This window comes from Streptomyces sp. NPDC088817 (assembly GCF_044750345.1).
Lineage (GTDB): Bacteria > Actinomycetota > Actinomycetes > Streptomycetales > Streptomycetaceae > Streptomyces.
Map to the genome: position 1 here is coordinate 393793 of NZ_JBIVJN010000005.1, position 40410 is coordinate 434202.

At 69.1% G+C, this 40410-nt stretch carries 33 protein-coding genes and 1 tRNA gene; 12 read left to right on the plus strand and 22 right to left on the minus strand.

Annotation, left to right across the window (positions count from 1 at the left end; all coding sequences use genetic code 11):
- Positions 1-117: 117 nt before the first annotated feature.
- Positions 118-246: a DLW-39 family protein gene (locus ACIP4X_RS12430; RefSeq protein WP_003999697.1), complete on the minus strand. Its 129-nt coding sequence runs from the start codon at positions 244-246 to the stop codon at positions 118-120.
- 337 nt (positions 247-583) lie between these two features.
- Here ACIP4X_RS12430 and ACIP4X_RS12435 point away from each other — a divergent pair, with 337 nt between their 5' ends.
- Positions 584-940, plus strand: coding sequence for a DUF6344 domain-containing protein (locus tag ACIP4X_RS12435; protein ID WP_358733254.1), 357 nt, complete (start codon positions 584-586; stop codon positions 938-940).
- 139 nt (positions 941-1079) lie between these two features.
- Here the strand turns inward: ACIP4X_RS12435 and ACIP4X_RS12440 are convergent, their stop codons facing one another.
- The 10 genes from ACIP4X_RS12440 to dnaA form a co-directional block, all read right to left on the minus strand.
- Positions 1080-1307, minus strand: a complete 228-nt coding sequence (locus tag ACIP4X_RS12440) for a hypothetical protein (RefSeq protein ID WP_401348083.1) — start codon at positions 1305-1307, stop codon at positions 1080-1082.
- A gap of 64 nt (positions 1308-1371) precedes the next feature.
- A tRNA-Ile gene (locus ACIP4X_RS12445) sits at positions 1372-1448 on the minus strand.
- Positions 1449-1592: 144 nt separating this feature from the next.
- Positions 1593-2336, minus strand: a complete 744-nt coding sequence (locus ACIP4X_RS12450) for a DUF3566 domain-containing protein (RefSeq protein WP_391459286.1) — start codon at positions 2334-2336, stop codon at positions 1593-1595.
- An 18-nt stretch (positions 2337-2354) separates the two neighbouring features.
- Positions 2355-4949 (minus strand): DNA gyrase subunit A, encoded by a 2595-nt coding sequence (gene gyrA, locus ACIP4X_RS12455; RefSeq protein WP_358733260.1) that lies wholly within the window; start codon positions 4947-4949, stop codon positions 2355-2357.
- 42 nt (positions 4950-4991) lie between these two features.
- Positions 4992-7073, minus strand: a complete 2082-nt coding sequence (gene gyrB, locus ACIP4X_RS12460; protein ID WP_358733261.1) for a DNA topoisomerase (ATP-hydrolyzing) subunit B — start codon at positions 7071-7073, stop codon at positions 4992-4994.
- Between the two features lie 387 nt (positions 7074-7460).
- Positions 7461-7997: a DciA family protein gene (locus ACIP4X_RS12465; protein ID WP_358733263.1), complete on the minus strand. Its 537-nt coding sequence runs from the start codon at positions 7995-7997 to the stop codon at positions 7461-7463.
- Complete coding sequence (gene recF / locus ACIP4X_RS12470) at positions 7994-9115, minus strand: DNA replication/repair protein RecF (protein ID WP_391459282.1); 1122 nt, start codon at positions 9113-9115, stop codon at positions 7994-7996. Before recF ends, ACIP4X_RS12465 begins: the two co-directional genes overlap by 4 nt.
- Before the next feature lie 53 nt (positions 9116-9168).
- Positions 9169-10044 (minus strand): phosphogluconate dehydrogenase (NAD(+)-dependent, decarboxylating), encoded by an 876-nt coding sequence (gene gnd / locus ACIP4X_RS12475; RefSeq protein WP_358733267.1) that lies wholly within the window; start codon positions 10042-10044, stop codon positions 9169-9171.
- Between the two features lie 162 nt (positions 10045-10206).
- Positions 10207-11337 carry a DNA polymerase III subunit beta gene (gene dnaN, locus ACIP4X_RS12480; protein WP_358733268.1) on the minus strand — a complete coding sequence of 377 codons (1131 nt, stop codon included), beginning with the start codon at positions 11335-11337 and terminating at the stop codon, positions 10207-10209.
- Positions 11338-12242: 905 nt separating this feature from the next.
- A complete protein-coding gene (dnaA, locus tag ACIP4X_RS12485) occupies positions 12243-14246 on the minus strand; it encodes a chromosomal replication initiator protein DnaA (protein ID WP_391459279.1) in 2004 nt (667 codons plus the stop codon).
- 376 nt (positions 14247-14622) lie between these two features.
- On the opposite strand from dnaA, the gene rpmH reads away from it, so the two are divergent.
- The 9 genes from rpmH to ACIP4X_RS12530 all read left to right on the plus strand — a co-directional run bounded on the left by rpmH (position 14623) and on the right by ACIP4X_RS12530 (position 21538).
- Positions 14623-14760 carry a 50S ribosomal protein L34 gene (rpmH, locus tag ACIP4X_RS12490; protein ID WP_003956500.1) on the plus strand — a complete coding sequence of 46 codons (138 nt, stop codon included), beginning with the start codon at positions 14623-14625 and terminating at the stop codon, positions 14758-14760.
- A 21-nt stretch (positions 14761-14781) separates the two neighbouring features.
- A complete protein-coding gene (gene rnpA, locus ACIP4X_RS12495) occupies positions 14782-15153 on the plus strand; it encodes a ribonuclease P protein component (RefSeq protein ID WP_326803255.1) in 372 nt (123 codons plus the stop codon).
- Positions 15150-15503, plus strand: coding sequence for a membrane protein insertion efficiency factor YidD (yidD, locus tag ACIP4X_RS12500; RefSeq protein WP_100570530.1), 354 nt, complete (start codon positions 15150-15152; stop codon positions 15501-15503). The genes rnpA and yidD overlap by 4 nt, the downstream gene beginning before the upstream one ends.
- Positions 15504-15506: 3 nt before the next feature.
- Positions 15507-16787, plus strand: coding sequence for a membrane protein insertase YidC (gene yidC / locus ACIP4X_RS12505; RefSeq protein ID WP_391459276.1), 1281 nt, complete (start codon positions 15507-15509; stop codon positions 16785-16787).
- A 15-nt stretch (positions 16788-16802) separates the two neighbouring features.
- The gene (locus ACIP4X_RS12510; protein WP_358733274.1) at positions 16803-17315 is read left to right on the plus strand and encodes a R3H domain-containing nucleic acid-binding protein; all 513 of its coding nucleotides are present in this window, start codon (positions 16803-16805) and stop codon (positions 17313-17315) included.
- A 116-nt stretch (positions 17316-17431) separates the two neighbouring features.
- Positions 17432-18148 (plus strand): 16S rRNA (guanine(527)-N(7))-methyltransferase RsmG, encoded by a 717-nt coding sequence (rsmG, locus tag ACIP4X_RS12515; RefSeq protein ID WP_100570527.1) that lies wholly within the window; start codon positions 17432-17434, stop codon positions 18146-18148.
- A 252-nt stretch (positions 18149-18400) separates the two neighbouring features.
- Positions 18401-19474: an AAA family ATPase gene (locus ACIP4X_RS12520; protein WP_401348136.1), complete on the plus strand. Its 1074-nt coding sequence runs from the start codon at positions 18401-18403 to the stop codon at positions 19472-19474.
- Positions 19471-20598, plus strand: coding sequence for a ParB/RepB/Spo0J family partition protein (locus tag ACIP4X_RS12525; RefSeq protein ID WP_401348095.1), 1128 nt, complete (start codon positions 19471-19473; stop codon positions 20596-20598). The genes ACIP4X_RS12520 and ACIP4X_RS12525 overlap by 4 nt, the downstream gene beginning before the upstream one ends.
- Before the next feature lie 322 nt (positions 20599-20920).
- Positions 20921-21538, plus strand: coding sequence for a GNAT family N-acetyltransferase (locus tag ACIP4X_RS12530; RefSeq protein WP_358733277.1), 618 nt, complete (start codon positions 20921-20923; stop codon positions 21536-21538).
- 121 nt (positions 21539-21659) lie between these two features.
- On the opposite strand, the gene trxA is transcribed toward ACIP4X_RS12530, so the two are convergent.
- The 7 genes from trxA to ACIP4X_RS12565 all read right to left on the minus strand — a co-directional run bounded on the left by trxA (position 21660) and on the right by ACIP4X_RS12565 (position 31493).
- The gene (gene trxA, locus ACIP4X_RS12535) at positions 21660-21992 is read right to left on the minus strand and encodes a thioredoxin (RefSeq protein WP_141359862.1); all 333 of its coding nucleotides are present in this window, start codon (positions 21990-21992) and stop codon (positions 21660-21662) included.
- Positions 21993-22033: 41 nt separating this feature from the next.
- Positions 22034-23005, minus strand: a complete 972-nt coding sequence (gene trxB / locus ACIP4X_RS12540) for a thioredoxin-disulfide reductase (RefSeq protein WP_358733279.1) — start codon at positions 23003-23005, stop codon at positions 22034-22036.
- A 179-nt stretch (positions 23006-23184) separates the two neighbouring features.
- Entirely contained in the window at positions 23185-24060 is an 876-nt protein-coding gene (locus tag ACIP4X_RS12545) for a hypothetical protein (protein WP_391459271.1), read from the minus strand.
- The gene (gene sigM / locus ACIP4X_RS12550) at positions 24057-24797 is read right to left on the minus strand and encodes an RNA polymerase sigma factor SigM (RefSeq protein WP_358733283.1); all 741 of its coding nucleotides are present in this window, start codon (positions 24795-24797) and stop codon (positions 24057-24059) included. The genes ACIP4X_RS12545 and sigM overlap by 4 nt, the downstream gene beginning before the upstream one ends.
- Positions 24798-24823: 26 nt before the next feature.
- Positions 24824-26542: a protein kinase family protein gene (locus ACIP4X_RS12555; RefSeq protein WP_391459267.1), complete on the minus strand. Its 1719-nt coding sequence runs from the start codon at positions 26540-26542 to the stop codon at positions 24824-24826.
- 118 nt (positions 26543-26660) lie between these two features.
- Complete coding sequence (gene murJ / locus ACIP4X_RS12560) at positions 26661-28991, minus strand: murein biosynthesis integral membrane protein MurJ (protein ID WP_391459265.1); 2331 nt, start codon at positions 28989-28991, stop codon at positions 26661-26663.
- A gap of 45 nt (positions 28992-29036) precedes the next feature.
- Positions 29037-31493 carry a DUF6049 family protein gene (locus ACIP4X_RS12565; RefSeq protein ID WP_358733289.1) on the minus strand — a complete coding sequence of 819 codons (2457 nt, stop codon included), beginning with the start codon at positions 31491-31493 and terminating at the stop codon, positions 29037-29039.
- A 321-nt stretch (positions 31494-31814) separates the two neighbouring features.
- Between ACIP4X_RS12565 and ACIP4X_RS12570 the strand changes: the two genes are divergently transcribed.
- Positions 31815-33287: a CCA tRNA nucleotidyltransferase gene (locus tag ACIP4X_RS12570; protein ID WP_391459262.1), complete on the plus strand. Its 1473-nt coding sequence runs from the start codon at positions 31815-31817 to the stop codon at positions 33285-33287.
- Between the two features lie 108 nt (positions 33288-33395).
- On the opposite strand, the gene ACIP4X_RS12575 is transcribed toward ACIP4X_RS12570, so the two are convergent.
- The 4 genes from ACIP4X_RS12575 to ACIP4X_RS12590 all read right to left on the minus strand — a co-directional run bounded on the left by ACIP4X_RS12575 (position 33396) and on the right by ACIP4X_RS12590 (position 37212).
- Positions 33396-33911 carry a hypothetical protein gene (locus ACIP4X_RS12575; RefSeq protein ID WP_401348103.1) on the minus strand — a complete coding sequence of 172 codons (516 nt, stop codon included), beginning with the start codon at positions 33909-33911 and terminating at the stop codon, positions 33396-33398.
- Positions 33912-34022: 111 nt separating this feature from the next.
- On the minus strand, positions 34023-35300 hold the full coding sequence (locus ACIP4X_RS12580) for an MFS transporter (protein ID WP_391459258.1): 1278 nt from the start codon (positions 35298-35300) through the stop codon (positions 34023-34025).
- Positions 35301-35401: 101 nt separating this feature from the next.
- Positions 35402-36484 carry an inositol-3-phosphate synthase gene (locus tag ACIP4X_RS12585; RefSeq protein WP_358733297.1) on the minus strand — a complete coding sequence of 361 codons (1083 nt, stop codon included), beginning with the start codon at positions 36482-36484 and terminating at the stop codon, positions 35402-35404.
- Between the two features lie 44 nt (positions 36485-36528).
- Positions 36529-37212 (minus strand): helix-turn-helix transcriptional regulator, encoded by a 684-nt coding sequence (locus tag ACIP4X_RS12590; RefSeq protein ID WP_358733298.1) that lies wholly within the window; start codon positions 37210-37212, stop codon positions 36529-36531.
- 398 nt (positions 37213-37610) lie between these two features.
- On the opposite strand from ACIP4X_RS12590, the gene ACIP4X_RS12595 reads away from it, so the two are divergent.
- Complete coding sequence (locus ACIP4X_RS12595) at positions 37611-40238, plus strand: transglycosylase domain-containing protein (RefSeq protein ID WP_391459254.1); 2628 nt, start codon at positions 37611-37613, stop codon at positions 40236-40238.
- Positions 40239-40410: the final 172 nt, after the last annotated feature.

Sequence of the window (40410 nt, forward strand, 5' to 3'; positions counted from 1 at the left end):
TACCTCACCCTCCGCGACCCCGCAACACGAGAGCGCACCCACCCGAACCGGGGCCCCACAACACAAAACCCCGACCGCTACGGCGGTCGGGGCCTGCTCAGTCCGGGATGTCGGTGCTCACGAACCCGTGGGCACGGAGTCAGTCGCCTCCGTCCACAGATCCTGCTCGGCGCGATCCGCCTGGATCTGGCGGTACACGAGGAGCCCGCCGATGGCGGCCAGTGCGACCAGGAGAAGCTTCTTCACCGCGCGACCTCGTCTTTCCTTGACGTAGGGGACCTCTGGCGCCCGACTATACACACCGGCCGATACCGATCGGTGACCTGCGTCGGCTGTCAACTGCCGTGCGCGCGAGCGCAGTAGGTGCGGACGAAACCGCTCCGACCGGAGGGTGATCGCACCCGCACGGACGGTTACTTTGGGTGCGCTCATCCCACCTTCGCACCTTTTCGCCGCTCATGCGCCCATCCGAGTGGTGTTCATCCGAAGATCGCCGCGCCACGGGCGTCGGTCCACCACTTCGCGGGGCTCATACACATGATGAGCAAAGTACGCAAATCGCCCAACCCGAAAGTGAGGGGCCATGGACCAGCACAAAGTCATCAAGCTGTGGACCGCCATCGTCACCGCCTTCCTCGCGCTCTGCACGGCGCTCGGACTCATCACCACGACGGCCGCCTCCGCGGCCGCGGCCGCGCCGAAGCCCGAGACGGCGCCCAAGAGAACCGCACCGGTTCCGGCACAGACGACGACGTCCTTGTCCAAGCCCCACACCCCGTCCTTGCCACCGACGATGAAACAGCGCATCCGCGCCGAGGCCCACGGAAGGACCCCGGGCTGCCGTCACCGCCCGCCGGCCGACGCCTTCTCCCTCGCCGCCGAACCCCGATGCCTCCCGGACGAACCACCGGCCCGGCCGACCATCCCCCTCCAGCGCTGACAGGACCGCACCGGCCCGGCCGGCGCCTCCACCCGCACCCTTGACGTAACGGCGATTCGCGTACAGCACCAGCCGCAGAACGCGAAGCTCCCCGGCCACCACGGCCGGGGAGCTTCACCTGCGTCCGCGCCCCGGCCCCTCAGGCCTCGGACTCCCCGCCGGCATCCCGTTCACGGGACCGGCGCCGCTTCGGCCGGGGGTTGACGCGCTCGAACAGGGCGCCCGCAGTGGTCACCGCTCCGATCACCAGCATGAGGATGGAGACGATCCGCTGGATTCCCTGTCCGTACAGGGCCTGGTGGCCGAACCACACCAGTGCGACGCCGGTCACCAGACGGTCGCCGATCTTCCTGAGGCGCGGCCCCATGCACACTCCCGAGTCAGGTACACCAAAAGACCCCCGAGTCCTACTGGACCGGGGGTCTTCGTGCTGGTGGGGCTAACAGGATTTGAACCTGTGGCCTCATCCTTATCAGGGATGCGCTCTAACCAACTGAGCTATAGCCCCGCCGCGCTCTGCGGTGTGTGTCCCGCGCGCTGACTCCTGAAGATTAGCGCACGAGGGGGGCAGTCCCAAAATCGGTTGTCGGAGGAGCGTCAGCGGACGTTTCGCGACACCGCCGCAGGCGCCGTGGAGGGCACAGCCGGCCGGTTACTCGTCCTCCGCCAGCGTCAGCTCGACGCCGCCGACGAAGCCCGCGGAGAGGTTGTAGATGAACGCTCCGAGGGTCGCGAGGGCCGTCGCCAGGACCACGTCGATCACGGCGATGATCGACGTGAACATCAGCACGTGGGGGAGGGACAGGAAGGACTGGAGGTCGAAGCCGTTGGACTCGTTCGAGCCCGTGGCCTCGGAGATCGTCCCGCCGACCGTGGAGAACACACCCATCGCGTTCATGACCATCCACAGCACGGCGGCCGCCACGATCGTGCAGATGCCCAGGGCGATGGAGAGCAGGAAGCTGACCTTCATCACCGACCACGGATCGGCCTTGGCCACGCGCAGCCGGGCCTTGCGGGTGCGCGGCGCGGTACGCGCGCCCGTACGCGGCCGGCGCACCGCCTGGGAGGCGGACTCGGCCGCCGGGTAGGCCTGCGGCGGGTGGTACGGCCCGGAGGGCTGCTGCTGCTGACGCTCACCCGGCAGCGGAGAGCCCGCCGCCTGCTGACCGGCCGCGGCGTTCGCCTGCTGGGCCTGCGGACCTCGGGTGTCCGACACCGTTCCCCCCTGGGATCCGTGGGTGTGGGGCGTGTGCGCATCGGCCGCCGGCGACTTGATCGCCTGCAGGTTGGTCGTATGCGTGTCCGTCGCAGGCGCGGCGGAGCCACGGCCGCCGCCGTCCGCTCCCGTACCAGTGGAGGTACCGGCCGATCCGGCGCCCGTGGCTCCGCTCACGATGACTCTCTCCTCGTGCTACTCGGCCGAGGACACCTCGCCCTCGTCCGTGCCGCTGGTCGCGGCCCCCTCGGCGGTCTCGTCCACGGCCACGTCGCCGTCGACTTCCTCCGCCTCGCGCCCCGCCTCGGCGTTACGTGCGATACCGACGACGGCATCGCGCTTCCCCAGATTGATCAGTTGGACGCCCATGGTGTCACGGCCCGTCTCCCTGACCTCGTTGACTCGCGTACGAATCACACCGCCCGAGAGCGTGATGGCGAGGATCTCGTCGGTCTCCTCGACAATCAGCGCTCCCACGAGCGAACCGCGGTCCTCCACGATCTTGGCGGCCTTGATGCCGAGGCCGCCGCGGCCCTGGACGCGGTACTCGTCGACACGGGTCCGCTTGGCGTACCCGCCATCGGTGGCAGTGAACACGAACGTACCGGTTCGAACAACATTCATCGAGAGCAGTTCGTCGCCACCGCGGAAACTCATGCCCTTGACACCCGAGGTGGCACGGCCCATCGGACGCAGAGTGTCGTCTGAGGCGGTGAACCTGATCGATTGCGCCTTCTTGCTGATCAGAAGCAGATCATCATCGGCGGAGACCAGCTCGGCCCCGATCAGTTCGTCATCGGAACCGTCCTCCTGCTCACGCAGGTTGATCGCGATGACACCGCCGGAGCGAGGAGAATCGTAATCCTTCAGAGGCGTCTTCTTGACCAGGCCCGCCTTGGTGCCGAGCACCAGGTACGGCGCCGCCTCGTAGTCGCGGATCGCGAGGATCTGGGCGATCGCCTCGTCCGGCTGGAAGGCCAGCAGGTTCGCCACGTGCTGACCGCGCGCGTCCCGGCCGGCGTCCGGCAGCTCGTAGGCCTTCGCCCGGTAGACCCGGCCCTTGTTGGTGAAGAACAGCAGCCAGTGGTGCGTGGTGGAGACGAAGAAGTGGTCGACGATGTCGTCTTCCTTCAGCTTCGTGCCGCGCACGCCCTTGCCGCCGCGCTTCTGGGCGCGGTAGTCGTCGGTCTTGGTCCGCTTGATGTAGCCGCCGCGGCTGACCGTGACGACGATGTCCTCCTCGGCGATCAGGTCCTCGATGGACATGTCGCCCTCGTAGGGGATCAGCTTCGTCTTGCGGTCGTCGCCGAACTTCTCGACGATCGCCGCCAGCTCCTCGCTGACGATCCCGCGCTGGCGGACCGGGGAGGCGAGGATCCGGTTGTACTCGTTGATCTTGGCCTGGAGCTCGTCGTGCTCCTGGACGATCTTCTGCCGCTCCAGGGCGGCCAGTCGCCTCAGCTGCATCTCCAGGATGGCGTTGGCCTGGATCTCGTCGATCTCCAGCAGGCTCATCAGGCCCTCACGCGCGACGTCGACGGTCGCACTGCGCCGGATCAGCGCGATGACCTCGTCGATGGCGTCCAGGGCCTTCAGCAGACCGCGCAGGATGTGCGCCCGCTCCTCCGCCTTGCGCAGCCGGAACCGCGTACGGCGGACGACGACCTCGACCTGGTGCGTCACCCAGTGGCGGATGAACGCGTCCAGCGACAGCGTGCGCGGCACGCCGTCGACCAGCGCCAGCATGTTGGCGCCGAAGTTCGTCTGCAGGTCGGTGTGCTTGTAGAGGTTGTTCAGGACGACCTTGGCGACCGCGTCCCGCTTGAGGACGATCACCAGGCGCTGGCCGGTGCGCGAGCTGGTCTCGTCGCGGACGTCCGCGATACCGCCGATCTTGCCGTCCTTCACCAGGTCGGCGATCTTCTGCGCGAGGTTGTCCGGGTTGACCTGGTACGGCAGCTCCGTGACCACCAGGCACTGGCGGTTCTGGATCTCCTCGACCTCGACCACGGCGCGCATGGTGATCGAGCCGCGGCCGGTGCGGTACGCCTCCTCGATGCCCTTGCGGCCGACGACGAGCGCGCCGGTGGGGAAGTCCGGGCCCTTGATCCGCTCGATCAGCGCGTCGAGGAGCTCCTCGTGGGAGGCCTCCGGGTTCTCCAGGTACCACTGGGCACCGGAGGCGACCTCGCGCAGGTTGTGCGACGGGATGTTCGTCGCCATGCCCACCGCGATACCGGCCGAGCCGTTGATCAGCAGGTTCGGGAAGCGGGCGGGCAGGACGGTCGGCTCCTGGGAGCGGCCGTCGTAGTTGTCCGTGAAGTCGACGGTCTCCTCGTCGATGTCGCGGACCATCTCCATCGACAGCGGCGCCATCTTGCACTCGGTGTAGCGCATGGCCGCCGCCGGGTCGTTGCCCGGCGAACCGAAGTTGCCGTTGGAGTCCACCAGCGGCATCCGCATCGCCCACGGCTGCGCGAGGCGGACCAGCGCGTCGTAGATCGAGGAGTCGCCGTGCGGGTGGTAGTTGCCCATGACGTCGCCGACGACGCGGGCGCACTTGTAGAAGCCGCGGTCGGGGCGGTAGCCGCCGTCGTACATCGCGTACAGCACGCGGCGGTGGACGGGCTTGAGACCGTCCCGGACGTCCGGCAGCGCACGCGAGACGATGACGGACATCGCGTAGTCGAGGTACGAGCGCTGCATCTCCGTCTCGAGCCCGACGGGCTCGACGCGCATAACGAGGTCGCCGCCCTCTTCAGGGGTGACTGGAGTGTTCTCGTCGGCCATTGCTGGTGAGGATCCTTCCTGATGCGGTCAGCTGAGACCGACTCAGATGTCGAGGAAGCGGACGTCCTTGGCGTTGCGCTGGATGAACTGGCGGCGGGCCTCGACGTCCTCGCCCATGAGGACCGAGAACAGGTCGTCGGCCTGCGCGGCGTCGTCGAGGGTGACCTGGCCGAGCACGCGGTGCTCCTGGTCCATGGTGGTCACGCGCAGTTCCTCGGCGTTCATCTCGCCGAGACCCTTGAAGCGCTGGATCGAGTCCTCACGGACCCGCTTGCCGCGCTGGCGGCCCATCTCGAGGAGCGCGTCGCGCTCACGGTCGGAGTACGCGTACTCGACGTCCTCGCGGCCCCACTTGATCTTGTACAGCGGGGGGCGCGACAGGAACACGTGCCCGGCCTCGACCAGCGGCCGCATGAAGCGGAACAGGAAGGTCAGCAGCAGGGTGTTGATGTGCTGGCCGTCGACGTCGGCGTCCGCCATCAGGATGATCTTGTGATAGCGGAGCTTCTCGATGTCGAAGTCCTCGTGCACACCCGTGCCGAACGCGGAGATCAGCGCCTGGATCTCCTGGTTCTGCAGGATCTTGTCGATCCGCGCCTTCTCGACGTTGAGGATCTTGCCGCGGATCGGGAGGATCGCCTGGTACTCCGGGTTGCGGCCGGACTTGGCCGAGCCGCCGGCGGAGTCGCCCTCGACGATGAAGATCTCGCACTTGGTCGGGTCGTTCGACTGGCAGTCGGAGAGCTTGCCCGGCAGCGAGGCCGACTCCAGCAGGCCCTTGCGGCGGGTGAGGTCGCGGGCCTTGCGGGCCGCCACACGCGCGGTGGCCGCCTGGATGCCCTTGCGGATGATGTCCGCCGCCTCGACCGGGTTGCGGTCCAGCCAGTCGTTGAGGTGCTCGTAGACGGCCCTCTGGACGAAGGTCTTCGCCTCCGTGTTGCCCAGCTTGGTCTTGGTCTGGCCCTCGAACTGCGGCTCGCTCAGCTTGACCGAGATGATCGCCGTCAGACCCTCGCGGATGTCGTCGCCCGTGAGGTTGTCGTCCTTCTCGCGCAGCAGCTTCTTGTCGCGCGCGTACTTGTTGATCAGGCTCGTGAGGGCCGCGCGGAAGCCCTCCTCGTGCGTACCGCCCTCGTGGGTGTGGATGATGTTCGCGAAGGAGTACACGCCCTCGCTGTAGCCGCCGTTCCACTGCATGGCGACCTCGAGGGACAGGCTCTTGTCCTTGTCCTCGGCCTCCAGGTCGATGACGGTGGGGTGCACCACTTCGCCCTTGCGGGAGTTGAGGTACTTCACGAAGTCGACGATGCCGCCCTCGTAGTGGTACGTGACGGACTTGACCTCGTCCTTCTCGTCGGCGCCCGCCTCGTCCGCCCCGGAGGTCGCCTTCGCCGACTCGCGCTCGTCGGTGAGCCTGATCGTCAGGCCCTTGTTGAGGAACGCCATCTCCTGGAAGCGCCGCGACAGCGTCTCGAAGGAGTACTCGGTGGTCTCGAAGATGTCGGGGTCGGCCCAGAACGTGACCGACGTGCCGGTCCGCTCGATGGCCTCGTGCTTGGCCAGCGGGGCGGTCGGAACGCCCATCTTGTAGTCCTGGGTCCAGCGGTGGCCGTCGGTCCTGACCTCGACGGAGACCTTCGAGGACAGGGCGTTGACCACGGAGACGCCGACGCCGTGCAGACCACCGGAGACCGCGTAACCGCCGCCTCCGAACTTGCCGCCCGCGTGCAGGACGGTCAGCACGACCTCCAGGGCCGGCTTGTTCTCGGAGGGGACGATGCCCACCGGGATGCCGCGGCCGTTGTCGACCACGCGCACGCCGCCGTCGGCCAGGATCGTCACGTCGATGGTGTCCGCGTGTCCGGCCAGCGCCTCGTCGACGGAGTTGTCGACCACCTCGTACACGAGGTGGTGCAGGCCGCGCTCACCGGTGGAACCGATGTACATGCCGGGTCGCTTGCGGACCGCGTCCAGACCCTCGAGGACGGTGATCGCGCTGGCGTCGTAGGAGGCCGTGACCTCACCGTTCGAGGATGCGGCCCCGTTCACGCCGGCGTCGGTGGACGGGATGTTCTCGTTGGGGTTGCCGGAATCGGCCACGAAGCGCCCTTTCTGGCACAGCACGAGCCGGGCTCCTGGGGGTGCCCCCTCGGGGAGGGTTGCCGGAGCGGCTGCGGCATGTTGCGTTGGTAAGCCTTGATCAGCGTTGCTCAGCTTTTCCCGGACGGTCCCCACGATTGGGGCGGGATCGCTTCCAGTCTACCGGTAGCGCCGACAGTGATGGGGGTTTGCCGGTACCTGAGTACGCATGTGGCGCCCTCAACCGGTCTTGGCCGGGTCCCGATATGCACAAGGGGGCTCCAAGAGGCTCACAGCGGCACTCAGCGCTTCCGGGCGTCAACACTTCGCTACTCCCGGGTCAGGTAGGGAATCGCAAGGGCGTGCGGGTGCGCGAAGGACCCCCGTCACGCATCCCGAAAGGGCCGTCGGGGCCTCGTTGTGTGACGTCTGTCACCCATAGGTGTCGCCGGGTCCCGTACTGCCCGGAACCCGCAGCGGACCGTACCGGCGGCCACCGCCGCCCGGCCCGAACACCTTGATCGTCCGGACCGCGCCGTGCCCCAGGTCCTCGTTGAGCCGGGCCACCAGCGTCGGGGCCAGCAGCCGCAGATTCGTCGCCCACGCCGTCGAGTCGCAGCGCACGGACAGCACCCGCTCGTCCTCGTCGTAGCGATCCGGCACACAGTGCTTGGCCACGTCCGCACCGACGATCTGCGGCCAGCGCCCCATCACACCGCCCACCGCGGCCGGCGCCTCCCAGCCGCGCTCGGTGATCAGCCGGTTGATCGCCGCTCCGAGAGCCATCGGATCACGGCCGTCCGCCCGCGCCCCGGAACGCAGACCACCCCGCCTCGCCTGCCTCCGCTGCTGCGTCGCGTCCCCACGCGCGCGTGCGGCCTCCTTCGCCGCACGCAATGCCACGCGCGCGAGGTCCACGCCCGACGGCTCGGGCGCCTTCCCCCGGCCCGTGTCATGCTCGCCGCTCATACGCGCTCCACCGTCCCGTCCGACACGGCGAACCGCGTACCCGTCAGCACGTGCGGTACGTCGTCGTCGACCGCGGCGGTCACCAGCACCTGCTCACCGGGCGCCACCAGCTCCGCCAGCCGCTCACGGCGGCGGCTGTCCAGCTCCGCGAAGACGTCGTCGAGGATCAGCACGGGCTCATTGCCCTCCGCGCGCAGCAGGTCGTACGACGCCAGGCGCAGCGCCAGCGCGAACGACCAGGACTCCCCGTGCGAGGCGTACCCCTTCGCCGGCAGCTGTCCGAGCCTGAGCACCACGTCGTCCCGGTGCGGCCCCACGAGCGTCACGCCCCGCTCGATCTCCTGCTTGCGGACCTCCGCGAGCGCGGCCATCAGCTGCGTGTAGAGATCCTCACGCGTGTGCGCCTCGCCCGGCGCCGACGGCTTGTACTCCAGCACCACAGGACCGCCGCCGGGCGCCAGCTGCTCGTACGCCTTGTCCGCCAGCGGCTCCAGCGCGGCGACCAGGTCGAGACGCTGGGCGAGCAGCTCGGCGCCGGCCCGCGCCAGGTGCTGGTCCCACACGTCCAGCGTGGACAGGTCCATGGAACGGCCGCCGTGGCGACGCGCCAGCGCGGCCGACTTGAGCAGTGTGTTGCGCTGCTTGAGCACCCGTTCGTAGTCCGAGCGCACCCCCGCCATGCGCGGGGAACGCGCCGTCACCAGCTCGTCGAGGAACCGCCGCCGCTCCCCGGGATCGCCCTTGACCAGTGCCAGGTCCTCGGGCGCGAACAGCACGGTCCGCACGATGCCCAGCACGTCCCGCGGCCTGACCTGCGAGGAGCGGTTGATACGGGCGCGGTTGGCCCGGCCGGGGTTCAGCTCCAGCTCCACCAGCTGCTGCCGCTCGCCCTGTCGCACCTGCGCCCGGACCACGGCACGCTCGGCGCCCACGCGGACCAGCGGAGCGTCGGAGGTGACCCGGTGACTGCCGAGGGTGGCCAGGTAGCCGATCGCCTCGACGAGGTTCGTCTTCCCCTCGCCGTTGGGGCCGACGAACGCCGTGACACCCCGGTCGAGCGGCACCTCGGCCCGGACGTACGAGCGGAAGTCGGCCAGCGACAGGTGCGTGACGTGCATGGTCGTTCGCCGACCTCCCCCGGCGTTGCGGACCGCCGAGACGGTCCGGTGAACTACTTCTTCTCCACGGCGTGACCGCCGAACTGGTTGCGCAGCGCGGCGATCATCTTCATCTGCGGCGAGTCGTCCTGACGCGAGGAGAACCGCGCGAACAGCGAGGCCGTTATCGCGGGCAGCGGCACGGCGTTGTCGATGGCCGCCTCCACGGTCCACCGGCCCTCGCCGGAGTCCTGCGCGTAGCCCCTCAGCTGCTCCAGGTGCTCGTCCTCGCCGAGGGCGTTCACCGCCAGGTCGAGCAGCCAGGAGCGGATGACGGTGCCCTCCTGCCAGGAACGGAAGACCTCGCGGACGTTCTCCACTGAGTCGACCTTCTCCAGCAGCTCCCAGCCCTCGGCGTAGGCCTGCATCATCGCGTACTCGATGCCGTTGTGGACCATCTTGGCGAAGTGGCCCGCCCCGACCTTGCCGGCGTGCACCGCGCCGAGGTCGCCCTCCGGCTTGAGCGCGTCGAAGACCGGCTGCACCTTGGCGACGTTGTCCGCGTCGCCGCCGTACATCAGCGCGTAGCCGTTCTCCAGGCCCCACACGCCGCCGGAGACGCCGCAGTCGACGAATCCGATGCCCTTGGCGGCCAGCTCCTCGGCGTGCCTCTCGTCGTCCGTCCAGCGGGAGTTCCCGCCGTCCACGACCACGTCGCCGGGCTCCAGCAGCTCGGCGAGGGCGTCGATCGTGCCCTGGGTGGGCTCGCCGGCCGGGACCATCACCCAGACCACGCGCGGGCCCTGCAACTTGCCCACAAGTTCTTCCAGGCTGTGGACATCGGCGAGGTCCGGGTTGCGGTCGTATCCGATGACGGTGTGGCCGGCGCGGCGGATCCGCTCGCGCATATTGCCGCCCATCTTGCCGAGGCCGACGAGACCGAGCTCCATCAGTTGCGTTCCTTAGGTTTCACGACGTGGCGTTGCGGCACTTTCGTACCCGCGTCCGAGCCTAGACCCGGACGCTCGCGCACATCCGTGGGCATACCCGCTCATTCGTATGCCCCGACCTGAGGCCGCCACCTGCGGAAACGCGCCCGGCAGGCAGCCGGCTCAGCCGCTCAGGCGCACCGGCATGATCAGGTACTTGTAGGCCTCGTCCGCCTCGGCGTCCAGCGCGGGCTTGCCGCTGAGCAGCGCCGGCTTGGTGGACGTCGTGAAGGACAGCTGCGCCACCGGGGAGTCGATCGCGCTGAGGCCGTCCAGCAGGAACGTCGGGTTGAAGGCGATCGAGATGTCGTCGCCCTCCAGCTGCGCGTCGACCCTCTCCACAGCCTGTGCGTCGTCGCTGGAGCCGGCCTCCAGGATCAGCACGCCCTGCTCGAAGCTCAGGCGCACCGGGGTGTTGCGCTCGGCGACCAGGGCCACGCGCTTGACGGCCTCCACGAAGGGGGCGGTCTCGATGACGGCCACGGAGTTGAACTCGGTCGGGAACAGAGTGCGGTACTTCGGGAGGTCGCCCTCCAGCAGCCGCGTGGTCGTACGCCGTCCGGCACCCTCGAAGCCGATCAGGCCCTCACCGGCGCCCGAGCCGGACAGCGCCAGGATCACACTGTCGCCGCTGGTGAGCGCCTTGGCGGTGTCCAGCAGGGTCTTGGCGGGCACCAGGGCGACCGCGGAGGCGTCCGGGTTCTCCGGCTTCCACAGGAACTCGCGGACCGCGAAGCGGTAGCGGTCGGTGGACGCCAGCGTGACGGTGTCGCCCTCGATCTCGATGCGGACACCGGTCAGCACGGGCAGCGTGTCGTCGCGGCCGGCCGCGATCGCCACCTGCTGCACGGCGGAGGCGAAGACCTCGCCGGGGACCGTGCCCGTCGCGTTCGGCATCTGCGGGAGCGCCGGGTACTCCTCCACAGGCAGGGTGTGGAGGGTGAAGCGCGAGGAGCCGCAGACCACCGTCGCCCGTACACCGTCTGTGGAAATCTCCACCGGCCGGTTGGGCAGGGCGCGCGAGATGTCGGCGAGCAGGCGGCCGGAGACGAGGACCGTGCCCTCCTCCTCGACCTCGGCCTCCACGGACACCCGCGCCGAGACCTCGTAGTCGAAGCTGGACAGGCTCAGCTGGCCGTCCTCCGCCTTGAGCAGCAGGCCGGCGAGAACAGGCGCCGGCGGACGGGCCGGGAGGCTGCGTGCCGCCCACGCCACTGCCTCCGCGAGTACGTCGCGTTCCACCCGGATCTTCACCGTAAGCCGCCTCCTGCTGTTGCTACTGAGTCCTCCGACTCGGTGTCACCGCCCACTGGGACGGGAAGGACACCGGGGACCAGTCTGACGCACGGCACTGACAGTAGGTGCCCGTCGGGGTCAAGTCGCTGCGAGGCGCGGTCGGGCTCGAGAGCTCGAGTTGTGCACAGGACCCGCTTCGAAACGGATTCCGCTCTCTCTCTGGTTGGGAGTAGTAGTAGGGCCTGTGGATACCGTGGATAACCACGTTTGCCCAGCTCAGCGCGGAAATTTTGTCCACGGGCCCTGTGGGTGGGACCGGTGGACAACTCACCGTCTCTGTGGAGAACGGGAAGTTCTGCACACCCCGCCCACAGGCTGAGGGCAGTTCTCCCCAGCTGCGTCCCCAGCTTTACCCGGGTTTCCCACATGCCAACCGCACGGCTCGGTGTGACGGCTTTCACTCGACGCGGTGACCGGGGGCGTCGCGTTGCCGAACAGTGGACAGGGGTGTGGAGAAGCGGCCGATCCTTGGGGACAACAGCCCCCGGCCTGTGGGTTGCCGGTGGACAACTCCGGTCGCCGCCTGTGGACATCCGCTTCATCCACAGTCTGTGGAGATCGTTCGTCCACCATTCCACAGGCCTCTGAGCTGGGCGGATGATGGGGCGGCCGCACAGCCTGTGGAAGCAGTCTGGACAACTTCCCGGTCCCCAGGATGTGGACGGAAAAAAGTCGGCGAATCTGTGGAGGACGGCCGTAACCCGCCGCGGATTCGAACAGCGGTGGACGGCCAACGGCTCGGAGCAGAACGCCGCAACGGCTCGGGCAGGACGCCACGGCGCCTCAGGGCAGGGCGCCACAACGACTCAGGGCGCCTCCGGGAGTGGATCCCGGAGGCGCCCTGAGCGCCGCTGTGGGTGTTCTCAGCCGTTCTTGATGCGGTTGGTCAGCTCCGTGACCTGGTTGTAGATGGAGCGCCGCTCGGCCATCAGCGCGCGGATCTTGCGGTCCGCGTGCATCACGGTGGTGTGGTCGCGGCCGCCGAACTGCGCGCCGATCTTCGGCAGGGACAGGTCGGTCAGCTCGCGGCACAGGTACATGGCGATCTGGCGGGCCGTGACCAGCTGGCGGCCGCGCGAGGTGCCGCACAGGTCCTCGACCGTGAGACCGAAGTAGTCCGCGGTCGACCCCATGATGGCCGTCGCGGTGATCTCGGGGGTCGAGTCCTCGCCGCCGGGGATGAGGTCCTTCAGGACGATCTCCGTCAGGCCCAGGTCCACCGGCTGCCGGTTGAGCGAGGCGAACGCCGTCACCCGGATCAGCGCGCCCTCCAGCTCGCGGATGTTGCGCGAGATCCGGGAGGCGATGAACTCCAGCACCTCGGGCGGGGCGTTCAGCTGCTCCTGCACCGCCTTCTTGCGCAGGATCGCGATGCGGGTCTCCAGCTCGGGCGGCTGGACGTCGGTGATCAGGCCCCACTCGAACCGGTTGCGCAGCCGGTCCTCCAGCGTCACGAGCTGCTTGGGCGGCCGGTCGCTGGAGAGCACGATCTGCTTGTTGGCGTTGTGGAGGGTGTTGAACGTGTGGAAGAACTCCTCCTGCGTCGACTCCTTGTCCGCGAGGAACTGGATGTCGTCGACGAGCAGGATGTCCATCTCGCGGTACCGCTTGCGGAAGCTGTCGCCCTTGCCGTCGCGGATGGAGTTGATGAACTCGTTGGTGAACTCCTCGGAGCTCACGTAGCGCACGCGCGTGCCCGGGTACAGGCTGCGCGCGTAGTGGCCGATCGCGTGCAGCAGGTGCGTCTTGCCGAGCCCGGACTCCCCGTAGATGAACAGGGGGTTGTACGCCTTGGCGGGTGCCTCGGCGACGGCGACCGCGGCCGCGTGCGCGAAGCGGTTGGACGCGCCGATGACGAACGTGTCGAAGAGGTACTTGGGGTTCAGACGCGCGGTCGGCTCGCCGGGGCCGGCCGCAGGCGCGGGCTGCGCGGCCAGCGGGCCGGGGGCGCCGGTGGCGGGCAGGTTCGGGCCGACCGGGCCGCCGCGGTGCACATGACCGGGGCCGGCCGGCTCCGGCGGCTCGCGGCGGCCGGTGTCGCGCTGGTCGTAGTCGCGCTGGTCGTAGTCACGGGCGTCGTACTCGCCGCGGGACGGGTCGTAGTCGGAGCGCGGCTGGTCGTACGGAGGGCGCTCCATCGACGGGGAGCGGTAGTCCTGCGTGTAGGAGTCCTTGGCGGGCCCGTACGCGTCCTGGTGGCCGTACCCGGTCTCCTGCGGGCCGTAGGCGTCCTGGGACGGCGAGGCGTAGGGGTCACGCTCCGGGAAGCCGAGCCGTTGCTGCTGCCACCCGTAGTCGTCCTGGTGGTGGCGCGGCCAGGCGCCGGGCTCGGGACGCTGGTACTCGGCGTACTCCGAGGGATAGGCGGGGCGGGCGGTCGGGAGGTGGTCGCCGCCGTCCAACGGCTGGGGGCCCGTGCGATGGGGGGGCAGCTGGTCGCTCTGGGCGCCCGGGTACTGGTCGGGGCGGACGGGACGGTGGGCGTCCGGCCGGCGCCTGCCGTAGCCCTCGTAGCCGCCGCCCTGGCCCGTGGGCAGCTCCTGGTCCTCGTAGCGCGGCGCCGGGGCGGGCGCGGGGGCCTGGGACTCGCCGACGGAGCTGTCGACGGTGATCGCGATACGGATCGGGCGGCCGCACTCGCGGCTCAGCGACTCGCTGACGGCCGGGGCGAGGCGCCCTTCTAGTACGCCCTTGGCGAATTCGTTCGGCACGGCGAGCAGCGCGGTGTCCGCGACCAGCGCGAGCGGCTGGCAACGGCGGATCCAGTGTTCGTCCTTCGTCTCGACGCCCTGTCCGCGTCCTTCGCCGAGAAGCTGCTCGAGAACTCGTGGCCACACTGCGGCAAGATCGGCAGGTACGTCAGCCACAGGGCACGCTCTCTCACAGGTCCCACGAACGTGTGGTGCGGGACGGGTCGGTATCTAAAACGGGTGGGGCGGGGGACATGGGAACGAATCGGAGTCCAGTCACGGTAGTCAGCGCGACGGCTGCGGTTCAAGTCGTTGTCCCCAGGCTGTGGACAGTGTCCCTCGCGGGCGGCGGGTTTGACCGGATGGCGCAGCCGCGCGTACCGTACCCAGGTCGAGTTGTCGATGGCTGCTGCCGCCTGCCTCCGAAGGGCACAGATCACGTCAAGGGTGATCGGACAGCGGTGCACTTGGGCGTTACTGCGAGCTACTCGTGGGCGCACGGTGACAGCCAGGACGGCACCCCGCCACTACTGATTCTTTCTGGAGCCCCCGAGTGAGCAAGCGCACCTTCCAGCCGAACAACCGTCGTCGCGCCAAGACCCACGGCTTCCGGCTGCGTATGCGCACCCGTGCCGGCCGCGCGATTCTCGCGTCTCGCCGTAGCAAGGGTCGCGCCCGTCTGTCCGCCTGATTCCGGTCAGGTCATGACATCGTGCTGCCCACCGAGAACCGGCTGAGGCGGCGCGAGGACTTCGCGACCGCGGTACGACGAGGGCGTCGAGCCGGACGCCCGCTTCTCGTCGTCCATCTACGCAGCGGTGCCACGGACCCGCACGCGCCAGGGGAGAGCGCTCCCCCGTCGCGTGCGGGTTTCGTCGTGAGCAAGGCGGTGGGCGGCGCGGTCGTCCGCAACGCGGTGAAGCGCAGGCTTCGCCATCTGATGCGCGACCGAGTCGCCTTGCTGCCCCCCGGTAGCCTGGTAGTCGTACGAGCGCTGCCCGGTGCGGGCGACGCCGACCACGCACAGCTGGCCCGAGACCTGGATGCCGCCTTGCGACGGCTGCTGGGAGGGGGCACGCGATGAAGTACCCGCTGCTGGCTTTGATCAAGCTGTACCAGTGGACCATCAGCCCGTTGCTCGGGCCGGTGTGCAAGTACTACCCGTCGTGTTCCCACTACGGCTACACGGCCATCGACCGGCACGGTGCGATCAAGGGAACGGCGCTCACAGCGTGGCGCATCCTACGGTGCAATCCGTGGTCGCTCGGCGGTGTGGACCATGTTCCGCCGCGCAAGCGTCCGCGGTGGCACGAAATGCTGCGTGACGCCTGGCGTGCGCGCAGGGGCGGGTCCTCCGCCGCCGAAACGGCCACCGACGGGAAGATGCCGGCGGTCCCGGCCGCAGAGACCTCGTCCCATGCCCAAGGAGCATGATTAGTGGACACGATTGCCAGCCTCTTCAGCTTCATCACGACACCCGTTTCCTGGGTCATCGTCCAGTTCCACACGGTGTACGGCACGATCTTCGGCCCTGACACCGGGTGGGCCTGGGGCCTGTCCATCGTGTCCCTGGTGATCCTGATCCGCATCTGCCTGATCCCGCTCTTCGTGAAGCAGATCAAGGCGACCCGGGCCATGCAGACGCTCCAGCCCGAGATGAAGAAGATCCAGGAGCGCTACAAGAACGACAAGCAGCGCCAGTCCGAAGAGATGATGAAGCTGTACAAGGAGTCGGGTACCAACCCGCTCTCCTCGTGCCTTCCCATCCTGGCGCAGTCGCCGTTCTTCTTCGCCCTGTACCACGTGCTCAACGGCATCGCGACGGGCAAGACGATCGGCGTCATCGACGATCAGCTGCTCGCCAGTGCCCGTAAGGCGCACATCGTGGGGGCGCCGCTCGCCGCGAAGTTCATGGACAGCAGCGACAAGGTCGCCGCGCTCGGCGCCTCGCTGACCGACGTCCGCGTAGTGACCGCGGTCATGATCATCCTGATGTCGGCGTCGCAGTTCTACACGCAGCGCCAGCTGATGACGAAGAACGTCGACACGACGGTGAAGACGCCGTTCATGCAGCAGCAGAAGATGCTGATGTACGTCTTCCCGGTCATGTTCGCCATCTTCGGCATCAACTTCCCGGTCGGTGTCCTCGTCTACTGGCTGACCACCAACGTGTGGACCATGGGCCAGCAGATGTACGTCATCCACAACAACCCGACCCCGGGTTCCAAGGCCCAGGCCGCCTACCTGGAGCGGCTCTTCAAGCACGTCTCGCACCACGGCAAGACCCGCAACCGGCGGGAGAAGGCCATCGTCAAGGCGATCGTCGTCAAGGGCCGTGACCGCAACGAGTTCGAGCGCAAGTTCATCAACGGTCTGAACAAGGCGGGTCTCGCGGCCCAGACCGACGGTTCCGTGATGAAGAGCGACAGCGCCGCCGTCGCGCAGGCCGAGGACGGTACGACCGCCACCGCGACCGCCGCCGCTCCCCGGCGTCAGCAGCCCAAGCGGCAGACCAAGGCGCAGCGTCAGTCGGGCGGCACGAAGCCGGCCGAGGAGGAGACGGAGTCCCTGTCGCTGACCAAGTCCGACGAGCCGGAGGACGCTCCGGCCGCCGTCGGCAAGAAGGCCGCCTCCAAGCCCGGCAACGGCACCCGCAGCAAGGCCCAGTCAGGACAGCGCAAGGGTCCGCAGCGGCCCAAGTCCCCGTCCAAGAAGTAAGAAGGAGCCCATCCCGTGACGGAAGGCACCACCTCCGCCGCTGCCGAGGGCGCGGACGCCCTGACCCGCCTGGAGCAGGAGGGCGAGATCGCGGCGGACTACCTCGAGGGTCTACTGGACATCGCCGACCTCGACGGTGACATCGACATGGATGTCGAGGCCGACCGCGCCTCTGTCTCGATCATCAGTGACAGCAGCGGTCGCGACCTGCAGAAGCTGGTCGGCCGGGACGGCGAGGTGCTGGAGGCACTGCAGGAGCTCACGCGCCTGGCCGTGCACCGGGAGACCGGCGACCGCAGCCGTCTGATGCTGGACATCGCGGGTTACCGCGCCAAGAAGCGGACCGAGCTGTCCGAGCTGGGTGCGAAGGCCGCCGCCGAGGCCAAGAGCAGTGGCGAGCCCGTGAAGATGAAGCCGATGACTCCGTTCGAGCGCAAGGTCGTGCACGATGCGGTCAAGGCTGCCGGCCTGCGCAGCGAGTCGGAGGGCGAGGAGCCGCAGCGCTTCGTCGTCGTGCTTCCCGCCTGAGCGGTCCCACGTTCCACCGGCCCCGTCTGTTGCGCAGGCGGGGCCGTACTTTGTCAGCCTGGTAGTTCTGATGGTCGGCGCCGAGAGCGCCGATGCGGTACGGAAGGACGGTCCCCGTGACGGCGGAAGCGGAGCTCCCCCCTGCGCCCGAGCAGGCACGTGACGTATTTGGTGATCGCTTCACGGATGCGGTCCGGTACGCCGAGCTGCTGGCCGAGGCAGGAGTGCAGCGAGGGCTGATCGGCCCGCGTGAGGTACCCCGTCTGTGGGAGCGGCACCTGCTGAACTGTGCGGTGCTCTCGGAAGTGGTTCCCGAGGGCGTGACGGTGTGCGACGTGGGCTCGGGTGCGGGTCTGCCGGGCATTCCCCTGGCCCTGGTCCGGGAGGACCTGAAGATCACGCTGCTGGAGCCGCTGCTGCGGCGCACCAACTTCCTCACCGAGGTCGTGGAGCTGCTGGGTCTCGACCACGTCACCGTTGTCCGGGGGCGTGCCGAGGAAGTGATGGGCCAGCTTCCGCCGGTCCATGTGGTCACCGCTCGCGCGGTGGCGCCGCTGGACCGCCTGGCGACGTGGGGCATCCCACTGCTGCGTCCCTACGGGGAGATGCTGGCCCTCAAGGGGGACACCGCCGAGGAGGAGCTGAAGAGTGCGGCCACCGCCCTGAGCAAGCTCGGCGCGGTGGAGACGTCCATCCTGCATGTGGGTGAGGGCGTCGTGGATCCGTGCTCCACCGTGGTGCGGGTCGAGGTCGGCGAGAGCCCGGGTGGCGTGCGTTTCGCGGCCAAGCGAGCGAAGGCGGCGCGGACGGGGCGGACGCGACGGCGCCGATAGCCGACCGTACTCCACACAAGCTGCCAAACCTCCGCATGCCGGAGTGTCGCGACAGTCCGGCCACGGCCGCTGTGCATCGTGTTTCACGTGAAACGTCGCTCACTGCTGCACGGCATCATCGACCGTGGTCGCGCCGCGGCCAAACCCCGCGACCGCAAGCCTCTCGGTTCACTCGGACAGGGATCAGGGTTGTCCACAGAGGTGGATTTCTCCACAGAACGTCAGGCCTCACTGGTTCACGACCCCGAAGGCATGGGAGGCTCTGTGCACTGCGAGCCTGAAGTCGAGGAGAGTGAATCCTTGCGGTCCGACGCCAACATTGCGGGACCGATGACCGATCCGGTCCCCGGTCCCCGTACCGAATCGATGGGGGAGGAAGTTTCACGTGAAACGCCGCCCCCGATGGACGACACTCCCATCGGTCGTGCTGCCCAACTGGCGGTCGAGGCTCTGGGCCGCGCCGGCGAGGGTCTGCCCCAGCCCGAACAGACCCGCGTCATGGTGGTCGCCAACCAGAAGGGCGGCGTGGGCAAGACGACGACGACCGTCAACCTTGCCGCCTCGTTGGCCCTGCACGGTGCCCGTGTCCTGGTGATCGACCTCGACCCGCAGGGCAATGCCTCCACGGCGCTGGGCATCGACCATCACGCCGAGGTCCCCTCCATCTACGACGTCCTGGTGGAGAGCAGGCCGCTGTCCGAGGTCGTCCAGCCCGTCCCCGATGTCGAGGGTCTCTTCTGCGCCCCTGCCACGATCGATCTCGCCGGTGCGGAGATCGAGCTGGTGTCCCTGGTGGCGCGGGAAAGCCGGCTCGAGCGGGCGATCCAGGCCTACGAGCAGCCGCTGGACTACATCCTCATCGACTGTCCGCCCTCGCTCGGCCTGCTGACGGTCAACGCGCTCGTCGCCGGCCAGGAGGTCCTCATCCCGATTCAGTGCGAGTACTACGCACTGGAGGGCCTGGGCCAGTTGCTCCGCAACGTCGACCTGGTCCGGGGGCACCTCAACCCCGCCCTGCATGTGTCGACCATCCTGCTCACCATGTACGACGGGCGGACGCGCCTGGCGTCCCAGGTCGCGGAAGAGGTGCGTAGCCACTTCGGTGAGGAGGTGCTGCGGACGAGCATTCCTCGCTCGGTCCGTATCTCCGAGGCGCCGAGCTATGGGCAGACGGTGCTGACTTACGATCCAGGGTCAAGCGGTGCCCTCTCCTATCTGGAGGCGGCACGAGAAATCGCGCTGAGGGGCGTCGGTGTGAGCTACGACGCCACACACGCCCACGTCGGCGCACAGGGTGATCCGAACATGGTGGAGGGGATTCAGTGAGTGAGCGACGGAGGGGGTTGGGTCGCGGTCTCGGCGCGCTGATCCCCGCTGCCCCGACCGGGGAGAAGCCGCCGGCTCCGGCGACGGCGGGAGGCGCGGGCTCCGCGTCGTCCACGGCCGTTCCGGTGCTGACCGGTGACCGCGGTGACCGCGGTGACCGGGGGGTGGCGGCGGCGAAGGTGACCACGCTGCCGTCTGTTTCACGTGAAACATCGCAGCCGCAGTCGAGCGGCCCGGCTGAGGTCGCCGCATCGGTGATGGGCGCCCACTTCGCCGAGATCCCCCTCGACGCCATCACGCCCAACCCGCGCCAGCCGCGTGACGTCTTCGATGAGGACGCGCTGGCCGAGCTCGTCACCTCCATCCAGGAGGTCGGGCTCCTCCAGCCCGTCGTCGTACGGCAGCTCGGGCCGGCGCGCTATGAGCTCATCATGGGTGAGCGGCGCTGGCGGGCCTGCCGTGAGGCGGGGCTCGCGGCCATCCCGGCGATCGTGCGGGCAACGGATGACGAGAAGCTTCTCCTGGACGCCCTGCTGGAGAACCTGCACCGGGCCCAGCTGAATCCGCTGGAGGAGGCAGCCGCCTACGACCAGCTGCTGAGGGACTTCAACTGCACGCACGACCAGCTGGCGGACCGGATCGGCCGGTCCCGCCCGCAGGTCTCCAACACCCTGCGTCTGCTGAAGCTCTCGCCGGCCGTGCAGCGCCGGGTCGCCGCCGGAGTTCTTTCGGCGGGACATGCGCGGGCGCTGCTCTCCGTCGAGGACTCGGAGGAGCAGGACCGGCTGGCCCATCGGATTGTCGCCGAGGGGCTGTCGGTGCGAGCGGTCGAGGAGATCGTGACCTTGATGGGGTCACGGCCGGCGGTGGCCCCTCGGTCCAAGGGCCCGCGTGCCGGAGGCCGGGTCTCTCCCGCCCTGTCGGATCTCGCGACGCGTCTGTCCGACCGTTTCGAGACGCGGGTGAAGGTCGACCTGGGCCAGAAGAAGGGCAAGATCACCGTCGAGTTCGCCTCCATGGAGGACCTGCAGCGCATCCTCGGCACGCTGGCTCCGGGCGAGGGACCGGTCATACAGCAGAGTCTTCTGGACGGCGAAGAGCCGGAGGAGGAGAGGGAGGGCTGAGTCCGTCCGATGGACGGTTTCGACTCGACCGCTCGGCACAGGCGGGTTGTGTCCGGTGTGTACCGGAACACGGCCCGCTCTTTGCTTTCAGGCGGTATCGATGCAATCGCATCGTCGATACGATGCGATCAGGTATGACGCATCCACCCGGCGGTACCTCTAGAGGGAGGCAGGGCATGCGAACGGTGAGCCGCACCGGAATGTTCGGCGCGGTCCTGGGGCTGGGTGCGGTCGGCGGATTCGTCGGCAGCCTCCTCAAGGAACGCAGCGCTCTGACAGCCGCGCGTGGCGCCGCGGGCGAAGGAAGCGAGGAACAGCCTTCATGGGCCGTCGGCTCGTACCGCTCACGCTGGACAACCTTCAAGACCTCCCCCAGCGCTGCCGTGCGTGCGTCTTCTGGGAACTTGACCCCGTCAGTGGTGAAGCAGCGCTGAGGGCCGGCACGGCCACGGCGGAAAAGGAAGCGTGGATCTCCGCCGTCCTGCTGGACTGGGGATCCTGCGGCCGGGTCGTCTACGTCGACGACATGCCCGTGGGCTTTGTGCTCTACGCTCCTCCCGCCTACGTCCCTCGTTCCACGGCCTTCCCCACGAGCCCTGTCTCTCCGGACGCCGTGCAGCTGATGACCGCGTTCATCATGCCGGGCTACCAGGGCCAGGGGCTGGGCCGCGTGATGGTGCAGACGGTCGCGAAGGATCTGCTGCGGCGGGGCTTCAAGGCCATTGAGGCATTCGGGGACGCCCGCTGGAAGGAGCCCGCATGTGTGCTCCCCGCCGACCATCTGCTGGCCGTGGGGTTCAAGACGGTCCGGCATCATCCGGCCCACCCGCGACTCCGGCTGGAGCTGCGCTCGACGCTGTCCTGGAAGGAAGACGTGGAGATGGCGATCGACCGGCTGCTGGGAGCGGTGCAGAAGGAACCGGCGCTGAGGCCGCTGTAAGCCAGCTGTCAGTCACACCAGTGACATGCGGACTGCGACATGCGAACGGGCCAACCCCTCGGGGTTGGCCCATTCGTGTTTCACGTGAAACATCGCCGCCGTCCCGGCGGCCCCGCCGTGGTTACTCGGCGACGAAGTCCTCGAGGTCGCGGACGATCGCGGCCTTCGGCTTCGCCCCCACGATGGTCTTGGCGACCTCGCCGTTCTGGTAGACGTTCAGGGTCGGAATGGACATGACCCCGTACTTGGCGGCGGTGTTCGGGTTCTCGTCGATGTTGAGCTTGACGACCTCGATCTTGTCGCCGTACTCGGCGGCGATCGCCTCGAGGGACGGAGCGATCTGGCGGCAGGGACCGCACCAGGCGGCCCAGAAGTCCACCAGGACGGGCTTGTCGCTCTTCAGGACGTCCTGCTCGAAGGAGTCGTCGGTCACGTTCTTCAGGGTGCCGGCCACAGCGGGCTCCTTAACTGGTCGTGCGGTGGGGTGGTGGGGGCTCAGAGGGTGGACTTCTCGGGCTCGGCCTTCTGTTCGTTGTCCGCGAGAGCCGCCAGGAAGCGCTCGGCGTCGAGGGCGGCGGAGCAGCCGGTGCCGGCCGCGGTGATCGCCTGACGGTAGGTGTGGTCGACCACGTCGCCGGCGCCGAAGACACCGGTCAGGTTGGTGCGGGTGGACGGCGAGTCCACCTTCAGGTAGCCCTCCTCGTCCAGGTCCAGCTGGCCCTTGAAGAGCTCCGTGCGCGGGTCGTGGCCGATCGCGATGAACAGGCCGGTCACCGGCAGGTCCGACAGCTCGCCGGTCTTGATGTTGCGCAGCTTCAGTCCGGAGAGCTTCTGGTCGCCCTGGATCTCCGCGACCTCGCTGTCCCAGACGAACTTGATCTTCGGGTCGGCGAAGGCACGCTCCTGCATCGCCTTGGAGGCGCGCAGGGTGTCCCGGCGGTGGACGACGGTGACGGACTTGGCGAACCGGGAGAGGAAGGTGGCCTCCTCCATGGCGGTGTCACCGCCACCGATCACGGCGATGTCCTGCTCCCTGAAGAAGAACCCGTCGCAGGTGGCACACCAGGAGACGCCGCGGCCGGAGAGCGTGTCCTCGTTCGGCAGGCCGAGCTTGCGGTGCTGCGAGCCGGTGGTGACGATGACGGCCTTCGCCTGGTGCACCGTGCCCGCGGTGTCCGTGACGGTCTTGATCTCACCGCTCAGGTCGACGGAGACCACGTCGTCCGGGATGAGCTCGGCGCCGAAACGCTCGGCCTGCGCACGCATGTTGTCCATGAGCTCGGGGCCCATGATGCCGTCGCGGAAGCCGGGGAAGTTCTCCACGTCGGTGGTGTTCATCAGGGCACCACCCGCGGTGACCGCACCCTCGAAAACCAGCGGCTTCAGCGACGCGCGCGCGGTGTAGAGCGCCGCCGTGTATCCGGCGGGCCCGGAGCCGATGATGATCACGTTACGGACATCGCTCACGGCTTGATTCCTCGTCTCTGGACTGTGTCCTACGGCCGGGGGGAGCCTCTCTCGCAGCTCTCACCCCACCCAACGGATCCTAAGGGGCATGCATTCCCACTGTGCCGGGGCACACGGGGGCGTGACAGCGCACGGGATGCCATGCGGTGCCATGCGGTGCGAGGACCGAGCGTGCGCGTTCAGGAACGCGCGTAGGAGCGCGACAGCAGCACCTTGGCCGTGACCCCTTGATGGCGGACACAGGTCGCGTCGACCAGGTAGGCCGTGGCACGGCTGCTGTCGCCGGAGGCATCGGGCAGCACGACGAGATAGGCGTCCTTGCCGTCATAGGTGCCCGCCCGGGCCGCGAGCGGGACGCTGCTGTCGTTGATGCCCTGCCGTACGCACGAGGGGACCGTCGGGGGCCGGCTTTTCAGCAGCTTCGGCCGGTCGGTGCCAGCAGCGGATTCCACCCCGAAGTCGTGCGGCGTGTGACTGTCCCTGTGCGGTCGCTGCTCCTGGGCGAGGAGATCGGCGACCTCACTTTTGAGGGTGCTCGCGGAGAAGGTGTCCGCGGACGCGCTCGGACGATCGTGCGCCGTGGTGTCGGACCGCTTGTCGTCGTGGAGCGTTGCCAGAACCGCGGATGTCACCCCCAGCGCGGCGAGGGCGACTACGGAGCCGAGAACGGCGACCCTGCGGCGTCCCCGCCGGGTTCCTGTCCTGCGACCCGGTCCGGTGCTGGCGGCGCGAGGATGGCCGGAGGGACGGTCCGCAGCCGATGTTTCACGTGAAACACGCGCGCCACTTGCGAGTGGAGGCCCCGCGACGGGGGCCTCGGCTGCGAGGGCCGCGTCGATGCGGTCCGCCACGTCGACCGGCATGGCGGGCACATCAGGCAGGGCGCCGAGCAGACCGCGGATCTCCGTCAGCGACGCGTGGACGTCGGCGCACAACTCGCAGTCGTCCAGATGCCGCTGGAGGTCGTCGGCCCGGGCGGGGGCGAGAAGGCCTTCGGTGAGGTCGGAGATCTCCGTGACGTCCGGGTGCCCGGCCGCGTCTGTCGTGGATGTCACGCTCGCCCACCTCCGCCCTTCACAGCAGCTGCATCGCCTGATCCCGTGTTCTGCGCGTGTCTGCCCTCGGGGCGCGTTCCTTCGGGATCCGTCTCCGGTGGGACGGATGTCCCCTGCGCCCGGTTCCGTCCCGCGCCCGGTTTCTTCTCCTCACGGGTGCGTCCCGGGCGCAGATGGGTGAGCAGTGGCAGGAGTCTCGCTCTGCCCCGGGCGCAACGGCTCTTCACCGTTCCGGTCGGCACATCGAGGATGGCGGCGGCCTCGGCCACCGGGTAGCCCTGCATGTCCACGAGCACCAGGGCGGCCCGCTGATCCGGCGGGAGAGTGTCCAGCGCCTCGACGAGCTGCCGCTGTACGTCGTTTCTCTCGGCGGGCGCCGAGGCCGACTCGTGCGGCTCCAGCAACTGCTCCAGGCGCTCGGTGTCGTTCACGGGCGAGGTCTTGCGGGAGGCGGCCTTGCGGACCCGGTCCAGGCAGGCGTTCACCGTGATCCGGTGCAGCCAGGTCGTGACGGCCGACTGGCCGCGGAAGGTGCCCGCGGCCCGGTAGGCGGAGACGAAGGCGTCCTGCACGGCGTCAGCGGCCTCCTCGCGGTCGCCCAGCGTGCGCAGGGCGACCGCCCAGAGCCGGTCACGGTGACGGCGCACCAGCTCACCGAAGGCTTCGGGGTCGCCCGCCACGTGACGGGTGAGCAGCTCCTGATCGCTCACTCCGCCGTATCCGGCGCCGTCCGCCATCTGGCCCCTTCCCCCTCGGTGAGACGTCAGCTCGTGAACTTCACGTCCGTGATGGCCTGTTTGTAGCCGGCTGCGCTGTAGCCGTCACTGGGCGCCATGGGCACGTCCGTGAGCCACAGAAGCACGTACTGCGTCTTGATCGACTTGGTCGCCTTCACCGTGAGAGAGGACCCGCTGGTGACCGCGGTTCCGATCTCCTTCATCCCGTCGACCCCGGTCGAGGGGCTCAGGGAGTCGGTGGCATAAAGGTGGACCGTCGTGTGGTCACCGGTGTAGCGCAGCCCTATCGACGCCGTCGAGATCTCCTTGTCCGAGCCGAGGTCGTAGACGATGCCCACGCCTGGCTTGTAGGGAGCGAGTCGTGGGCCGGCGTTGTAGCGCTTGGTCCGCCAGTACGTGGCTCCGTCACCGTCATACGTCTTTTCGACGTCTCCGGGAGCTTGGGCCTCACCGCTGGCGACGTACTCCCGTGCCCCCTGGATCTGGATCGGCTTGGCCGGCTTCGGCTGCTTCTCGTCCTGGTCGCTGCCGTCCTGGGTCTGCGTCTGGGTGTCGTCGGACTTGCCGCCCTTGCCCAGCAGGGCGTCCGCGAGCTGCCAGCTGCCGAGGCCCAGGGCGGCGATGAGGAGGGCCGAGACGGCCCACTTCAGGGCCTTGCCGGTGCGGCTCTGCAGCGGGGGCGGCGGGGTCGGGACCGGCTGGGTGACCCCGGGGCGCGGCGCCGGACGGCCGTACGAGCCCTGCTGGTAGGAGGTGCCCTGGTACTCCGGCGGCGCGGTGAACGTCGGCTCCGGCGGCCGGACGCGCGGCATCTCGCCGATCGCCTTGACCAGTTCCTCCGGGGTGGTGCACGCCGACTCGTGACGGGAGGCGGTGGCGCCGTCGTTGACGAGGGCGCGCATGGCGAGTTCGGACAGGCCGCGGTGGACGCCCGCGCGCACCTGGTCGGGGGCGATGAGGCCGATGTCCTTGGGCAGCCCGGACATGCCGTAGGCGTCGCTCTCGTACGGCCAGCGCTGGGTGAGCGCCGCGTACAGCAGTGCGCCGATCGCCTCGGTGTCCGTGCGCTGCGGGGTGTCGGAACTGATGCCGCGCAGCGCGGCGTTCACGGCGAGACCGCGGACCCGCCACTGACCGGTGGAGGTGCGCAGTACGGCGTTGGGGTTCAGACGCAGATGCGCCAGGCCCTCGCGGTGCGCCGCGGCCATGGCGGAGGCGATCTGGCTGACCAACTGGTAGGCGTCGTGCGGCTCCAGAGGGCCCGAGGCCAGAAGCGTGGTCAGCTCCGTCGCGTCGGGCAGCCACTCGTGGACGACGTAGACGAGGTCGTTCTCCTCGACGGCGTCGAGCACCTGCACGAAGCGGGGATCGCCGAGCAGTGCGGAGGAGCGGGCCGCGGCGAGCACGGACCGCGCTCGCGTGTGGTCCGCGGGCAGGATGTGCACCCCGACGGCGCGACGGAGTTTCTCGTCGACGGCTCGCCAACTGCTGAATCCGTCCAGACGGGTGACGCACTCCTCGAGGCGGTACCGTCCGGCCAGCTTGTGGCCGCTGTGAAGATCGGGTGGTGAGGCCTTCCTCCCGGGACCTTCCGTCCCGTCGCTCCCGTGTGCCTCGTCGTTTTCCGTGGCCCGCTCCCGGTGCTGGGCCACCCCGTCGGACGTGGACTGGTCCGCCTTGGCGGTCAGCGGCTGTTCGCCGCTGTTGTCTGCCACGTCGACGGCAGCCGTGATCCGTTCCGCCACCGTCGCTCCTGCCTCCCCATCCATCGCGCGCTGTCCGACGCCGAATCCAATTGTGCCCACAGTCCGGCGCTATGCACGACACACAGCTGCGGACGATGGTTGTGCGCCTACCCCCGACTCAACGCCCCAGGCGCCCGCGGACCATACCCACGAGCCCGTTGATTTCCTCGATGCGCATCCGGCGGGCGGCGACGAAGAAGACCCCGAGCAGCAGCACGCCACCGGCCACCAGCGCGGCGAGCGACCCGAAGACGCCCTGGCCCAGCGTGTGGCCGATGCCGTAGCAGGCCGCGCCGCTGATCAGTGCGGCCGGCACCGAGGCGATGCCCAGCCGCGCGTACGTCCGCAGGACACGGGAACCGTCGAGGTCGCCGCCCAGCCGATGGCGCAGCCGGCGCCAGGCGACGCCGACGCCGATCGCGTATGCGAGACCGTACACGGCCGCCATGCCGACCACGGACCAGCGGGCCGGAAGCAGGAAGTAACACAGGAGCGAGGCAACCGCGTTGACCGCGGCCACGATCACCGTGTTGTAGAAGGGCGTGCGGGTGTCCTCGTAGGCGTAGAAGGCGCGCAGGACGACGTACTGCACGGAGTACGGGATCAGGCCGAGTCCGAAGGCCATCAGCATGTAGCCCATGTTGGTGGCCGGCGCGGTGCCCTGGGAGCCGAAGATCAGGGTGCACATGGGGATGCCCAGGGCGAGGAATCCGAAGGAGATGGGCACGATGGCGACCGCCGTCGTGCGCAGACCCTGCGAGATGTCGTCGCGGACCGCGCCGGTGTCGTTCTCGGCGGCCGAGCGCGAGAGGCGGGGCAGCAGGGCCGCCATCAGCGAGACCGTGATGATGGCCTGGGGCAGGCCCCAGATCAGCTGGGCGTTGGCGTAGGCGCTGAATCCGGTGCCGTCGATGTGCGTACGCGCGACCTCGGCGGTGGCCAGCTGGGTGACCACCAGGGCGCCCGCCTGGTTGGCGAGGACGAAGAGGACGGTCCACTTGGCCAGCATGGCGGCCTTGCCGAGGCCGTGCCCCTTCCAGTCGAAGCGCAGGCGGAGCCGGAACCCGGTCTCGCGCAGGTACGGGATCATCGCGAGTGCCTGCACGACGAGGCCGAGGAGCACGCCGATGCCCAGCAGGCGCTGGCCCTCCGGCGGGATGTTCGTGACGGTCATGTGGGAGTTCGCGGCGGTGCCGTAGACCCACAGGAACGTGCCGAGCGTGAAGATGATGACGATGTTGTTCAGGACCGGCGTCCACATCATCGCGCCGAACTTGCCCCGGGCGTTGAGGATCTGCCCCATCACCACGTGGACGCCCATGAAGAAGATCGAGGGCAGGAAGTACCGGGTGAAGGTGACGCCGACGTCGTTGGCCGCCGGATTACTGGCGACCGGGTTGGAGAGCATGCGGACCAGCAGCGGCGCCCCGAACATCGTGAGAGCGGTGAGCGCGCCGAGCGCGACCATCACCAGGGTGAGCAGCCGGTTGGCGAACGCCTCGCCCCCGTCGTCGTCCTCCTTCATGGCGCGGACGAGCTGCGGGACGAACACGGAGTTCAGACCGCCACCGACGGTCAGGATGTAGATCATCGTCGGCAGCTGGTAGGCCACCTGGAAGGTGTCGCCCAGCAGGGACGTGCCCAGCGCGGCCACGATCATCGCCGAGCGGACGAACCCGGTGAGCCGGGAGACCATCGTGCCGGCCGCCATGAGGGCGCTCGACTGCAGCAGTCCCGAGGCCTTCCCGCCCCTCTTCGCCACCGGAGCGGGCGTGGGCTCGGCCGTCGCCCGGGCAGGAGCCTCGGCGACGGCCGGTGCGGGCGCGTACGGCCCCATCGGTCCCTGACCGGCGGCCGGGGCCGGTGCGGGACCGGGAACCGAGGGGACCGCCGTCCGCGGGCGTCCGCCCATGTCCTGCGGTGGCCGGTAGCCGTGCTGTCCCGGCCCCTGGTGGCCGTAGCCGCCCTGGCGCGTGTCCGGACCGCCCTGCTGCTGGTCGCGGAAGAGGTGGGCGAAGGCGTCCGGCTCGTGGCGGTCCTCGCCGGAGTGGCTGACCAGGTCGTCGACGCCGACGAACTCAGTGGTGCGGGGATCCTCGCCGTGCGGCAGGTACTGGGTGGTGCCCGACGGCTCCGGCGGCGGGGTCTGCGCCCACACGCGCGGGTCGGGGGCGTGGGGCGACTGCGCGGGGCGGCCGTACAGCGGCTGCTGCGGGCCGTTCGTGGCCGGGGGCGGCGGAGGGTGCGCGGCGCGGTCGTACAGCGCCTCGCCGACCGGGTCCTGGGCGGTGAGGTCCTGCGCCCGGTAGGGGTCGTCGTCGTAGGCGTCCTGGAGGTACATGTCCGCGGGGGGCTCCGGCGGCGTCTGGCCGTGTCCGGGCGGCGGCGCGTCGGGGTGGCCCGAGCCGCCCACGGCCTGGCCGCGGTCACCGTCGTACGGCGCGTTCATGCTTACCCCACCTCATCGTCCCGGGCCCTCCGGGCCACGACATCCTCAACGGTCCACCTTCTCACCCGTGCCGGACGGGTCTGTGCTTTCCGCCGCGGTGTCCGGTGTCGGGTCACTCGGCTGCTCCGGGTCGTCCGCCCCGGGCCGGGTGCCGGACTCGTCTGTGCCTTCCGCGGGACGACCGGCGGCGCCCTCGGGGTTCTCCGGCTCGACGCCTTCCGGCCCGTCCGTGCCGTCACCGGCCTCCGGGGCGCCGTCCTCGCCGTCCTGCGCTTCCTCGGCGTTGTCGGGGTCCTGGGCGTCCTGGGCGGCCGCCTTCGCCGCCGCGCGCTTGCGCTGGGTGTACATGCGGAAGCCGGCGAGGACGAGCAGCAGGACGCCGCCGCCGATGACCAGCATCACCGTGGCCGTGATCTCGGTGACCTTGACGTCGAAGGTGACCGGCGCGCCGTACTCCCGGCCGTCCTGCGTGTAGAGCTGGGCGACCACCGTCACGGGGCCGTTGGCGTTGGCCGACGTGGTGAACTTCACGGACTGGCTGTGCCCGCCGGCGACCGCGACGGGCTGCTCCGAGTACGCCTTGCCGCCGATCTTGAGGCGGGTGGGGTTGGTCGAGGTGAGCCGGAGCATCAGGCGGTCGACGCCCTGCACCAGGTTGTTCTGCACGGTCACCGGGATCGTGGCGCTGCGGCCGGAGAGCTTCGTCTCCGACTTGTCGATCAGCTTGACCTGCTCGGAGAGGTCGTCGAGGTACGCCTCCACGCCGTCCCGGAAGTTCGTCGCCACGCCGGACCGGCCGCGCCACGACGTGGCCATCTCCCGGTTCATGGCCCGCCCGAAGGGCGTGACGACCCGGGACGGGTCGGTCAGGACGACCCGGAAGTTGTCGACCTTGTCCTGCGTCCTGGCGATCGCCCCGAAGGCGGCCGGCCTGAGTTCCTTCCTGCGCAGCGAGGAGGGGTAGTCCGCGGCGGACGGGATCCTCGTGGTGGCGCCGGGGTCCGGCTTGGCCGCGGTGGCCGCGGTCAGGTCCTGCGACTGGGACCAGTTGCTCTGCTGGAGGGCCGTCAGCGCCTGCGCCATGGCCTGGGCCTGGCTCGCGCTGGGCATGCGCTGCGGTGCCACGACGATGCTGCGCTGCCGGCTCGTCTGGCCGTCGAGCTCCAGGCTCTGGGCGAGGAACTCCTGCACGGCGAGCGTGGACGCGCCGGCCTGCGTCAGGTCGCCCTCGAACGCCGTCGACAGCCGGGCGTCCGCGACGACCGCCGTGGTGCCGCCGCCGATCGGGCGGGCGGCGGAGGGCGTGTACGACAGCCCGCCGGTCTCCTGAAGGCTGTCGCTGCGCGTGATGATCTTGTCGGCGCCCGCGGAGGTGGCGACCTTGACGATCGAGGGGTCGACGGCGCCGTCCACGGGCCAGGCGAAGTCCGTGCTCGGCTTCACGTGGAGCACCGTCTCCACCGTGCTGGCGGCGACGTCGGTGGCGTCCTTGAGCTGGCTCAGCGAGCCGGTGACGCGCGTGCCGTGGTGGGCGAGGGAGGCCAGGTCCGGGTCGGCGAAGGGCAGCGCCACGACGTCCTTGCCCGCCACCGCCTGCTGGAGCTCGGCGAGCCACTTCTTGGCGGCATCCTGGTGGGTGCCCGGTACGGGCGTGCCGTCGGCGGTCTGGACGCGGTAGTTGCGGGTCATGGCGTCGACGGACGCCAGCAGGTCGGGGTCGATCACCCAGGTGACGTCGAGGTCCTTGCCCAGCGACAGCATCCGCTCCAGGCGTCCGCCGGGTGCGAGCTCCTTGGCGAGGTCGTCGTTGAGGAAGACCGGCGTCTGCTGTGCTCCGGGGCCCGTCTCGGCCGTCATGTGGACGCTGGACACCAGCGGCCACAGATAGGTCGTCCTGGTCTTCGGGCCCGCGTCGTTCGGCTGCCACGGCAGGAACGTGCGCTGGATGCCCAGGACCTGCTCCCAGGGCTGGACGGAGGTCTGGCCGGACAGCGAGACGGAGAACTCGTAGACCCCGTTCGAGCCGAGGTTCAGCTTCTCGACCGGCACGGAGACGCTGAAGTGCTCAGCGACGCCCGGAGCGAGCTGCGTGAACTTCTGGACGTACTTGTCGCCGACCTCGGGGCCGTCGGCGCCCGGATCGAACAGGGTGCGCTGGGCGACGGTGTCGATCGCCGAGCGGGTGTCCAGCTCCGGGCCCAGGCGCAGGCCCACGTGGGCGTCGGTGACGGCCTGCTTGCTCTTGTTCGTCACCGTGCCGGAGACGGTCAGCGTGTCCCCGTCCGTGGGGGCGCTGGGGCTGAACGAGTCGACGGAGACGGCGACCGTGCGCGAGCCCGACGCGCTCTGCGGGGCCTGCCCGGCGGCGTGTGCGGACGGCATGGCGGGCAGCTGGAGCAGAGCGGCCAGCAACGGCGCTCCGGCGAGCAGCGCTCCGGCACGCCGCAGCCTTCGGCGGGCAGGTGAGGGACTGGTCCCCTGGAAGTCTGCCGCCTCGGCCACGCGCTCGCCCGTCCCTCGTCGTCAGTGGTCGTCGGAATGTGCGTCCACGCATGGTAACGATGTGCGCCGAGGGGAAGTGCCTCGGAGGCGGTCTCAAGATCGCTGGACGCGGGCGAACGCCCTGGATATGCCCGTATCAGCGGATGCTGTTCGGTACGTCACAAAGGCATGGGTTGACTAGGTAATAAGGAGAGCTTGAGCAGGTGACAAAGGGGATCTGCCGCCGCGTCCCGGGAGGTGTTGTCGCCGGGCGCTCGGCGGAGGCCGGCGCCGAAGAATCTCGGCGCGGCCGGGCGCCCGGGCCACGTACCCTTTTCTGTTGTGCCGAACGCCAACGAAGACACTTCCTCCGCCCTGAGCCAGGTGCAGCAGCGCGCGGTGAGCGAACTGCTGCTGGTCGCCCCTGTCGCCGACGACCTCGCGCGCCGTTTCCAGGAGGCCGGGTTCTCTCTCGCCCTGGTCGGCGGCTCGGTCCGGGACGCGCTCCTCGGCCGGCTCGGCAACGACCTGGACTTCACGACCGACGCCCGCCCCGAGGACGTACTGAAGATCGTGCGGCCCTGGGCGGACGCCGTCTGGGAGGTCGGGATCGCCTTCGGCACGGTCGGGGCGCAGAAGCAGGCCCGCGTCGGGGATGTCGACCGCTGCTTCCAGATCGAGGTGACGACCTACCGGTCGGAGGCCTACGACCGCTCCTCGCGCAAGCCCGAGGTGTCGTACGGCGACTCCATCGAGGAGGACCTCGTCCGCCGTGACTTCACGGTCAACGCCATGGCCGTGGCGCTGCCGGAGAAGACGTTCATCGACCCGCACGGCGGGATCGGCGACCTTGAGGCACGTGTGCTGCGCACTCCGGGAACACCCGAGGAGTCCTTCTCCGACGACCCGCTGCGCATGATGCGGGCCGCGCGTTTCGCCGCCCAGCTCGACTTCGAGGTCGCCCCCGAGGTTCTCGCTGCGATCAAGGAGATGGCGGGGCGTATCGAGATCGTCTCGGCCGAGCGGGTCCGGGACGAGCTGAACAAGCTGATCCTCTCGGCCCACCCGCGCAAGGGCCTGTCCCTGTTCGTCGACACCGGTCTCGCCGGCCATGTGCTGCCCGAGCTGCCCGCGCTGCGCCTGGAGAGCGACGAGCACCACCGGCACAAGGACGTCTACGACCACACGCTGATCGTGCTGGAGCAGGCGATGGAGCTGGAGGAGGCACCCGACCTGACGCTGCGCCTCGCCGCTCTTCTGCACGACATCGGCAAGCCGCGCACGCGTCGCTTCGAGAAGGACGGCCGGGTCTCCTTCCACCACCACGAAATGGTCGGCGCGAAGATGACCAAGAAGCGCATGACCGCGCTGAAGTACTCCAACGAGCTGGTGAAGGACGTTTCGCGGCTGGTCGAACTCCATCTGCGTTTCCATGGCTACGGCACCGGCGAGTGGACGGACTCGGCTGTCCGCCGCTACGTCCGCGACGCCGGTCCGCTGCTCGACCGCCTTCACAAGCTGACCCGCTCGGACTGCACCACCCGCAACAAGCGCAAGGCGGCCGCGCTGTCCCGGGCGTACGACGGTCTGGAGGAGCGCATCGCCGAGCTCCAGGAGCGGGAGGAACTCGACGCGATCCGCCCGGACCTCGACGGCAACCAGATCATGGAGATCCTCGGCGTCAGGCCCGGACCGGCCGTCGGCAAGGCGTACAAGTACCTGCTGGAACTGCGGCTCGAGAACGGCCCGATGGAGCACGACGCGGCGGTGGCGGCTCTCAAGGAGTGGTGGGTCGAGCAGGAGCAGCAGGACTGAGGGTGCGTGGAAAAGGGCTCGTGTTTCACGTGAAACACGAGCCCGGGAAACGCACAGGGGCGATGTTTCACGTGAAACATCGCCCCTTCGTCATGGGTCAAGCGGGTGTTACTTGGTCTCCGTCAGGCACAGCACGACGTCGTGTCCGCCTCCGGACTGGACGTAGGAGACGGTCCACCCCTTGACGCTTTCGCACTTGTTCTCGTCGGAAGATCCGTCGAACTTCTCGACCACCTTGTACTCGGCCTCACCGGACGAGCAGTCGACCTCCTTGAGGTCGGCCTTGGAGTCGGTTCCCTTGTTGTGCAGGCAGGCGCCGACCGAAGTCGTCTCGGCGTCAGTCGTCTCGGCCTGGCTGAACAGCCAGCCGATACCGAGCTTGACGAGGACGGCGGCGGCAATGAGGCCCATCGTGCCAAGGATGCCCCGCGCCTTCTTGCCCCCGGACTTCGGCGGAACGGGCGGCGGGACCGGGGCACCCTGCTGCTGCGGGAAGGGAGCGTACGGCGCCTGCGGCGGGTACGGCTGCTGCGGGGCTCCAGGTTGACCGGCCTGCTGCCCCATGGGAGCGGTGGGCGCCTCAGCGTGCGGGTTCTGGCCCTGGGGCGGCGGCGGAGTGGTCATTCGGGGGTCCCCCTGGAACTAGTGCATGACGGCAAGAACATGCTGTCGAAATAAGACGCACGTAAGTTACAGGCCAGGACTGACACTGCTGTAGCCCAGTGAGGCTCTGTGTCATTGATGTGACACGTGTCGGCCTGCAAAGCATGTCATAGCGGCCGCAACCGCCCCGTAGATCACGGCGACCATCACGACGAGCACGGCCGAGCGGCCGTCCGGTGGCAGCATCAGCGCGGCGACCCCCGCGGCGCCGACGAACGCCACGTTGAACAGCACGTCGTACACGGAAAAGATCCGGCCGCGGAAACCGTCGTCCACCGCGGACTGCACCATCGTGTCCGTGGCGATCTTCGCGCCCTGGGTGGTCAGCCCCAGCACGAACGCCGCGACGAGCAGGGGGCCGGTGGCGAACGGCAGGCCGAGGGCGGGTTCGAGGACAGCGGCGGAGCCTGCGCACACGGCGATCCAGCCGGACGGTCCGAGCCGGCCCGCCGCCCACGGTGTCATCACGGCCGCCGCGAAGAACCCCACGCCGGAGAGAGCCAGCGCCAGCCCGAGCAGACGCAGCCCGTCCCGTGTGTTCGAGGTCAGGCCGTAGCGGCACAGCATCAGCACCAGGACGGTCAGTGCCCCGTAGCAGAACCGCATCAGCGTCATCGAGGCCAGCGCCCAGGCGGCCTGCCGCCGGGACGGCGCGACGAGGTGCCGTACGGCCGCCATCAGCTCGCGCGCGGTGACGTTCAGCGCCGCGCCCAGACGTGGCCGCCGCGGCTCGCGGTCGGGCCCGAGCAGGTCCGGTGCCATGAGCAGCGAGGTCAGGGCCGCGCACAGATACAGGGCGGCCCCCAGCAGCACCACGGCCGCGTCGGAGTCCGCTCCCACCAGCCGCACGACGAAGGCGAGGCCGCCACCCGCGAACGCGGCCAGGGAGCCGGCGGTCGGCGACAGGGAGTTGGCCATCACCAGCCGCTCGGCGTCGACCACGCGCGGCAGCGCGGCGGACAGCCCGGCGAGCACGAAGCGGTTGACGGCGGTGACGCACAGCGCGGAGACGTAGAACAGCCAGTCCGGTACGGCGGCGACCATCAGCACGGCCGTGGCGGTCGCCAGTGCGGCCCGCGCCAGGTTGCCGTGGAGGAAGACCTGGCGACGGCGCCAGCGGTCCAGCAGGACGCCCGCGAAGGGGCCGATCAGCGAGTACGGCAGGAGCAGCACCGCCATCGCGGAGGCGATCGCGGCGGGCGAGGTCTGCTTCTCCGGGGAGAAGACGACGTAGGTGGCGAGCGCGACCTGGTAGACGCCGTCGGCGCTCTGGGAGAGCACCCGCACGGCGAGCAGGCGCCTGAAGTTCCTCAAGCGCAGCAGGACGCGCAGGTCACGGACGACGGCCATGGGGTGACAGCCTCACATGTGGGAGGGCCCCCGGGTGCACGCGAGGCGTACACGGACGGGGGCCCAACAGCCCTGGCAGGAGCGGTTTTGTGCAGCGCTCTCTAGCGCTCGACCTCGCCGCGGATGAACTTCTCCACGTTCTCGCGGGCCTCGTCGTCGAAGTACTGCACCGGCGGGGACTTCATGAAGTACGAGGACGCCGACAGGATCGGGCCGCCGATGCCCCGGTCCTTGGCGATCTTCGCGGCGCGCAGGGCGTCGATGATGACACCGGCGGAGTTCGGGGAGTCCCAGACCTCGAGCTTGTACTCAAGGCTCAGCGGGACGTCGCCGAAGGCGCGGCCCTCGAGGCGGACGTACGCCCACTTGCGGTCGTCGAGCCAGGCCACGTAGTCGGACGGGCCGATGTGGACGTTCTTCTCGCCGAGGTCCCGGTCGGGGATCTGGGAGGTGACGGCCTGGGTCTTGGAGATCTTCTTGGACTCCAGCCGGTCGCGCTCCAGCATGTTCTTGAAGTCCATGTTGCCGCCGACGTTCAGCTGCATGGTGCGGTCCAGGACGACACCGCGGTCCTCGAACAGCTTCGCCATGACGCGGTGCGTGATGGTCGCGCCGACCTGCGACTTGATGTCGTCGCCGACGATCGGGACGCCCGCCTCGGTGAACTTGTCCGCCCACTCCTTGGTGCCGGCGATGAAGACCGGGAGCGCGTTGACGAAGGCGACCTTGGCGTCGATGGCGCACTGGGCGTAGAACTTCGCCGCGTCCTCGGAGCCCACGGGCAGGTAGCAGACCAGGACGTCGATCTGCTTGTCCTTGAGGATCTGGACGACGTCGACCGGGGCCTCGGCGGACTCCTCGATGGTCTCCCGGTAGTACTTGCCGAGACCGTCGAGGGTGTGGCCGCGCTGAACCGTCACACCGGTGCTGGGCACGTCGCAGATCTTGATGGTGTTGTTCTCGGAGGCGCCGATGGCGTCCGCGAGGTCCAGGCCGACCTTCTTGGCGTCGACGTCGAAGGCGGCGACGAACTCGACGTCACGCACGTGGTAGTCGCCGAACTGCACGTGCATGAGGCCCGGGACCTTGGACGCCGGGTCGGCGTCCTTGTAGTACTCGACGCCCTGCACCAGCGACGCGGCGCAGTTGCCCACGCCGACGATGGCTACGCGAACCGAACCCATTCCGGTTGCTCCCTGTGTGTAATCGGTGAAGCCCCGACGGGACCTCACGTGGCGGTGTCGTCGGGCGTATCCGGCCGGGAAGACTCCCCGGACCGGGGCAGGCCGCCCGTCGCTCCAGTGGTGGTGTCCAGCGACGCGGGACCCCCGGAGACGGAACCCTTGAGGTCCCGCCCGGCCCGCTCGCTCTCGATGAGCTCGTTCAGCCAGCGCACTTCGCGCTCCACGGACTCCATGCCGTGGCGCTGGAGCTCGAGTGTGTAGTCGTCGAGGCGTTCCCGGGTGCGCGCCAGGGAGGCGCGCATCTTCTCCAGACGCTCCTCCAGCCGGCTGCGGCGGCCCTCCAGTACGCGCATGCGTACGTCGCGCGACGTCTGCCCGAAGAAGGCGAAGCGAGCGGCGAAGTGCTCGTCCTCGTACGTGTCGGGGCCCGTCTGCGAGAGCAGCTCCTCGAAGTGCTCCTTACCTTCGGCCGTCAACCGGTAGACGATTTTGGCGCGCCGGCCCGCGAGCGCGGCGGAGACGGCGTCCTCAGGAGCGTTCCCCGGCTCCTCGATCAACCAGCCGTTGACGACCAGCGTCTTGAGGCAGGGATAGAGCGTCCCGTAGCTGAACGCACGGAACACACCCAATGACGTGTTGAGCCGTTTGCGCAGTTCGTAGCCGTGCATCGGGGATTCGCGGAGCAGGCCGAGTACGGCGAACTCGAGGATGCCGGAACGCCGGCCCATCGTCGCCTCCTCTCTGCCGCGATCCGGTGGCGGCGGGGGCCGCTCCGGGTGCCGTGACGATGCTTATCTCGCGCCGATGTATCGACTCGATACATCACGACGATAGATCCCAGTCCGGCATGCGACAAGAGGGGGCAGAGTGAACGGGATCACATCGCCGACCGGTCGGAGGCAAGTTGCCTGGTTTGGGGTGAACTTCGGGGCTCACCGGGTTTTGCCAGTGCGTAGTCTGTGCGCCATGCACATCGCCGGGAACCGAGTGACGCCTGGGGATCGTCCTCGCCCCCGGTGCGGTACGGGTGAATGCGTGACCGACCACATCCGTACTTCGGGGGGACCGGAAAACAGCCGTCGTCTCCAGGCGCGCGAGAAGCGCCTGCCCGAGGAGTAATCGTTCGATGAGCGAGCACCGTCGCAAACCGCCGCAGCCGCAGGGAGGCGGACGTGCCGCGGCCCGGCGTGGCCAGTCCGGCTCGTCCTCCGGCCGCCGTGCGGCCCCGCGAGGCGCCACCGGATCTCCTGCCGACTCCGGTTCACATGGCGCGGAAGGCGAGGACCGCCCGTACGGCAGCCGTGCCGAGGCCCGGCGGGCGGCGCAGAGAAGCAGTGGCCGACGCGGTCGGCCGGACGGTCCCGGACGCGGCCGAGGACGGCCGGGGCCACCCGCCGAGAAGCGGTTCATCGACTACCCGCGCGCGGGAAAGTACGGATGGCAGCGCTGGATACCGTCCTGGAGGCTCGTCTCCGGGTTGTGCATCGGCTTCGTCGGCAGCCTGGTGGCCGTCGCCGGCGTCGGGTACGCGATGGTGAGCGTGCCCAGTGAGGCGCACGCCGCGGCGGTGTCGCAGAACAACGTCTACTACTGGTCCAACGGTCAGCAGATGGTCGCCACCGGCAGCGGCCAGAACCGGCAGAACGTCACGATCGACAAGATTCCCAAGGCCATGGGGCTGGCGGTGATCTCGGCCGAGAACAAGAGCTTCTACAGCGACTCGGGTGTCGACCCGATGGGTATCGCCCGCGCGCTGGCCAACATGGCGACGGGCGGCGACACGCAGGGCGGTTCGACGATCACCCAGCAGTTCGTGAAGAACACCTATCTGAGCCAGGATCAGACGGTCTCCCGGAAGTTCAAGGAGATGTTCATCTCGATCAAGGTGGGCACGAAGCTCTCCAAGGACGACATCCTCCAGGGATACCTGAACACCTCGTACTACGGCCGTGGCGCGTACGGCATCCAGGCCGCCGCCCAGACGTACTACGGCAAGGACGCCGTCGATCTCACGCCGAGCGAATGCGCCGTCCTCGCCGCTCTGCTCAAGGGCCCGACGTACTACGACCCCGCGGGCAACGAGAGTCTCGACTCCACGGCCACCGCAGCGGCCAACCACAAGCGGTCGGAACTGCGGTGGAGCTGGATCCTCGAGCAGATGCACAAGAGCGATCTGAAGGATCACCTCACGGACGCCCAGTACCAGGAGGCGATCAAGAAGTACCCCGAGCCTCAGGGCCGTAAGGCGATCAAGGGTATGACCGGCCAGGTCAGCTACCTCGTCGACGCGGCGAAGCGGTACGTCCTGAAGCACTCCGACATCACGGAGGCGCAGTTCGACCAGGGTGGGTACCAGATCTGGACCACCTTCGAGAAGGACAAGGTCGAGGCGATGGCCGCGGCCGTCAAGAAGGTGGAGAAGGCGAACATCGACCCGAAGCGCGAGCTGGACAAGCATGTTCAGTTCGGTGCGGCGTCGGTGAAGCCCAATGACGGTGCGATCGTCGCTCTCTACGGTGGCGTCGGCTTCGAGAACGGCCACTTCACCAACAACGCGGACACCTCGGGCGTCCCCGTCGGTTCGACGTGGAAGCCGTTCGTGCTCGCCGCGGCGATGCAGTACGGCACCTACAAGACCGATGGCGTCGGGGTCTCGCCGCTCAGCAAGTACAACGGCAATGACCATCTGAAGGTCATGAACAACGACGGGTCCTTCGTCCTCAAGAAGGACAACACGCCCTTCTTCCAGAACAACGAGGGCCCCTTCCCATGGGGCTACATCACACTGCGCAAGGCGATGGAGCAGTCCATCAACACCCCCTTCGTCCAGCTCGGCATGGACGTGGGGATGCGGAACGTGGCGGACGTGGCTGAGAAGTCCGGCCTTCTGAAGGACAGCTTCGCCGATCTCAACGCGTCGTTCGCCCTCGGTACGTCGACGCCCAGTGCGATCCGCATGGCCGACGCCTACGCGACGTTCGCGGCGTCGGGGCAGCAGGCCGACCCGTACTCGGTGACGGCCGTCAAGCACAACGGTTCGGAGCTGCCCGGCTTCGAGAAGCCGCGCATCAAGCGGGCGATGCCCGAGATCGTGGCGCACAACGTCACCGACGTCCTCGAGAACGTCATCGAGAACGGCACGGGTAAGAACGCGCTCGCCCTGGGCCGCAAGGCCGCGGGCAAGACGGGCACCACCGACAAGAACAAGTCCGCGTGGTTCGTCGGCTACACCCAGCAGCTCTCGACCGCCGTGACCATGTTCCGTGAGGAGCCCAAGAGCCACAGCCTGCTCTCCATGAACGGCACGGCGGGCAAGGACTCCATCCACGGTGGTGACATCCCCACCCAGGTGTGGACCGAGTACATGAAGGCAGCCCTGCAGGGGAAGAACGACCCCGGCTTCCCCAAGGCCGAGAAGGTCGGCGAGATCGCGGACGGGGCCGGCGCGCCTTCCCCGACCCCGACCCCGACCGCCACCGAGACCGCGGAGGAGAGCCCGACTCCCTCGCCGACTCCCACCGAGTCCGAGCCCGCTCCGGACCCCTCGCCGACCCGGACACGTTGCGGCTTCTTCGGCTGTAACGGCAACGGCAACGGCAACGGCGGTCAGACCGGCGACGGCGGCGTGGACGGCGGCACCGACCAGTCGTCGCCTTCGCCGACCGAGTCGGACGCTAACAACGGCAACGGAGGCGGCAACCGGGGCAACGGCAACGGAGGCAACGGCCTCTTCGCAGGCCCGGCCGGCGGTTGATCCGAAGTCCGAAGCGAGCGCGGGGCCCCCCCCCCCCCCCGGGGGGGGGGGGGGGGGGGGGGGGGGGGGGGGTTGGGGGGGGGGGGGGGGGGGGGGGGGGGGGGGGGGGGGGGGGGGGGGGGGCCGGGTGTCGGGCCGCGTGGCGTGGGGAGGTGCCGGGCGGGCCTTGCGG

Bases quoted from the DNA above. Each gene is read 5' to 3' on its own strand.
- ACIP4X_RS12435 (WP_358733254.1), top strand. From the start codon at position 584: ATGGACCAGCACAAAGTCATCAAGCTGTGGACCGCCATCGTCACCGCC.
- ACIP4X_RS12440 (WP_401348083.1), bottom strand. From the start codon at position 1,307: ATGGGGCCGCGCCTCAGGAAGATCGGCGACCGTCTGGTGACCGGCGTC.
- gyrA (WP_358733260.1), bottom strand. From the start codon at position 4,949: ATGGCCGACGAGAACACTCCAGTCACCCCTGAAGAGGGCGGCGACCTC.
- ACIP4X_RS12465 (WP_358733263.1), bottom strand. From the start codon at position 7,997: ATGAGCGGCGAGCATGACACGGGCCGGGGGAAGGCGCCCGAGCCGTCG.
- recF (WP_391459282.1), bottom strand. From the start codon at position 9,115: ATGCACGTCACGCACCTGTCGCTGGCCGACTTCCGCTCGTACGTCCGG.
- gnd (WP_358733267.1), bottom strand. From the start codon at position 10,044: ATGGAGCTCGGTCTCGTCGGCCTCGGCAAGATGGGCGGCAATATGCGC.
- yidD (WP_100570530.1), top strand. From the start codon at position 15,150: ATGAAGTACCCGCTGCTGGCTTTGATCAAGCTGTACCAGTGGACCATC.
- ACIP4X_RS12520 (WP_401348136.1), top strand. From the start codon at position 18,401: ATGGGAGGCTCTGTGCACTGCGAGCCTGAAGTCGAGGAGAGTGAATCC.
- ACIP4X_RS12530 (WP_358733277.1), top strand. From the start codon at position 20,921: ATGGGCCGTCGGCTCGTACCGCTCACGCTGGACAACCTTCAAGACCTC.
- sigM (WP_358733283.1), bottom strand. From the start codon at position 24,797: ATGGCGGACGGCGCCGGATACGGCGGAGTGAGCGATCAGGAGCTGCTC.
- murJ (WP_391459265.1), bottom strand. From the start codon at position 28,991: ATGAACGCGCCGTACGACGGTGACCGCGGCCAGGCCGTGGGCGGCTCG.
- ACIP4X_RS12575 (WP_401348103.1), bottom strand. From the start codon at position 33,911: ATGACCACTCCGCCGCCGCCCCAGGGCCAGAACCCGCACGCTGAGGCG.
- ACIP4X_RS12580 (WP_391459258.1), bottom strand. From the start codon at position 35,300: ATGGCCGTCGTCCGTGACCTGCGCGTCCTGCTGCGCTTGAGGAACTTC.
- ACIP4X_RS12585 (WP_358733297.1), bottom strand. From the start codon at position 36,484: ATGGGTTCGGTTCGCGTAGCCATCGTCGGCGTGGGCAACTGCGCCGCG.
- ACIP4X_RS12590 (WP_358733298.1), bottom strand. From the start codon at position 37,212: ATGGGCCGGCGTTCCGGCATCCTCGAGTTCGCCGTACTCGGCCTGCTC.
- ACIP4X_RS12595 (WP_391459254.1), top strand. From the start codon at position 37,611: ATGAGCGAGCACCGTCGCAAACCGCCGCAGCCGCAGGGAGGCGGACGT.